This is a genomic window from Intestinimonas sp. HCP28S3_D6, assembly GCF_052065695.1.
Taxonomy (GTDB): Bacteria; Bacillota; Clostridia; order Oscillospirales; family Oscillospiraceae; genus Intestinimonas.
In genome coordinates, this window is sequence record NZ_JBQHTM010000016.1 from 1 (window position 1) to 55,291 (window position 55,291).

The 55,291-nt window shown below is 64.3% G+C and carries 55 protein-coding genes (1 of these 55 cut by a window edge); 28 read left to right on the plus strand and 27 right to left on the minus strand.

The genetic code is table 11. The annotated features are described in order from the left end of the window. Positions 1 to 218: 218 nt before the first annotated feature. From ACTNBK_RS07050 to ACTNBK_RS07060, 3 genes are all read right to left on the minus strand, one after another. Complete coding sequence (locus ACTNBK_RS07050) at positions 219 to 2,006, minus strand: sigma 54-interacting transcriptional regulator (RefSeq protein WP_441144836.1); 1,788 nt, start codon at positions 2,004 to 2,006, stop codon at positions 219 to 221. Beyond that, complete coding sequence (locus tag ACTNBK_RS07055; RefSeq protein WP_441144837.1) at positions 1,991 to 2,137, minus strand: hypothetical protein; 147 nt, start codon at positions 2,135 to 2,137, stop codon at positions 1,991 to 1,993. Before ACTNBK_RS07055 ends, ACTNBK_RS07050 begins: the two co-directional genes overlap by 16 nt. Before the next feature lie 146 nt (positions 2,138 to 2,283). Further along, complete coding sequence (locus ACTNBK_RS07060; protein WP_441144839.1) at positions 2,284 to 2,520, minus strand: hypothetical protein; 237 nt, start codon at positions 2,518 to 2,520, stop codon at positions 2,284 to 2,286. Positions 2,521 to 2,629: 109 nt separating this feature from the next. Between ACTNBK_RS07060 and ACTNBK_RS07065 the strand changes: the two genes are divergently transcribed. The 15 genes from ACTNBK_RS07065 to ACTNBK_RS07135 all read left to right on the plus strand — a co-directional run bounded on the left by ACTNBK_RS07065 (position 2,630) and on the right by ACTNBK_RS07135 (position 15,857). Further along, on the plus strand, positions 2,630 to 3,295 hold the full coding sequence (locus ACTNBK_RS07065; protein ID WP_441144841.1) for a Crp/Fnr family transcriptional regulator: 666 nt from the start codon (positions 2,630 to 2,632) through the stop codon (positions 3,293 to 3,295). A gap of 1 nt (position 3,296) precedes the next feature. Next, on the plus strand, positions 3,297 to 4,370 hold the full coding sequence (locus ACTNBK_RS07070) for an ABC transporter substrate-binding protein (RefSeq protein ID WP_441144843.1): 1,074 nt from the start codon (positions 3,297 to 3,299) through the stop codon (positions 4,368 to 4,370). A 47-nt stretch (positions 4,371 to 4,417) separates the two neighbouring features. Next, the gene (locus ACTNBK_RS07075; protein ID WP_441144845.1) at positions 4,418 to 5,239 is read left to right on the plus strand and encodes an ABC transporter permease; all 822 of its coding nucleotides are present in this window, start codon (positions 4,418 to 4,420) and stop codon (positions 5,237 to 5,239) included. Continuing rightward, entirely contained in the window at positions 5,223 to 5,828 is a 606-nt protein-coding gene (locus ACTNBK_RS07080) for an ATP-binding cassette domain-containing protein (protein ID WP_441144847.1), read from the plus strand. Before ACTNBK_RS07075 ends, ACTNBK_RS07080 begins: the two co-directional genes overlap by 17 nt. A gap of 205 nt (positions 5,829 to 6,033) precedes the next feature. Then, complete coding sequence (gene rimP / locus ACTNBK_RS07085; RefSeq protein ID WP_441144849.1) at positions 6,034 to 6,489, plus strand: ribosome maturation factor RimP; 456 nt, start codon at positions 6,034 to 6,036, stop codon at positions 6,487 to 6,489. 14 nt (positions 6,490 to 6,503) lie between these two features. Then, complete coding sequence (gene nusA, locus ACTNBK_RS07090; RefSeq protein ID WP_441144851.1) at positions 6,504 to 7,673, plus strand: transcription termination factor NusA; 1,170 nt, start codon at positions 6,504 to 6,506, stop codon at positions 7,671 to 7,673. Between the two features lie 33 nt (positions 7,674 to 7,706). Then, positions 7,707 to 7,889 (plus strand): hypothetical protein, encoded by a 183-nt coding sequence (locus tag ACTNBK_RS07095; protein WP_441144852.1) that lies wholly within the window; start codon positions 7,707 to 7,709, stop codon positions 7,887 to 7,889. A gap of 15 nt (positions 7,890 to 7,904) precedes the next feature. Continuing rightward, a complete protein-coding gene (gene rnpM / locus ACTNBK_RS07100) occupies positions 7,905 to 8,183 on the plus strand; it encodes an RNase P modulator RnpM (RefSeq protein WP_294513520.1) in 279 nt (92 codons plus the stop codon). Next, positions 8,176 to 8,712, plus strand: a complete 537-nt coding sequence (locus ACTNBK_RS07105) for a L7Ae/L30e/S12e/Gadd45 family ribosomal protein (protein WP_441144854.1) — start codon at positions 8,176 to 8,178, stop codon at positions 8,710 to 8,712. Before rnpM ends, ACTNBK_RS07105 begins: the two co-directional genes overlap by 8 nt. A gap of 133 nt (positions 8,713 to 8,845) precedes the next feature. Then, entirely contained in the window at positions 8,846 to 11,239 is a 2,394-nt protein-coding gene (infB, locus tag ACTNBK_RS07110) for a translation initiation factor IF-2 (protein WP_441144856.1), read from the plus strand. Between the two features lie 93 nt (positions 11,240 to 11,332). Next, positions 11,333 to 11,671 carry a 30S ribosome-binding factor RbfA gene (rbfA, locus tag ACTNBK_RS07115; protein WP_130850379.1) on the plus strand — a complete coding sequence of 113 codons (339 nt, stop codon included), beginning with the start codon at positions 11,333 to 11,335 and terminating at the stop codon, positions 11,669 to 11,671. 12 nt (positions 11,672 to 11,683) lie between these two features. Next, positions 11,684 to 12,634, plus strand: coding sequence for a DHH family phosphoesterase (locus ACTNBK_RS07120; RefSeq protein WP_441144858.1), 951 nt, complete (start codon positions 11,684 to 11,686; stop codon positions 12,632 to 12,634). Further along, positions 12,627 to 13,505: a tRNA pseudouridine(55) synthase TruB gene (gene truB / locus ACTNBK_RS07125; protein ID WP_441144860.1), complete on the plus strand. Its 879-nt coding sequence runs from the start codon at positions 12,627 to 12,629 to the stop codon at positions 13,503 to 13,505. Before ACTNBK_RS07120 ends, truB begins: the two co-directional genes overlap by 8 nt. 28 nt (positions 13,506 to 13,533) lie before the next feature. Continuing rightward, positions 13,534 to 14,433, plus strand: coding sequence for a riboflavin biosynthesis protein RibF (ribF, locus tag ACTNBK_RS07130; protein WP_441144862.1), 900 nt, complete (start codon positions 13,534 to 13,536; stop codon positions 14,431 to 14,433). A 32-nt stretch (positions 14,434 to 14,465) separates the two neighbouring features. Further along, positions 14,466 to 15,857 (plus strand): DUF1576 domain-containing protein, encoded by a 1,392-nt coding sequence (locus ACTNBK_RS07135; protein ID WP_441144864.1) that lies wholly within the window; start codon positions 14,466 to 14,468, stop codon positions 15,855 to 15,857. Between the two features lie 51 nt (positions 15,858 to 15,908). On the opposite strand, the gene ACTNBK_RS07140 is transcribed toward ACTNBK_RS07135, so the two are convergent. Beyond that, positions 15,909 to 18,275 carry a SpoIIE family protein phosphatase gene (locus tag ACTNBK_RS07140; RefSeq protein ID WP_441144866.1) on the minus strand — a complete coding sequence of 789 codons (2,367 nt, stop codon included), beginning with the start codon at positions 18,273 to 18,275 and terminating at the stop codon, positions 15,909 to 15,911. A 227-nt stretch (positions 18,276 to 18,502) separates the two neighbouring features. Between ACTNBK_RS07140 and dusB the strand changes: the two genes are divergently transcribed. The 3 genes from dusB to ACTNBK_RS07155 are packed head-to-tail and all read left to right on the plus strand — an operon-like array spanning position 18,503 to position 21,129. Beyond that, positions 18,503 to 19,474, plus strand: coding sequence for a tRNA dihydrouridine synthase DusB (gene dusB / locus ACTNBK_RS07145; RefSeq protein ID WP_441144868.1), 972 nt, complete (start codon positions 18,503 to 18,505; stop codon positions 19,472 to 19,474). A 35-nt stretch (positions 19,475 to 19,509) separates the two neighbouring features. Beyond that, on the plus strand, positions 19,510 to 20,103 hold the full coding sequence (locus ACTNBK_RS07150) for an RNA polymerase sigma factor (RefSeq protein WP_441144870.1): 594 nt from the start codon (positions 19,510 to 19,512) through the stop codon (positions 20,101 to 20,103). Positions 20,104 to 20,133: 30 nt separating this feature from the next. Then, positions 20,134 to 21,129 (plus strand): zf-HC2 domain-containing protein, encoded by a 996-nt coding sequence (locus ACTNBK_RS07155; protein ID WP_441144872.1) that lies wholly within the window; start codon positions 20,134 to 20,136, stop codon positions 21,127 to 21,129. A 55-nt stretch (positions 21,130 to 21,184) separates the two neighbouring features. Here ACTNBK_RS07155 and ACTNBK_RS07160 read toward each other — a convergent pair whose 3' ends face one another. After that, positions 21,185 to 21,943: an HAD family hydrolase gene (locus ACTNBK_RS07160; protein ID WP_441144874.1), complete on the minus strand. Its 759-nt coding sequence runs from the start codon at positions 21,941 to 21,943 to the stop codon at positions 21,185 to 21,187. Between the two features lie 237 nt (positions 21,944 to 22,180). Here ACTNBK_RS07160 and fusA point away from each other — a divergent pair, with 237 nt between their 5' ends. Further along, positions 22,181 to 24,253 carry an elongation factor G gene (fusA, locus tag ACTNBK_RS07165; protein WP_441144876.1) on the plus strand — a complete coding sequence of 691 codons (2,073 nt, stop codon included), beginning with the start codon at positions 22,181 to 22,183 and terminating at the stop codon, positions 24,251 to 24,253. A 323-nt stretch (positions 24,254 to 24,576) separates the two neighbouring features. Here fusA and ACTNBK_RS07170 read toward each other — a convergent pair whose 3' ends face one another. Beyond that, entirely contained in the window at positions 24,577 to 25,008 is a 432-nt protein-coding gene (locus ACTNBK_RS07170) for a DUF3842 family protein (RefSeq protein WP_441144878.1), read from the minus strand. A gap of 278 nt (positions 25,009 to 25,286) precedes the next feature. Between ACTNBK_RS07170 and ACTNBK_RS07175 the strand changes: the two genes are divergently transcribed. After that, positions 25,287 to 25,811, plus strand: coding sequence for a QueT transporter family protein (locus ACTNBK_RS07175; RefSeq protein ID WP_441144880.1), 525 nt, complete (start codon positions 25,287 to 25,289; stop codon positions 25,809 to 25,811). A gap of 30 nt (positions 25,812 to 25,841) precedes the next feature. Continuing rightward, on the plus strand, positions 25,842 to 26,711 hold the full coding sequence (gene galU, locus ACTNBK_RS07180) for a UTP--glucose-1-phosphate uridylyltransferase GalU (RefSeq protein WP_441144882.1): 870 nt from the start codon (positions 25,842 to 25,844) through the stop codon (positions 26,709 to 26,711). A 72-nt stretch (positions 26,712 to 26,783) separates the two neighbouring features. Here the strand turns inward: galU and ACTNBK_RS07185 are convergent, their stop codons facing one another. Together ACTNBK_RS07185 and ACTNBK_RS07190 are read right to left on the minus strand one after the other, a co-directional pair. Continuing rightward, positions 26,784 to 27,557: an AIM24 family protein gene (locus ACTNBK_RS07185; protein WP_441144884.1), complete on the minus strand. Its 774-nt coding sequence runs from the start codon at positions 27,555 to 27,557 to the stop codon at positions 26,784 to 26,786. Positions 27,558 to 27,665: 108 nt separating this feature from the next. Further along, entirely contained in the window at positions 27,666 to 27,935 is a 270-nt protein-coding gene (locus tag ACTNBK_RS07190) for a translation initiation factor 2 (RefSeq protein WP_294515841.1), read from the minus strand. 134 nt (positions 27,936 to 28,069) lie between these two features. On the opposite strand from ACTNBK_RS07190, the gene sleB reads away from it, so the two are divergent. Beyond that, positions 28,070 to 28,741 (plus strand): spore cortex-lytic enzyme, encoded by a 672-nt coding sequence (gene sleB, locus ACTNBK_RS07195; RefSeq protein WP_441144886.1) that lies wholly within the window; start codon positions 28,070 to 28,072, stop codon positions 28,739 to 28,741. Between the two features lie 53 nt (positions 28,742 to 28,794). Here the strand turns inward: sleB and rpsR are convergent, their stop codons facing one another. The 5 genes from rpsR to ACTNBK_RS07220 form a co-directional block, all read right to left on the minus strand. Then, positions 28,795 to 29,034: a 30S ribosomal protein S18 gene (rpsR, locus tag ACTNBK_RS07200; RefSeq protein WP_130850362.1), complete on the minus strand. Its 240-nt coding sequence runs from the start codon at positions 29,032 to 29,034 to the stop codon at positions 28,795 to 28,797. A 49-nt stretch (positions 29,035 to 29,083) separates the two neighbouring features. Beyond that, complete coding sequence (locus tag ACTNBK_RS07205) at positions 29,084 to 29,566, minus strand: single-stranded DNA-binding protein (RefSeq protein ID WP_441144888.1); 483 nt, start codon at positions 29,564 to 29,566, stop codon at positions 29,084 to 29,086. A 12-nt stretch (positions 29,567 to 29,578) separates the two neighbouring features. Beyond that, positions 29,579 to 29,878: a 30S ribosomal protein S6 gene (gene rpsF, locus ACTNBK_RS07210; protein WP_294511525.1), complete on the minus strand. Its 300-nt coding sequence runs from the start codon at positions 29,876 to 29,878 to the stop codon at positions 29,579 to 29,581. Between the two features lie 181 nt (positions 29,879 to 30,059). Then, positions 30,060 to 31,448, minus strand: coding sequence for a DUF4179 domain-containing protein (locus ACTNBK_RS07215; protein ID WP_441144890.1), 1,389 nt, complete (start codon positions 31,446 to 31,448; stop codon positions 30,060 to 30,062). Further along, a complete protein-coding gene (locus ACTNBK_RS07220; protein ID WP_441144892.1) occupies positions 31,445 to 31,924 on the minus strand; it encodes a sigma-70 family RNA polymerase sigma factor in 480 nt (159 codons plus the stop codon). Before ACTNBK_RS07220 ends, ACTNBK_RS07215 begins: the two co-directional genes overlap by 4 nt. 130 nt (positions 31,925 to 32,054) lie before the next feature. Between ACTNBK_RS07220 and mutY the strand changes: the two genes are divergently transcribed. Continuing rightward, complete coding sequence (mutY, locus tag ACTNBK_RS07225; protein WP_441144894.1) at positions 32,055 to 33,095, plus strand: A/G-specific adenine glycosylase; 1,041 nt, start codon at positions 32,055 to 32,057, stop codon at positions 33,093 to 33,095. A 23-nt stretch (positions 33,096 to 33,118) separates the two neighbouring features. Continuing rightward, a complete protein-coding gene (locus tag ACTNBK_RS07230) occupies positions 33,119 to 33,697 on the plus strand; it encodes a thymidine kinase (RefSeq protein WP_441144896.1) in 579 nt (192 codons plus the stop codon). Between the two features lie 92 nt (positions 33,698 to 33,789). Here ACTNBK_RS07230 and ACTNBK_RS07235 read toward each other — a convergent pair whose 3' ends face one another. Next, complete coding sequence (locus ACTNBK_RS07235) at positions 33,790 to 33,969, minus strand: hypothetical protein (protein WP_441144898.1); 180 nt, start codon at positions 33,967 to 33,969, stop codon at positions 33,790 to 33,792. A gap of 76 nt (positions 33,970 to 34,045) precedes the next feature. On the opposite strand from ACTNBK_RS07235, the gene ACTNBK_RS07240 reads away from it, so the two are divergent. Further along, entirely contained in the window at positions 34,046 to 34,261 is a 216-nt protein-coding gene (locus ACTNBK_RS07240; protein WP_441144900.1) for a helix-turn-helix domain-containing protein, read from the plus strand. Next, positions 34,258 to 35,130 (plus strand): radical SAM protein, encoded by an 873-nt coding sequence (locus tag ACTNBK_RS07245; RefSeq protein WP_441144902.1) that lies wholly within the window; start codon positions 34,258 to 34,260, stop codon positions 35,128 to 35,130. The genes ACTNBK_RS07240 and ACTNBK_RS07245 overlap by 4 nt, the downstream gene beginning before the upstream one ends. 39 nt (positions 35,131 to 35,169) lie before the next feature. Here the strand turns inward: ACTNBK_RS07245 and ACTNBK_RS07250 are convergent, their stop codons facing one another. From ACTNBK_RS07250 to ACTNBK_RS07270, 5 genes are read right to left on the minus strand one after another with little or no spacing between them, the layout of a single operon-like run. Further along, on the minus strand, positions 35,170 to 37,023 hold the full coding sequence (locus ACTNBK_RS07250) for an S-layer homology domain-containing protein (protein WP_441144904.1): 1,854 nt from the start codon (positions 37,021 to 37,023) through the stop codon (positions 35,170 to 35,172). Positions 37,024 to 37,051: 28 nt separating this feature from the next. Further along, entirely contained in the window at positions 37,052 to 38,281 is a 1,230-nt protein-coding gene (locus tag ACTNBK_RS07255) for an ABC transporter permease (protein ID WP_441144906.1), read from the minus strand. Further along, positions 38,278 to 39,054, minus strand: a complete 777-nt coding sequence (locus ACTNBK_RS07260; RefSeq protein WP_441144908.1) for an ABC transporter ATP-binding protein — start codon at positions 39,052 to 39,054, stop codon at positions 38,278 to 38,280. Before ACTNBK_RS07260 ends, ACTNBK_RS07255 begins: the two co-directional genes overlap by 4 nt. 4 nt (positions 39,055 to 39,058) lie before the next feature. After that, the gene (locus ACTNBK_RS07265) at positions 39,059 to 40,738 is read right to left on the minus strand and encodes an efflux RND transporter periplasmic adaptor subunit (protein WP_441144910.1); all 1,680 of its coding nucleotides are present in this window, start codon (positions 40,736 to 40,738) and stop codon (positions 39,059 to 39,061) included. Positions 40,739 to 40,777: 39 nt separating this feature from the next. Further along, positions 40,778 to 41,386, minus strand: a complete 609-nt coding sequence (locus tag ACTNBK_RS07270; RefSeq protein ID WP_441144912.1) for a TetR/AcrR family transcriptional regulator — start codon at positions 41,384 to 41,386, stop codon at positions 40,778 to 40,780. A gap of 444 nt (positions 41,387 to 41,830) precedes the next feature. On the opposite strand from ACTNBK_RS07270, the gene ACTNBK_RS07275 reads away from it, so the two are divergent. Then, positions 41,831 to 42,586 carry a peptidoglycan DD-metalloendopeptidase family protein gene (locus tag ACTNBK_RS07275; protein WP_441144914.1) on the plus strand — a complete coding sequence of 252 codons (756 nt, stop codon included), beginning with the start codon at positions 41,831 to 41,833 and terminating at the stop codon, positions 42,584 to 42,586. Between the two features lie 151 nt (positions 42,587 to 42,737). Continuing rightward, positions 42,738 to 43,976, plus strand: coding sequence for an MFS transporter (locus tag ACTNBK_RS07280; protein ID WP_441144916.1), 1,239 nt, complete (start codon positions 42,738 to 42,740; stop codon positions 43,974 to 43,976). Between the two features lie 1,552 nt (positions 43,977 to 45,528). Here ACTNBK_RS07280 and ACTNBK_RS07285 read toward each other — a convergent pair. From ACTNBK_RS07285 to ACTNBK_RS07320, 8 genes are all read right to left on the minus strand, one after another. Next, the gene (locus ACTNBK_RS07285; RefSeq protein WP_441144920.1) at positions 45,529 to 47,064 is read right to left on the minus strand and encodes a hypothetical protein; all 1,536 of its coding nucleotides are present in this window, start codon (positions 47,062 to 47,064) and stop codon (positions 45,529 to 45,531) included. 18 nt (positions 47,065 to 47,082) lie between these two features. Continuing rightward, the gene (locus ACTNBK_RS07290; protein WP_441144922.1) at positions 47,083 to 48,771 is read right to left on the minus strand and encodes a hypothetical protein; all 1,689 of its coding nucleotides are present in this window, start codon (positions 48,769 to 48,771) and stop codon (positions 47,083 to 47,085) included. 29 nt (positions 48,772 to 48,800) lie between these two features. Beyond that, positions 48,801 to 49,670 carry a M56 family metallopeptidase gene (locus ACTNBK_RS07295; RefSeq protein WP_441144924.1) on the minus strand — a complete coding sequence of 290 codons (870 nt, stop codon included), beginning with the start codon at positions 49,668 to 49,670 and terminating at the stop codon, positions 48,801 to 48,803. 18 nt (positions 49,671 to 49,688) lie between these two features. Continuing rightward, complete coding sequence (locus ACTNBK_RS07300) at positions 49,689 to 51,137, minus strand: hypothetical protein (protein ID WP_441144926.1); 1,449 nt, start codon at positions 51,135 to 51,137, stop codon at positions 49,689 to 49,691. 93 nt (positions 51,138 to 51,230) lie between these two features. Further along, complete coding sequence (locus ACTNBK_RS07305) at positions 51,231 to 52,118, minus strand: hypothetical protein (protein ID WP_441144928.1); 888 nt, start codon at positions 52,116 to 52,118, stop codon at positions 51,231 to 51,233. A gap of 74 nt (positions 52,119 to 52,192) precedes the next feature. Continuing rightward, a complete protein-coding gene (locus tag ACTNBK_RS07310) occupies positions 52,193 to 53,596 on the minus strand; it encodes a hypothetical protein (RefSeq protein ID WP_441144930.1) in 1,404 nt (467 codons plus the stop codon). Continuing rightward, the gene (locus tag ACTNBK_RS07315; protein ID WP_441144932.1) at positions 53,593 to 53,967 is read right to left on the minus strand and encodes a BlaI/MecI/CopY family transcriptional regulator; all 375 of its coding nucleotides are present in this window, start codon (positions 53,965 to 53,967) and stop codon (positions 53,593 to 53,595) included. Before ACTNBK_RS07315 ends, ACTNBK_RS07310 begins: the two co-directional genes overlap by 4 nt. Positions 53,968 to 54,113: 146 nt before the next feature. After that, on the minus strand, positions 54,114 to 55,291 hold the 3' portion of the coding sequence (locus ACTNBK_RS07320; protein ID WP_441144934.1) for an MATE family efflux transporter. It continues 205 nt past the right edge of the window; the window shows 1,178 of its 1,383 coding nt (coding positions 206-1,383); the start codon falls outside the window, past its right edge; it ends in the stop codon at positions 54,114 to 54,116.

Consider the following 55,291-nt stretch of genomic DNA (forward strand, 5'->3'; position numbering starts at 1 on the left):
ATAGTGATTGCCCTCCCTTGGAAGAAGTTGTGTGCAAACTTCATTCTACCATGTGGGGAAAATCACTATGGATTTTTTCTTAGGTGTCCAACTTCATTTTACAATCGACCGTATTTTTCGTTACCAGTAACACAGAGAAGATAAAGAAAAAACAGTGCATCGCACCGAATGTATCATTACGATGCGATACACTGTTTTATTTTGATACAATAGCTGGGTTAACCTTTTTTCAATTTACGGTAGAGGGTTGCCCGGCTGATATGGAGCTCCTGGGCGGTGCGGGAGATGTTTCCTCCGTTGCGGGCCAGTGCGCTCTGGATGTAGGCGCGCTCCACATCGGCCAGCTCCTCACCGCTGGCGGGGGACTCACCGGGCGTGACCGGATGCTGGTCCCGGGGCGTCATCCGAGAAAGCAGGTCCAGAATCTTATCCTGGGGAAGGGACTGCTTTTGCAGAAGGTAGATCCGCTCCACCAGGTTGGTGAGCTCCCGCACATTGCCGGGCCAGGCGTAGCCGCGGTAGTGCTCCAAAATGCGGCGGAAGACCAGGCGTTCCTCCTGCGTCCGGTCGGGGACGATACGGTCGTAGATGGAGTCGGCGATCTGGAGAAAGTCGTCCTCCCGGTCCCGCAGGGGCGGGATGTTCACTGTCAGTACGTTGAGACGGTAATAGAGGTCCCGGCGGAAGGAGCCCTCCTCCACCCCACGCATGAGGTCCCGGTTGGTGGCGCCGATGACCCGGATGTCCACCGGGATCACCGTGTCACCGCCCACCCGGCGCACCTCCTTCTCCTGAAGGACCCGGAGAAACTGGGCCTGGAATTCCAGGGGGAGCTCGCCGATCTCATCCAGGAAGATGGTGCCGCCGTGGGCCATTTCGAAGAGTCCGGGCTTGCCGCCCCGCTTGGCGCCGGTGAAGGAGCTGTCTGCATAGCCGAAGAGCTCGGACTCCAGCAGACTTTTGGAGAGGGCGGTACAGTTGACGGCCACGAAGGGCCCGTCCCGCCGGGGACTGGCGTTGTGGATGCCCTGGGCGAACATCTCCTTGCCGGTGCCCGTCTCTCCGTAGAGCATGATGGTGAAGGGGGCGTCGGCAAAGCGCTGGGCCATCTCCTTGGCGGCCAGCAGGGCGGGGGAGGTGCCCACGATGTCGGAGAGCCGGTACTTGGCCAGCAGTCCCTTTTCATGGAGCTTGATGCGCACGTTGCGCTCGGTGCTCTGGATGGATTTGATGTCCTGGAAGGTGGCCACCACCCCCTGGATCTTGTCGTTGACAATGATGGGGACCCGGTTGGTGGAGACCAGGGTGCCGCCGATGGTCATGAGCTGGTCGGTCTCCATGGTGCCGCTGCGGAGGACCGCCGTCATGTGGGTGTTGGGGAGCACCTGCCCGATGGGCTTGCCGATATAAGGGGCCTGAGACGGGCCGAGCAGCCGCTCGGCCACCTGGTTGGTGACCTCCACCCGGCCCTGGGCGTCCACAGCGATGATGGCGTCATGGGTATAGTTGAGGATGTTCTGATAGCGCTCCAGCTGGATCTGGAGGGCCTCCTGCTTCCGGGCGTTCTCCCGCTGGAGCTCGCAGAGCTGACAGGCGTTCTCGATGGCTTGGGAGACGGCGATGTCCGAGCTCTCCATGAGGACATAGGGGAGACCGGCCTCTTTGGCGTAGCCGGCGGAGACGATGCCGCCAATGCCCCACACCGCGCCGTCGGCTGCGGCCTGCTGGACACAGGCCCGGCAGGAGGCGGTGTCGGAGAATTGGTAGTGGCGCATTTGGATATTCATCAGGTAGCAGATGGTTTTCAGCTCGTCACTGGGGGGCTCGTAGGCGAAAAAGGCGATGGGGCCGCGGACGTTCTGCACCTGTTGGATGGCCGGAATGTAGTCGGAGGCCACCACGGGGATGTTGACCACCGGGGTGTGCAGGGTACGCTGAATGAGCTTTCGGGTGACGCCCCGACTGATGAAGATCCAGGTGCCTTGCTCCATCATTTTTTTGCCCATTCCGCGGCATCCTCCAGCACCGCCGTGTGGACGGGAATGGACAGGTCGCGCTTCTGGATGATAGCGGCGGCACGTCGGGCCAGCATGTCCGTGGGGGCGATAAAGCAGATCTCACTGCGCGCTTGTGTCATGGCAGTCTCCTTTTGTGGACGTCTGAGTGCGGCCGGCGGATGCCGGTCCTGGTATGAGTAGACCATATTGTAGCGGAACCGGCGGGAAAAAGCAATTAAAAAAAATTGGGGGGGCCGCCCCGGTGGGGGCCCCCCCCACAGAATGGTCAGGGGCGAACGCCCATGGCCTCCAGCAGCTCTTCCAGCAGCCGGTTCTGGCGCCGGAGGAGGGAAACCACCTCCTGACAGGTGGGGCAGGTCCCGACGCACTGGCCGGGGGTGCAGACCCGGGTAGGGGTGTCAGCCAGAGCTGCCTGACGGGCTGCGGCGGCCTGGACACAGGCCAACTCCGCCGCCTGCCGCTGCCGCGCCTGACAGTGGGGACAGTGGTTGCGGTATCCCATCCTGGAGATCCCTCCTTTCCTCCTCATCTTATGTTCGGGATTGACTTTGGTCCATCCAGGGGGTAAAATCTAAAAGTGTCTGAAATGAGACAGAAAGTGGGGCGAGGGAATGGCGGAGGACTGGAGCGGAGAGCAACTGGCCGCCCTGGCCCGGACAGAGCTCTTTCGGGAGGTGCCGGAGGAGCGGCTCCGCCGGGCGGCGGAGGACCCGGACTGCCTGCGGGAGCAATTTCCAAAAGGGACGGTCATTTACAGCCCCAGCCGGTTCCGCCGGTGCCTGGGGGTATTCCTCTCCGGCCGGGCCAGGGTTACCAAAGGGGCTCTGGTCATGAGCACCCTGGAGCGGGGGGCCTTTTTCGGCGCGGCGGCCCTCTTCCACCGTCGGGACCGCTATGAGACCACCATCACCGCCCTCACCCCCTGCACTGTGGCCTTCTTCCCGGAGGAGCTGGTGGCCGAACTGCTGGACGACTGCCCGGCTTTCCGCTGGAGCTACATCGCCTACCTTTCCGAGCGCATCCATTTCCTGAGCCGGAAGGTGGAGGGCCTCACCGCCCCCAAGGTCACGGGAAAACTCGCCCGCTGGCTGCTGGAGTCGGGGCGGGAGGAGGTCTCCTGCCCTGCCACCGAGCTCTCCCGCCGTCTGGACGTGAGCCGCGCCTCACTCTACCGCGCCTTTGAGGAGCTGGAGGGGGCGGGGGCCATCCGCCGGGCGGGAAAGACCATCGTCATCCTGGACCGTAGGGTCCTGGAGATACAGAATGGAGGAACTTAGCATGAAAAGAAAACTGCTCGCCCTCACCATGGCCCTGCTGATGCTGGGCGGCGCCCTGGCCGGCTGTGGTCAGAAGAGCGCCGAGACCAGCCCCGTGCCGGAGACCGCCGCCCCCGAGACCAGCGCCCCGGTGGAGACCACCGCCCAGCCCACCCAGGAGGCGGGCGATACCGTCCGCTTCGCCGTCCTCAATGGCCCCACCGGCGTGGGCGCCGCCAAGCTCATGGCGGACAGCGACGCCGGCACCACCGCCAACAGCTATAATGTTGAGGTATTTACCGCCAACGACCAGGTGGCCGCCGGTCTCACCAACGGTGAGATCGACATCGCCGCCGTGGCCTCCAACGTGGCCGCCAGTCTCTACAACAAGACCGACGGCGGCATTCAGATGCTGGCCGTCAGCGGCCTGGGCGTCCTCTATATCCTGGAGAACGGCGACACTGTCCACTCCATGGCCGATCTGGCCGGCCGTACCCTCTACGCTACCGGCCAGGGCGCCAACCCGGAGTACGTCCTCAACTACCTCCTCACCGAGAACGGGGTGGACCCCGCCGATGTGGACATCCAGTGGAAGACCGGCGACGAGATCACCACCCTGATGGTCAGCGGCGAGGCCGACCTGTGCATGCTGCCCGTCCCCGCCGCCACCGCCGTGCAGCTCAAGAACGCCGACGTCCGGGAGGCCCTGGACCTGTCCGCCCAGTGGGACAACCTCCAGAACGGCAGCCATCTCACCATGACCACCATCGTGGCCCGGACCGACTTCATTCAGGAGAATCCCCAGGCTGTGGAGAACTTCCTGAGCGATTATGCCGCCTCGGTGGAGTTCATGAACGACCCGGACAATCTGATCCTCTCCAGCGACGAGAACCCGTCCCAGTTGGTGGCCAGCTATGGTATCACCGCCAACGCCCAGATTGCCGAGGCCGCCATCCCTAAGTGCGCCCTGGTGTGTATCACCGGCGCCTCCAACATGCGCAGCGCCATCCAGGGCTACTATGAGGTCCTCTATCAGGCCAATCCCGACTCCATCGGCGGGGGCATCCCCGACGACGCCTTCTACTACGAGGGGTGAACAAGAGGCTGACTGTCGCTCCCGCCAAAGGCTGGCGGGAGCGGCTTTTGCCCATCCTATTCTGGCTGCTGGTGTGGGAGTGCGCCGCCCTGTGCGCTGGGCACCGGAGCCTGAGTACAGCATGGACGGCCTGGCAGCAGACCGGAGACCCTTCGGGCCTCCTCACCTGCCTGTGGGAGGGCCAGGCCTTCATCCTACCCGCGCCCCCCAGGGTGGCTCAGGAGCTGCTGGAGCTGGTGGGGACGGTGGACTTCTGGCGGACGGCGGCGGCCTCCCTGTGCCGGGTCTTCGCCGGCGCCGCCGTGGGGGTGGGGCTAGGCACCGCCCTGGCCGCCATCACCTCCATTTCCCGGTGGGCCCGTCTCCTCTTCGCCCCGGCGGTGAAGGTGGTCCGGGCCGCCCCGGTGGCTTCCTTTATTATATTGGTGCTGCTGTGGGCCGACCGGAACTGGGTGCCCGCCATCATCGCCGCCCTCATGGTTCTCCCCGTGGTGTGGGGCAACGTGGTCCAGGGGGTGGACAGCACCGACGCCCAGCTGCTGGAGCTCTCCCGGGCCTACGGCTTTTCCCGCCGGCGCACCCTGACCCTGGTGTACGTGCCCTCAGTGCTGCCCTACTTCGCCGCCGCCTGCCGCACCAGCCTGGGTCTGGCCTGGAAGGCGGGGGTGGCCGCCGAGGTACTGTGCCTGCCCAAACTGGCCATCGGCACCCAGGTGAGCAACGCCAAGACCTATTTGGAGACCCCGGCCCTCTTCGCCTGGACCCTGACCGTGCTCTTCCTCAGCTTCGTGGTGGAGGGGGTCCTGGGGCGGCTGCTGGGCCGGCTGGAGCGGGGGAAGGGAGGGAACGACCGTGCTGGAGATCTGTGAACTGACGGTGTCCTACGGAGAAAAGCTGGTCTTGGACCGGTTTTCCCTGACCGTGCCGGGGGAGAGGGTCACCGCCCTGGCCGGACCCTCCGGCTGTGGTAAGACCACCCTGCTGCGGACCCTGATGGGGCTGGAGAAACCATCCTCCGGGGCCTTCACCGGCCTGGACCCGTCCAAGGCAGTCCTCCTCTTCCAGGAAAACCGCCTCTTCCCATGGCGGACGGCGGAGCAGCACATCACCGACGTGCTGCCCCGGCCCGACCGGGAGACCGCCCGGCGGTGGCTGGCGGCGGCGGGGCTGGAGGGAGAGGAGGGGACTTATCCCGCCGCCCTCTCCGGCGGCATGGCCCGGCGGCTGGCCCTGGTCCGGGCCCTGGCCCTGGCGGAGGTCCGCCGGGGGTGGGTGCTGCTGGACGAGCCCTTTGCCGGGGTGGACCCGGCCCGGACGGAGTCCCTCATGGAGGCGGTGTACGGCCTGGGGCTCCCCGTGCTGCTGTGCGCCCACGAAGCCCACACCGTGGCCCTGGCCACCCGGCGGGTGGACCTGGACGGTCCCCCATTGCATGTCATAGCGGAGCCCCGGACCTGACCGCCCGGGTCTCTCCTTTTCAGGGGGAAAAGCCCCTGCATTTTCGAGATTTCCCGGTAAAAATCTTGCAATCAGGCTATCCATATGGTATACTGCCTATACTAGCAGTGTACGTATCCGTCAAGAGTGGGGTCCGCCCCGCTCTTTCTTATTGAAAAAAACGGATCTGCAAGTATCTGGAAAAGCGCGTCAGGGGGGACGAAACATGGCGAAAGTGACCGAACTCACAGCGGGGCTGGCGGCGCCCATCGTGGAGGCTGCCGGATGCTCGCTCTGGGATGTGGAGTACGTAAAGGAAGCGGGGGAGTGGTTCCTCCGGGTCTACATCGACAAGGAGGGCGGGGTGTCCATCAACGACTGTGAGGCGGTGAGCCGTCCCCTCAGCGACGCCCTGGACGAGGCCGATCCCATCGAGGGGAGCTATACCCTGGAGGTATCCTCCGCCGGCGCCGACCGGGTGCTCAAGAAGCCGGAGCACTTCGCGGCCTTCCTGGGCAGCGAGGTGGACGTGAAGCTCTACCGGGCCCGGGAGGGGCGCAAGGAGCTCACCGGTGTGCTCAAGGGCTATGACAACGGGGATGTGACCGTGGAGCTCCCCGGCGGAGACGCCACTTTGGAGAAGAAAGACGTTGCTCAGGTGCGGCTGCACGTGAGCTTTTAAGGGAGAGTAACGAAATGCCGAGAAAGAACGCGAAAAAGACCAACAGCAGCGAGAACGACGGCCAGGAGTTTTTCGCCGCCATTGCCCAGATCGAGAAGGAGAAGGGCATTCCCGCCGGCTATATGATGGAGAAGATTACCCAGGCCCTGGCCTCCGCCTACAAGCGGGACCATGAGGGCGCCGGGGACAACATTGAGGTCAAGGCCAACCCGGCCACCGGCGAGGTGCGCATGTTCATCCTCAAGGACATCGTGGAGACCGTGGACAACCCGGCCACCGAGATGTCCCTGGAGGAGGCCCGACGGGCCATCCCCCACGCCGAGCTGGGGGACGTGGTCCGCATCGAGGTCAAGCCCAAGAACTTTGGACGCATCGCCGCCCAGACCGCCCGTCAGGTCATCATCCAGGGCATCCGGGAGGCCGAGCGGGGCATGATCTATGACGAGTTCAGCTCCAAGGAGCACGAGATCCTCACCGGCATCGTCACCCGCATCGATCCCCGCAGCGGCGCCGCCAACCTGCGCATCAGCTCCAGCAGCGAGTACACCGAGGCCTTCCTGGCCCCCGGCGAGCAGGTCCGCGGGGAGGAGATCCACGAGGGCGACCGGCTGAAGGTCTACGTGGTGGAGGTCCGCCGCTCCACCAGAGGGCCCCAGGTCCTCATTTCCCGCACCCACCCCGGCCTGGTCAAGCGCCTCTTCGAGCTGGAGATCCCTGAGATCTACGACGGCACCGTGGAGGTCAAGTCCATCGCCCGCGAGGCGGGCAGCCGCACCAAGATCGCCGTCTGGTCCGCCGACGAGAACGTGGACCCCATCGGCGCCTGCGTGGGCCCCGGCGGCCAGCGGGTCAACAACATCGTGGAAGAGCTCCACGGCGAAAAGGTGGATATCATCAAGTACAGCGAGGACCCCACCGCCTATGTGGCGGCGGCCCTCTCTCCCGCCGACGTGGTCAGCGTGGACCTGTTGCCCGACGGCAAGAGCTGCCGGGTGCTGGTGCCCGACGACCAGCTCTCCCTGGCCATTGGTAAGGAGGGCCAGAATGCGCGACTGGCGGCCAAGCTGACGGGCTATAAGATCGACATCAAGCCGGAGTCTGACCCGGGAGAGCTGCCCACGGCGGAGGACACCGAGGTGGAGATCGAAGAGGAGCCCGAGGAGAGCGTGGACATCGAGGAGTAAAGCTCTGGCACAGATCCGCTGGAGGCGATGGGCGTGGACTGGAAGAAATGGGACTGGTTTTTCGTCCCAGACGGTGACCGCCGGCCCGCTGCGGAGGAGACCGGCCTGCCGGAGGAGGCTCCGGCGGAGGACGGTACGCAAGAGACAGAACCCTTTGCCGTCTGGGAGGAGGACCCCTTGGATTTGGATGGCGGCGGGGGAGACGATATTTGGTAAAGGGGGGCGTGTGACATGCCGAAGAAGATCCCCATGCGGCAGTGCGTGGGCTGCCGGGAGATGAAGGAAAAGCGTCAGCTCATCCGGGTGGTGCGTTCCCCCGAGGGAGAGGTCTCCCTGGATTTCAAGGGCAAGAAGCCGGGGCGGGGGGCCTACGTGTGTCCTGATCCGGAGTGCCTGAAAAAGGCCCGGAAGTCCAAGGCCCTGGAGCGGGCCTTTTCGGCGGCCCTGCCGCCGGAGGTCTATGAGGCCCTGGAGGGCCAGATGAAGACGGGGGAGGAGCAGAATGGATAACGCGCTGCGGCTCATCGGCCTGGCCCGGAAGGGCGGCCGCGTGGAGGTCGGCGAGGAGCCTGTGGCAGCCGCCACCCGGGCACACAAGGCCCGGCTGGTGGTGCTGGCTTCCGACGCCGCCGACAACACCCTGCGCCGGGCGTCCCACTTCGCCCTGTCCGCCGGGGTACCCGTTCTCCAGAGCCCCTATACCAAGGGGGAGTTGGGACTCGCTGTGGGCCGCTCCTCCTGCGCCATGCTGGCCCTCACCGACTATGGCCTGGCGGCCGCCTTCGCTCGTAAGCTGGCGGAGGCGGACGGGGCGCAGTACGGCGAGACGGCCGCCGACCTGGAGGAAAAGGCCCAGCGGGCCCTCCAGCGGCAGAAGGAACAGCGGCGGCATGAGAAGAAGCTGGAGCGGGCGGCGGCCAAGCCCTGGGCCGCCCCCGCCAGACCGGCGGCGCCCGGCAAGGCGTCCGGCCGGAAGAAGAAGGAGCGGAAAGGTCCCGGAAAGGGTACAAAGCGCGGAGGAGGGCGTCACGTGACGTGAAGGGGTACAGATGAGGCCGCGGATGCGGCAGGAAGGAAGTAACGGCCTGCGGATCGCTTCAATACGCAAGCCCGGATCTCCGCTCCGGGTTTTCGTATTGGAGTGATCCCAACGATCAACGGAGGGAATTTATTTGAGTAGTCTGATCAAGTACAGAGTTCGGGATGTGGCCAAGGACTTTGACCGCACGCCCAAGGAGATCATCAACATTCTGGGCAAGTACGGGGAGGCCCCCAAGAACAACATGCAGGTGCTGGAGGACGGCGAGCTGTCCATCCTCTTCGACTACCTGACCCAGAACAACCAGGTGGCCAGCATCGAGAGCATCTTTGCCGACACCTATCACGAGCCCAAGCCCGCCGCTGAGCCCAAGGCGGCACCCGCGCCCCAGAAGGGGGCGGAGAAGCCCGCCACCGCCACCCAGAGCGGGAGCAAGCCCGCCGCAGGGCAGAACAATGGCGGCAAGGGCCAGCAGCCCCAGCAGCAGCCGGCTCAGAAGCCCGCCCAGAGCGCACCCCAGCAAAACACCGTCAGCCGGAAGGTCCCCGAGAAGAAGATCGTGGACACCCGGAAGAGCGGCAATGTGAACCTGGAGAAGTACGACCAGCGGCTGGAGGACCTGGCCGCCGGCAAGACCAAGCAGATGCAGGCCGGCAAGCAGAAGTTCCAGGGCCGGAACCAGCAGCGCCGGGGCGGCGGCTTCCAGGGCAGCAAGCGCCGGGCGGAGGAGCAGGAGAAGATGCGCCGCCTCCAGGCCGAGATCGCCAAAAAGCATCCTCTGGTGGTCAAGATCCCCGACGAGATCGCCGTGGGCGAGCTGGCCTCCCGCATGAAGAAGACCGGCGCCGAGGTGGTCAAGTGCCTCATCAAGAACGGCGTCATGGCCTCTCTCTCCGACGTCATCGACTACGAGACCGCGGCCATTATTGCCGAGGAAATGGGCTGCAAGGTGGAGCACGAGGTCATCGTCACCATCGAGGAGAAGCTCATCGACGTCAGCGAGGATAAAGAGGAGGATCTGGAGCCCCGCGCTCCCGTGGTGGTGGTCATGGGCCACGTCGACCACGGCAAGACCTCCCTGCTGGACTATATCCGTTCCGCCCACGTGGCCTCCGGCGAGGCCGGCGGCATCACCCAGCACATCGGCGCCTACCAGGTGGACGTGGGCGGTAAGCCCGTCACCTTCCTGGACACCCCTGGCCACGAGGCCTTCACCGCCATGCGTGCCCGCGGCGCCATGATCACCGATATCGCCATTCTGGTGGTTGCCGCCGACGACGGCATCATGCCCCAGACCGTGGAGTCCATCAACCACGCCAAGGCCGCCAACATCCCCATCATCGTGGCCATCAACAAGATGGATAAGCCTGAGGCCAATCCTGACCGCATCAAGCAGCAGCTCACCGAGTATGAGCTGGTGCCTGAGGAGTGGGGCGGCGAGACCATCATCTGCCCCATCTCCGCCAAGACCGGCGAGGGCATCGACAACCTGCTGGACATGGTGGTCCTCACCGCCGAGATGCAGGAGCTCAAGGCCAACCCCAACCGCTCCGCCCACGGCGCCGTCATCGAGGCCCGGCTGGACAAGGGCCGCGGTCCCGTGGCCACCCTGCTGGTCCAGAACGGCACCCTGCACCAGGGCGACATCATCATTGCCGGCACCGCCGTGGGCCGTGTCCGCGCCATGACCAACGCCCGGGGCGAGAAGGTCACCGAGGCCGGTCCTTCCGTGCCTGTGGAGATCATTGGTATGGGCGAGGTGCCCGGCGCCGGTGACGACTTCCACGCTGTGGACGACGAGCGCATGGCCCGCGAGCTGGTGGAGCAGCGCAAGCAGGAGCAGAAGGATCGGATGAACGGCCCAGTGGGTCAGAAGGTGTCTCTGGAGGACCTGTTCAGCCAGATCCAGGCCGGCGAGATGAAGAACCTGAACATCATCGTCAAGGCCGACGTCCAGGGCTCCGCCGAGGCCGTGAAGTCCAGCTTGGAGAAGCTCACCAACGAAGAGGTCCGGGTCCGGGTCATCCACTGCGCCGTGGGTGCCATCAGCGAGAGCGACGTCATGCTGGCCGCCACCTCCGGCGCCATCATCGTGGGCTTCAACGTCCGGCCCGACAACAACGCCCGGGATTCGGCCGCCCGCATGAACGTGGATATGCGGATGTACCGGGTCATCTATGACGCCATCAACGAGATCGAGGCCGCTATGAAGGGCATGCTGGCCCCCAAGTTCAAGGAAGTGGACCTGGGCCGGGCCGAGGTCCGCAACGTCTTCCGCATCACCGGTGTGGGTATGGTGGCCGGCTGCTACGTCACCGAGGGCAAGATGCAGCGCGGCGCTCAGATGCGGCTGCTGCGGGACAACATCGTCATCTACGATGGAGCCATCGCCTCCCTCCAGCGCTTTAAGGACAGCGTGAAGGAGGTCGCCCAGGGCTACGAGTGCGGTATCACCTTCGAGAAGTTCCAGGACATCAAGGAGGGCGACATCATCGAAGCCTACCTGATGGAACAGATCGAGGTCTGATCTCGCCGGAAAAGAAACACAACCAAACAGACCCGTTCCATCCCCAAGTCATTTGAGGAGGGGACGGGTCTGTACGCTTGATAGGAGAAAAATATGGCAAGCAATCGTATTGGACGCATCAACGAGGAGATCCAGCGGGAGCTCTCGGCCCTGATCCGGACCGTCAAGGACCCCCGTGTCCACGGGCTGGTCTCCATTACAGCGGTGGACACCGCCCCCGACCTGCGGTATGCCAAGGTCTATGTGAGCATGCTGGACAAGAGCGACGTCAAAGAGGTGGTCAAGGGCCTTAAGTCGGCCAGCGGCTATCTGCGCCGGGAGCTGGGCCAGGCCCTCCAGCTCCGGTATACCCCCGAGCTCACCTTTGTGGCCGATGACTCCATCGCCGAGGGCGCCCACATCCTGGAGCTCATTGAAAAGCTGGACAAGTGAGGTGCCGGAAGCATGGAGTATAGAGAAGCGGCAGCGCTGCTGCTGCGGCAAAATGACATTCTCATCCTGACCCATAAGCGGCCCGATGGGGATACCATCGGCTGTGCCGTGGGTCTGTGCCAGGCCCTGCGGGAGCAGGGTAAGACGGCATGGGTCCTCCCCAACGAGGACGCCACCACCCTCTTCACCCCCTATCTGGAGGGCTATCTGGCTCCGGAGGAGTTCCAGCCCGCCTATGTGGTGTCGGTGGACATCGCCGGCAAGGGGCTCTTCACCCCCGCCGGTGAGGTATGGCTCCAAAAGGGCATCGACTTGGCTTTCGACCACCACCCCTCCCAGGAGTACTTCGCCAAGGAGACCTGTCTGGATGCCGGACGGGCGGCCTGCGGTGAGCTCATCTACGACCTCATCCGCCAGTGGGGGCCGGTGTCTCCGGCGGCCGCCCTGCCCCTCTATGTGGCGGTGGCCACCGACACCGGCTGTTTCCAGTACAGCAACACCACGCCTGCCACCCACCGGGTGGCTGCCGACCTGATGGCCACCGGCATTGACGCTCAGAAGGCCAACAAGCGCCACTTCCGCACCAAGAGCCTGAAACGGCTGAAGCTGGAGTCCCTCATCGTGGACACCATGGACCTCCACGACGACGGCGCCATCGCCATTGCGGCCGTCAGTCTGGCCGATATGGCCCGGCTGGAGGCTACCGAGCGGGACGCCGAGGACATCGCTGCCTTTGTGGGGCAGCTGGAGGGGGTCCACACCTCGGTGACCATCCGGGAGCTGAAGGGTGGGTCCTGCAAGCTGTCCGTCCGCACCGATGAGACCCTCAACGCCACCAAGGTATGCGCCTTGCTGGGGGGCGGCGGCCCCCCCCCCGCTGCCGGCTGCACGGTGCCGGGTACGGTGGAAGAGGCCAAGACGGCCATTATGGACGCCATCCGGAAGGTGCAGGCCGATGGCTAACGGTATTCTGGTCATTGACAAGCCCGCGGACTGGACCAGTATGGACGTGTGCGCCAAGGTGCGTGGCATTTTCCACGAGAAGAGGGTGGGCCACGCCGGTACCCTGGACCCCATGGCCACCGGGGTGCTGCCCGTGTTCATAGGCCGGGCTACCCGGGCGGTGGAGTTCGCTTCTGAATCCGAAAAGGAATATATTGCAGAGCTTAAACTGGGCGTTATTACAAATACCCAGGATACCACCGGTGAGGTGGTGGAGGAGCGACCGGTGACGGTGGGCCGGGACGAGGTGCTGGCGGTGCTGGACCAGTTCCGCGGGGATATTACTCAGATCCCGCCCATGTACTCCGCCATCAAGATCGGTGGTAAGAAGCTCTACGAGTTGGCCCGGAAGGGCAAGGAGGTGGAGCGGGCGCCCCGGCCGGTCTCCATCCATGAGCTGGAGCTGCTGGAGTCCACCGGACCGGCGGACTACCGCCTGCGGGTCCGCTGCTCCAAGGGGACCTATATCCGCACCCTGTGCCACGACATCGGCCAGGCCCTGGGCTGCGGCGGCTGCATGGGCGCTCTGCGCCGGACCATGGCCGCCGGCTTCACCCTGGCTGACGCGGTGACGTTGGAGGCCGTCCAGGCCGCCGCCGACCGGGGGGAGGCGGAAAGTCTGCTGCTGCCGGTGGACGCCTACTTTGCCGGACGCCCCATTCTGATCCTGAAGCCGGAGGAGGAGAAAAAGCTCCGCAACGGTATGACCTTGGTGATGCCCTCTATACCGGAGGGGGAGTACCGGGTCTACGGCGGCGATCAGACCTTCCTGGCCCTGTGCCGGGCGGAGCGGGGCAAGCTCATTACAGTCAAAAGCTTTTTCCCGGTGTGAGCCGGGAGAGGAAAGAGAGACGATTCCATTGAACGAGACAAAACGAGCCATCGCACTGGGCTTTTTTGACGGGGTACATGTGGGTCACGGCGCACTGCTGAGCCGTGTGGGAGAGGTGTCGGCCCAGCAGGGGCTGATCCCCACCGCCTTTACCTTTGATGCCCACCCCGGCAGCCGGATCACCGGAGCGGTGACTCCCCTGATCAACTCTCCCGCCGACCGTGCCGACCTGATGCGGCGGTGCTACGGTATCCAGGAGGTTATCGTGGCCCACTTTGACAGCATGATGCGCATGGACTGGCGGGATTTCGTCACCGAATATCTGGTGAAGGAGCACGGCGCCGCCCATGTGGTGTCCGGTCACGACTTCCACTTCGGCTATAAGGGAGAGGGCAACCCCCAGCGACTCCAGGAGCTGTGCGCCCAGCTGGGCGTGGGTTGTAATATCATCCCCAAGATCGAGCTGGAGGGGATCACCGTTTCCTCTACGTATATCCGTACCCTCATCGCCCAGGGGGAGATGGAGCGGGCCATGGAGTTTCTGGGTCATCCGCACGTGCTCACCGACCGGGTGGGCCACGGGAAGAAGCTGGGCTCCACCCTTGGCTTCCCCACGGTGAACCTCCACTTCCCGGAGGGCGTGCTGGTGCCCGCCCACGGGGTGTATGCCACCCGGGTGTGGTTCGAAAACGGCGATAGCCGTCCCGCTGTCACCAACATCGGCGTCCGCCCCACGGTGGATGACGGGGACAAGGTCAGCGTGGAGGGCTATATCCTGGATTTCTCCGGGGACCTCTACGGCCAGACCATCCGCATGGAATTCTACAAGAAGCTGCGGGGAGAGCGGAAGTTCCCCTCGCTGGAAGCCCTGCGGGAGGAAGTCATGCGCAACGCCCAGGAGACAAGAGACTTTTTCCGCACCGTCTGAACCCAGACCATAGCCAAGAGGGGGGAGCTCCGATGCGATATAAGAACATGTACTTTGCGATCCTGGGGTACGCACTGGCCCTGATCCTGGCGGGACTGATTTTTGATGACCCGGCCAACATCATCCCTGGGCTTTGGAAGATTATCAACATCCAAGATGTGCTTATCACCGACTATGTAGCCATTGCGGGGCCGGGGGCGGCCTTCGTAAACTCTGCTCTGGTGACCCTGATCAGCGCCGCCATTCTGTTCCTCTCCCGGTGCCCCCTCAATGGCTTCACGATCACGGAGATGGGCCTGATGTCAGGCTTTGCCCTCTTCGGGAAGAATATCACCAACATCTGGCCCATCTTCCTGGGTACCTGGATCTATGCCCGTATCCAGAAGGAGCCCTTCTCCAAGTATACCTCGGTGGCACTGCTGGCCACCGCGCTCTCACCGCTGGTGAGCTATATGGCCTATGGAAGTCTTTATTCCCACCCTTTGGGCGGACTTCTCACCGGTGTTCTGATCGGCATGGTGCTTCCCCCTCTGTCGGCCTATACCTACAAGGTGCAAAACGGCATGAACCTCTACAACATGGGCTTTGCCTGCGGCCTGCTGGCCATGATGCTGGTGCCCATCCTCACCGCAGTGGGGGACGCCCCCAGCAGCGTTCTCTATTGGGCGGAGGGGTATAATCTGCGCTTTGGCGCGGCTATGGCGCTGATGTGTCTGGCGTTCATCGTGTGCGGCCTCTTCTTTTCCGACCGTCCGGTCTGGGCCTCCTGGGCGGGTTACCGGCGTATCCTCACCAGTACGGGACGGGCCCCCAGCGACTTCCTGCGTATGGTAGGTACAGGACCGGTGCTCGTCAACATGGGTGTGAACGGGCTTCTGGCCACCGGGTATATCCTCCTGGTGGGAGGAGATCTGAACGGGCCCACCTTGGGAGGCATCCTCACCATCATCGGCTTCTCCGCCTACGGAAAGCATGCAAAAAATATCCTGCCCATCATGTGCGGCGTGCTCCTGGGCGGTATCTTCATGCACTATACCGTGGAAGCACCGGCGCTCCAGCTGGCCGCCCTCTTCGGTACTACCCTGGCCCCCTTCGCCGGTGTCTTTGGGTGGCCTGCAGGCATTCTGGCGGGCTTCCTCCACTCAGCGGTGGTCCTCCAGGCCGGGTATGTGCTGGCCGGTGTCAACCTCTATAACAACGGTTTTTCCGGCGGACTGATCGCCATCGTGCTCTTCCCCCTCATCACGGCCATCTTCCGCCACCGGAAGCCGGAACTGACGCCCAGAAGTCTCTTTGATGTTTTCGAGGAAGACAAGCCAGCGCCTATGGAGCGCGATCTTCCGCCGGAAGAGCGGACCCCGGAGGGAAAGCCGTTCCCCGTCATTCAGGAAAAGCGGGAAGAGCATAAATCGGATCAAGAATAAGAAAATGTGCCGTTTCCCACTGCTGTTAAGGGAAACGGCACATTTTTCCTTTCAGCTTCGGGCGGAGAGCCGGACCACCAGGGCGGTGCGGTCGTCCTGGGGGCCGTGCTCGTCCACATTGGTCGAGACCAGATCCCGAGCCAGGTCCTTGGGGCTCTCCCTGTCAAAAGCGGCCAGGGCATCCCGAAGCCATTGGTCCTCGCGCTGATCTACCACGCCATCGCTGACCATCACTACCACATCTCCGCTCTCCAGCTGGAGTCGAGTGATGTCGGGGGCGATTCGTTCCCCGTCGGTGAGCCCGGCGGGGAGGGAAACGCCGGTGATGCGGCTTACTGAGGGGCCCCGGCGCAGATAGGTAGGGGCGGCGCCGAATTTATAGAGGGCGGCGGCGCCGGTGAAGAGGTCCAGCTCCAGCAGGTCCACAGTGGTGAAGCCACCCTCCTCTTCGCTGCGGAGGGCCAGAGCGGCGTTGAGGGTTTTCAGGGCGGTCTCAGCCTGAACTCCCGCCCGTAAAAACTGCTCCAGCAGGCGGACGGCCAGCTTGCTCTCCCGGCTGGCGGCGGGGCCGCTGCCCATGCCGTCGCACAGCATGACGTAGAGAAGCCCCTCCGGGGTGCGGAGGAGACCGCCGGCGTCTCCGCTCACCGTCTCTCCCCCCTTCTGCCGGGCGGCAGCCCCCATGACGGCCTGGAGGGGTTCGGCCTGGGTGAAGACCAGGTGCTCTCCCGTGCCGATGGGAGACTCCTCCTCCGCCGCATGGAGAGAGACCTTCAGCAGGGAGGAGAGGGTGGCGCGCTCTTCCTCCTTCCGGAGGGGTGCCAGGTCGGGTCCGGTCACCTCACAGCGCAGGTGGCCGGCCTGGTCGTAGTAGACCCAGGCGTCTCCCTCCAGCCCCAGGGCGGTGAGATGACGGCGCAGCCGCTTTTCCCGCACCGGGTCTGGGGTCAGTTCCCCGGAGAGCTCGGCGGCCGCCTGGCCCAGCAGGGTGGAGAGGGTGCCATACTGCCGAAAGACGGCGGCCCGGTTCTCCTGGAGCCGGTTCTGGTACTGCCGGCGGCAGAGGGCAGCGGTGAGGGCCTCATTGGCGGCGGCCAAGAACTGAGGAAAGTGGAGACAGCGGGTGGTGAAGTGCTGGGGGAAGTCCCCGGCCTCGCCCCGGCCCCGCTCCGCCATGGCGGGCAGGGCGTCGTTGAGGGCGTTGAAGGTGGTGTTGTAGTTCCGCTGCCAGCAGGCGTCCCGGAGGGCGCACCGGCGGCACACCTTGTCCGCCGCCCGGTCAAAGACGGTGGAGAGATCTCCGTCGTTGGGGGCACTCCCATGAAAGCTCCCACGCATGGACTCGTAGAGGGTGCGAAAGGCCTCGGCGGTTTGGGTTAGCCGCTCCCGGACGTAGGCGGCGGCCCGGTCGGCGGTGCCGGGGGAGCGCTCCCGGCTCAGCCGGGCGTGGACTTTGCGGAGCAGCTGCTCCGGCAGCAGGAGGAAGAGGACGGAGGCGGCAAAGACCTCATAGAGGAGGGGAAGCTCGGAGCCCCCCTCCCAGGCCCACAGCACCACCACCGCGTTGGTGAGGACGTAGGCCACGGCGCACCCCGTCCGGGACCGACCCTGAAAGACGCCGGTGACCAGGCCGGCGCAGCCGTAGCACACGGTGCAGGACCAGTCCCCGCCGCCCCGGGCCAGGTCCATGCTCAGCCCGGCGGCTACGCCGGCGGCAGCGCCGACACCCAGGCCCCCCTGGGAGGCAAAGACCATGACCGCCAGGGCGGCCAGGACACGGCCGGCGGAGATGATGTCCCCCACCAGGGTGAGCTGCGCCAGGGAGATGAGGACGGTGCTTCCAAGGATGAAGAGGCTGGCCAGCTGCCGGGTGGAGAGCTCACCCTCCTCCCTCCGGTCCAGCCAGGGGGAGAAGGCGGTGCGGTAGAAGTAGACGCAGGCGCCGGAGAGCAGCAGTTCAGTGAGGAAAAAGATCACGGTGGAGATCTCCCAGCCCCCCTCTCCCAGATAGACGAAGCCGGTGGCGCCGGAAAGCGCCGCCGTCACCACCGGCATGAACCAGCTGCGCTGGTACAGCTTGATATCGAAAAAGGCGAAGGCCACCGAGAAGATGAGAATGGCCGCCGCTACGTACCGCAGGCCCTCGGCCAGTCCCCGGAAGGCGAGATAGCCGAAGCAGGCCCCCAGAAGGGCGGCGAAGCCGCCCAGCCCCGAGCCTGAGCAGCCCACCATGGACAGCCCAAAGGGGGCACAGCCGTTCAGGATCTCCGCCCCCGCCAGTACCGCCGAGAGGACGAAACGGATGACATACTCCGCCCCCCGCACCAAGGCCGGCGCCTGGAGCACCAGCCTGCCCGTCCGGGCCATCTCCTCCCGGGCCCGGGCTGCCTTTGACTTCCATCCAACCTTCGCCGCCATGGACGATCTCCTCCTGTGTATCGGGTAGTAGAGACAGTATAATCCATGATTTGGAAATATCGCGTCGGAAGTGGGAACACCCTTTCTGCGATTTTCTGCGGCATTCTGGCGCCTTGAGCGGATTTTCCGGGAATTCATGGGCAAAACGGTATAAAAGACGGCGCCACTTGCCCAAAATGGCGGTTTATGGTATGATAAAAAGAACCAAATTGAACCGGAGGAAGACCGTGAAGATAGGAAACGTGGAGATTGACTCCCAGCTGGTGCTGGCCCCCATGGCAGGGGTTACCGACCTGGGATTCCGTACCATTTGCCGGGAGCTGGGGGCGGGCTACACCGTCACCGAGATGGTGAGCGCCAAAGCCCTGTGCTACCAGGATAAAAAATCCGTCCCGCTGCTGAAGCTGGGGGAGGGGGAACACCCCGCCGCCGCCCAGATCTTCGGCTCCGACCCTGTGTGCATGGAGGAGGCCGCCGCCATTGCCGGGGAGGTGTCCGGGGCGGACATCATCGACATCAACATGGGCTGCCCCGTACCCAAGGTGGCCAACTCCGGGGATGGCTCTGGGCTCATGCGCACCCCGGACCTGGCCGTCCGGGTGGCCGAGGCGGTGGTGAAGGGGGCGGGGAGCCGCCCTGTCACCGTGAAGATGCGCCTGGGCTGGGACAAGGGCTCCATCAACTGCGTGGAGCTGGCCAAGGCCATGGAGGAGGCGGGGGTGTCCGCCGTGGCCGTCCATGGCCGCACCCGGAGCCAGCAGTACGCCGGTACCGCCAACTGGGACTATATCCGGGAGGTGAAGGAGGCCCTGCACATCCCGGTCATGGCCAACGGCGACGTCTTTGAGGGGAAGGATGCCGTGCGCATTCTCCGCTGGACCGGCGCCGACGCCGTGATGATCGGCCGGGGCTGCTTTGGAAATCCCTGGCTCTTCCAGCAGGCCCAGGCCGCCCTGGAGGGTCGGGAGGTCCCGCCCCTGCCCCCTCTGGCGGAGCGGTGTGCCACCGCCATGTGTCAGTTTGAGATCAACGCCGCCCATAAGGGGGAGAAGATCGCCTGCCTGGAGGCCCGGAAGCAGTATTGCTGGTATCTGAAGGGGGTACCCCATGCGGGCTACTGGAAGGAGCAGATCTGCCACGTGGAAACGATGGAGGACCTGCGCCGGATTACGGCGGGCATCCAGCGGGACCTGAAATGATTTGATGAGGAAGGAAAGGCGGGTGAAGGGTCGCCTTGACGGAACAGGAGCTGGTGGAACGGGCCAAAAAGGGGGACGAGTCCGCCTTTGAGGTTCTGGTCACCGACAATGAAAAGCGCATCTATAATCTCTGCCGGCGGCTCACCGGTAACCCGGAGGACGCCGCTGAGCTGACCCAGGAGGCATTTCTCAACGCCTGGCGGGGGCTGGGCCGCTTCCAGGGGGAGAGCAGCTTCTCCACCTGGCTCTACCGGCTGGCCTCCAACGCCTGCATCGACTTCCTGCGGAAGGAAAAGCGGCGGCAGAACCTCTCTATGACGGTCTCCTTAGACGACGAGGAGGAGGCGCGGCAGGTGGAGCTCCCCGACGAGCGCTACACCCCCGAGCGGGAGCTGGAGCGCACGGAGGTCCGGCAGGCGGTAGCAGCGGGGCTGGAGAGGCTTACCCCGGAGCACCGTCAGGTGCTGGTCATGCGGGAGATCAACGGTTTGAGCTATGCCGAGATCGGCGGGGTCCTGGGCCTGGAGGAGGGGACGGTGAAGTCCCGCATCGCCCGGGCCAGAAATGCCCTGCGAAAAGTTTTGACGGAGCGGGGGAACTTTTTTGGCGAGCTTTCGTCTAGAAAGTGATGAAACAAAGGAGAGGAGGTGACCTGTGCCATGTGCGACTGCGACCGCGCCCTGGAGCTTTTGAGCCTGGAGCTGGACGGTGAACTGACCCCGGAGGAGAAAAGAGAGCTGGAGGCCCATCTGGCCGCCTGCGGGGAGTGCCGCGGGGCGGCGGAGGAGCTGCGGCAGCTCCATACCCTCCTGCCCGAGCTGGAGGAGGAGGTGCCCGACGGGCTCCACCAGGCCATCATGGACAGGATCGGGACGGAAAAGGTGGTCCCCCTCTCCAGGGTGAGCAAAAAGTCCCACATCCAACGTTGGGCCTCCCTGGCGGCGGTCTTTGCGGTGATCCTGCTGGGGGCCGGTACCCTGAAGACCCTCCAGAGCGGCGGCTCCACCGGCGCCGCTCCGGCGGCGGCCAGCGTAACCACGGCAGAGGCCGCCCAGGATACGTCATCGGATGCCGCCGTGGGCAAAGGCGCCAGCGGTGGCGCCGAACAGCCCGAGACGGAGGGCAAGGACAAAGAGACCACCGTCTCCAACGGTGATGCTCTGCCGGCGGAGAGTGCGCCTGCGGTGGTCCGGGAGGATGCGGAGGCGGGCGGCAGCGGAGCCGTCCTGCGGATGAGCCCACCTGCGTCGGCCCAGCCCACACCGGTGCCCACCCAGACGGTGAAAGACGGCGGGAACAGCCAGGAGAGCGACAACCAGGCCGTCACCTTCAGTGTGCTGCCGGCGGAGGCAGCCACCATCGACGGGGTCGTCCAACCTGATGCGGATACCACCGAGACCCTGCGGGCCAACTGTGCTGCCTGGCTGGCGGTTTCCGCCTTTGAGCAGAAGGACCGGGTGGACACCGCCCTGGTATCCATTGCCCAGGTGACCGAAGGGGAGCTGGCGGCGGCGGTCAGTGACGAGGAAAGCGCCGCGCTGCTGGATGGCACCGACTGGGCCGTGACCCTGGGGGACACCTCCGGTCACGACTACGCGGTTCTCCTGTGCGACAGCGAGACCCTGTCCGTGCTGGGCTATGTGCCCATCGAGTGATGAAAAAAGAGCGCGTGCTCACGGTAAAACGTGAGCACGCGCTCTTTTCTTGCCTTTAAACTGAGCACGGAGCCGGGGCACTGTCCAGAAGGGTGGGGAAGTCAGCCCAGCGCTCCAGAGTAAGGTGGTCGGCGGCGGGGGTGTTCTGGGAGGACCAGAGGGGGGAGAGGGCGCCGGTGTACCATACCGGCTGGATGCCGCAGGCGGCAGCGCCGGCGATGTCACAGTCCGGATTGTCGCCGCAGTACCAAACCTCATGGGGTTCCAGGCCCGCCATGGTGAGGGCCAGCCGGAAGATCCGGGGGCTGGGCTTGCGAAAGACGTACTCGCTGGTAGCCAGGATGAATTCGAAGTGGTGGTTGGGCAGCAGCCGGTCCAGCCGTGCCCGGAGAGCGGCGCCGGAGAACGAGAGGTTGGAGATGACGCCGGTGCGTATGCCTCGCTCCGCCAGAAGATCCAGCAGAGAGAGGATGCCCTCGGTGGGGCGGCCCGGGGCGGCGGCGTCCCAGTAGAGGGTCTCCAGTTCCTCCTCAGGAAGGGAGAAGGAGAGTCGCTGGGAGGCAAAGACGTACCGCTGGAAGGGAAGGTTGTGGGTCTCATAGAGGGGGATGTGGCCGTCGGCGGTGCGGAAACGCTCCATCTCGGCCTCCAGGGCGTCGATGTAGTCGGCCAGCTCTTGGGCGGTGCGGCCCAGCGGGTTGGCGTCGGCGTGGGCCAGCACCGCCTCCATCCCCAGCTCCTTGTTGAAATAAGGCTCGTCGATGAGGGTCTGGCCGTAGTCAAAGAGCACCATTTTCGGGTCATTCAGGCGCATGGAAAAATCTCCTTTCGCGGCGGACAAATCGTATTTTCTTCCGCAATCATACCGTTTCCGGTCCCTGTTGTCAAAGAAAAGCGGGGATGGCTTGGAAGGAATTTGTATGGAGACTACATTTTTTATAAAAAATGAGTTGTCAATCGCCTGGTATTGAGATATAATGACTAAGACAGTGACGCAGACAAACGGGCGGCGCTTTCGTGAGATCCCAAATGTAAGGAGAGGAAACAAGATATGAGCTATTCCGTACAAAATATTCGCAACGTATGCCTGCTGGGCCACGGTGGAAACGGAAAGACTTCCCTGGCCGAGAGCATGCTGTTTCAGACCGGCGCCATTGACCGTCTCGGCAAGGTGACCGACGGAAATACCACCTGCGACTACGACGCAGAAGAGGTCCGCCGTCAGTTTTCCATCTCCACCGCCGTGGCGCCCGTAGAATATAAGGGATGCAAGATCAACATTCTGGACACCCCCGGCTACTTCGACTTCTCCGGCGAGGTCATGGAGGCCCTCCGTGTGGCCGACGCCGCCGTCATCGTCTGCTCCGCCAAGAGCGGCATGAGCGTAGGCGCCGAGAAGGCCTGGAAGTACTGCGAGGAGCGGAAAATGCCCCGTATCCTCTACATCTCCAAGACTGACGAGGACAACTCCGACTACAACGCCGCCTTCGACACCCTCCGGGAGCGCTTCGGCAAGAACGTAGCCCCTGTGGTGGCCCCCATCTGGGACGAGAGCAAGAAGGTCATCGGCATCATTGATGTGCTCAACAAGCGCGCCTACGACATTGAAAACGGCAAGCGCCACGAGATCCCCGTGCCCGAGAACAAGCAGGAGGTCCTGGACGAGCTCTATAACGCCCTGGTGGAGTCCGTGGCCGAGACCAGCGAGGAGTTCATGGACCGCTATTTCAACGGCGAGGAATTCACCTATGCCGAGATGATCCAGGGCCTCCACGCCGGCGTGAAGGATCTGTCCATCTTCCCGGTGGTGTGCGGCTCCGCCCTCACCGGTCTGGGCACCCAGATGCTGCTGGACAATATTGTAAATCTGTTGCCCTCTCCCCTGGAGGGCAAGTCCGAGACCGGCGAGGACGATCACGGCGACGTGGTGGAGTTTGCCGTCTCCCCCGGCGCCGTGCCCGTGGCCTTCGTGTGGAAGACCGTCTCCGACCAGTACGGCAAGTACTCCTATGTGAAGGTGCTCTCCGGCACCATCGAGTCGGATATGCCCATGGTCAACGCCCGCACCGGTCTGACCGAGAAGCTGGGCCGCCTGTATCAGGTGAAGGGCAAGAAGACCGAGGAGGTCAAGAAGCTCTCCTGCGGCGACATTGGCGCCATCGGCAAGATGGATAAGCTGAAGACCGGCGACACCCTGTGTGACCCCCGGAACGTCATCAAGCTGGAGCCCATCAGCTTCCCCGAGCCGGTGTACTCCATGGCCATCTCCCCCAAGACCAAGGGCCAGGACGACAAGATCGCCGCCGGCCTCGCCCGTCTGGGTGAGGAGGATCAGACCTTCACCGTGGTCAACAATTCCGAGACCCGCCAGGTGGTGGTCTCCGGCACCGGCGACATCCAGCTGGATGTGCTGGTGTCCCGTCTGAAGAGCCGCTTCGGTGTGGACGCCGAGCTCTCTACCCCCCGTGTGCCCTACCGGGAGAAGATCCGCAAGAAGGTGGAGGTCCAGGGCCGCCACAAGAAGCAGACCGGCGGCCACGGCCAGTTTGGCGACGTGTGGATCCGTTTCGAGCCCGGCGAGCAGGAGGAGATGGAGTTCTGCGAGGAGGTCGTGGGCGGCGCCGTGCCCAAGAACTACTTCCCCGCCGTAGAGAAGGGCCTCCGGGAGGCTGTACAGCACGGCGTGCTGGCCGGTTACCCCGTGGTGTATCTGAAGGCCACCCTGTATGATGGCTCCTATCACCCCGTGGACTCCTCCGAAATGGCCTTCAAGACGGCAGCCCAGCTGGCCTACAAGGCCGCCCTGGCCCAGGCCAACCCCGTGCTGCTGGAGCCCATCGGCGAGCTGAAGGTCACCATCCCCGACAGCTACATGGGCGACGTCATCGGTGACCTCAACAAGCGCCGCGGTCGTATCATGGGCATGAACCCCGACCATGACGGCAACCAGATCGTGGAGGCTGAGGTGCCCATGGGCGAGATGACCTCCTACGCCATCGACCTGCGGTCCATCACCCAGTCCAGAGGCTCCTTCACCTACCACTTCGTCCGCTACGAGGAAGCTCCCCCTGCCGCCCAGGAGAAGGCGATTGAAGCCGCTAAGGCTATGCAGGACGCCGAATAAGCTCCCTTCGCTTCCCGAAGGGGCTTCCTCGGGCCCCATCGGAGATGGGGCGGCGTGTCCGCGCCGCACAAGCGTCTTGGACCGAAGGGCCAAGACCTTGGCGCAGGCGGAATTCACTTCCGCCGAGCACGTGAAGTTCTGAAAGGGTCCCCATTTGAGCCGTGGCTCAAATGGGAAATGCTCCGCCTGCCGCCCAAGAGAAGGCCATCGAGGCGGCCAAGGCCATGCGGGACGCCGAGTAAGCGTCAGAGTATCCATCTAAGATAGGAAAAGTTCCCCCTTCCGGTTTGGAAGGGGGAACTTTTTTGCAAAGTGGGATAAGGTTATACCGGGGCAAAGCCGTGCTTGGAGAGCTCGTGGAGGGCCAGCTCCACCGCCCTACGGAGGTACTCCTCCAGCCGGCAGTCCTCGGTGCCGGCGATGAGGGTGCCGCAGGTGGGAGAGGGGATGAGGATTTTGACGCACTCGGCGCCGGAGACGGCGGCGGCCACCGCCGGGGGGACCTCCCCCATGATACCGTTGGCCAGAATGACGCCGATGGGCCCCAGAATGAGGTCGGCCCGCTGGGCGTTGTAGCACAGGGCGTTCTCGCCGGTGGCGCCCCGGGCGGCACCCGCCTTGAGCATGGCGCTGGTGGCCAGGGAATTGGTTCCGGCGCACAGGAGCTCACAGCCCTCCGGCAGATGGGGCCGGATGAGGCTCACCAGCCGGGCGCCGATGCCGCCGCCCTGGCCGTCAATGATGAGGATGCGCATAGGGATCAGATCCTTCCTTGGTAGTGTGATCCGGTCCGTCAAAAGACCGGTAAGACTTCTCTTTGACATTATACGGGGGAAAACCTTCGCTGTAAAGGTGATAAAATGACTGTACAGAGAGAAAAAAGCATGATATAATGACCACGACTGGTTCCCCACCCAGTCCAACCGGCGCGGAGAAAGCCGTCCGGACGCTATGTGCCCTGCGTCCGGGGAAAGGGACCCGCGCCGCTGTGCGTGGCACACGTACTCTAAACAAAAAATGGAGGTTCTTTTTCATGCGCAAAAGTCCTGTCCGCGATCTTACCCTGGCGGCCATGGTGGCCGCCCTGTACGCCGTGCTGAGCTACTTCAGCAACATCTTCGGCCTGGCCTACGGACCCATCCAGTTCCGGTTCTCCGAGGCCCTGTGCGTGCTGCCCTTCCTGTTCCCGGCCACCGCGCCGGGGCTCTTTGTGGGCTGCCTGATCGCCAACCTGCTCTCGCCCTACGGCGCCATGGACATCGTGGTGGGCTCCCTGGCCACCCTCATCGCCGCTCTGTGGACCAGCAAGGTCCGCCACTGGTGGATGGCCTGGCTGCCGCCGGTGCTGTGCAACATGGTGCTGGTGGGCTTCACCATCGGCTTTGCCGAGGTGGGCATCACCGCCGCCCTGCCCGCCGCCTGGCTCTACAACGGCGTCACCGTGGGCATCGGTGAGCTGGGTGTCTGCCTGGTGCTGGGCACCATCCTGCTGCGGGCCATGCCCCAGATCAAGTTTTTCCACGACCTTATCCCGGAGGGACGCCTCACCCACGCGTGAGGCCTTCCCTCCGCCAATGGAGGAGATCAGATGAAAGTACGGAAAGCCGTCATTCCGGCAGCCGGGCTGGGGACCCGGATGCTGCCCGCCACCAAAACGGTGCCCAAGGAAATGCTCCCCCTGGTGGACAAGCCGGTGATCCAGTATATCATCGAGGAGGCGGTGGCCGCCGGGATCGAGGATATCCTGGTGGTGACCAACCGGGCCAAATCCGCCATGGACGACTATTTTGACTACTATCCCGAGCTGGAGGAGCGTCTGGCCCGGGCGGGCAAGGAGCGGGAGCTGGAGGAGGTCCGCCGAGCCGCGGATCTGGCCAACATCTTCTATGTCCGACAGAAGGAGACCAAGGGCCTGGGCCACGCCATTTGGCGGGCCAAGCGCTTCGTTGGGAACGAGCCCTTTGCCGTCCTCCTGGGCGACGACATCATGCGCTCCCAGACCCCGGTCATCGGCCAGCTCATCGCCGGTGCGGAGAAGTACGGCGCCTCCTGTGTGGGGGTTCAGCAGGTGAGCACCGAGGCCATCTCCAAGTACTCCTCTGTAAAAGTGGAGCCTCTAGAAGAGCGGATCTTCCGGGTCAGCGACATGGTGGAAAAGCCCCGTCCCGAGGAGATCTTCTCCAATTACGCCATCCTGGGCCGGTATGTGCTCCAGCCCAGCATCTTCGACACGCTGGAGAACCTGAAGCCGGGTTACGGCGGAGAGATCCAGCTCACCGACGGCCTGAAGGAGCTGTGCAAGCGGGACAAGATGGTGGCGGTGGACTTCGAGGGCAAGCGGTATGACACCGGCAACCTGAAGGGCTTCCTAGAGGCCACCATCGACTTCTCCCTGGCCCATCCGGAGACGGGGGAGTGGCTCAAGAGCTTTTTGAAGCAAAAGGCCGGGCAGCTCTGAACACATTCCATAGAAATGACAAAACGTCCCCCGGAGGGTTTGCCTCCGGGGGACGTTTTCTGTATGGACGACTTACAGGTTGGGCATTTTGGCGGTGGGCATCATGAGCACCTTGCCGGTGCCACGGTAGACGTTGACCAGACCCTCGCCGGAGGCGGCGGAGCCGATGAGGCTCTTGCCGGAACGCTCCACGGTGAACTCCAGACTGGTGCTCCAGGCGATGGCGTAGTTGCCGTCAATCTTCAGCACGTCGTTCTGGAGGGTGATCTCCACCAGCTCCTCCCGGGGGCACTCGGACTCGATACAGAAAGTGCCGCTGCCGTTGAGGCTCAGATTAAAGAGACCCTCGCCGCCGGCCACGGCGGAGGAGAGGTTGGAGCGCATGACGGCCTTGTGCTGGAGGCGGGAGTCGCAGGCCAGGAACAGGCCGTCGTCCAGCACCACGGAGCCGCCCCAGTCGGCAGCGTCCATAAGGATGAGGTGGCGGTAGGTGGGCTCCAGAACCAGCAGACCATCGCCGGTGTATTCCGGCTTGATGGCCGACTCGCCGGAGACCTTGCCCCGGACGGCCTTGGTGAAGAGGTCGCCCACACCCTTGATGCCGGTGGTGGCGTTCACATTGCCCAGCATCCACTGCATGGCGCCGGCCTGGATGGTGACCTGGGCCTTGCTCAGGTCACACACCAGCTGGCGCTTTCTGACGTTCATCTGGGCACAATAGTAGGCGGTAATGGCGGAAGAAGGGGTAACGCTCAGGTCGCGCTGGTACTCGATGACGGAGAAGGGACCCAACTGGGAGAGGGTCTTGACGTCGTCGTTGTCCATAAAGTTGGAAACCTGATACATGAAAAACGCTCCTTCGTACAAAGGCTCTCGGGGCATCCGACCTGGAGATGATCGGTCCTCCGATGCAGGGCCATTGTATCATAAGGAAGGGATGGGCACAATGGCTCATCAAAAGAAAAGGGCCAGGCTCCAGGCGGCGGTGGCGGCCAGAGCGCCGGCGGCGGCGTAGGCCGGGGCGGGGATGGCCTGGAACCATTTCCCGGGAACAGTACTCCGGGAGACGTAGTTTTTAGCCGCCTGCCTGGCCTCCCGCAGAACCTGTTCCGGGCTGGCGCCTTCGGAGAGCGCGCCCTCCTTCAGGATGAAGATGGCCTCCTCAAAGAGGCGGGGATCGGGTGTTTTGACCACGATGACCTGCTTGTTGATACCTTTGACCATGATGATGCCGCTCCTTTTTAGAAAAGAAAAGTTTCCCTAACAGTATGACCCAATTTTTCTTCCATGATTCACCGCTCATAAGAAAGGCGACGGGGTCGTACACTAAAGGCGAGACTTTTGTGGGAGGCGGGAATGTGCGGGAACAGAGAAAACGACTCATTTTATCCCTTGCCCTGATCTTTCTGTTGAATATACTCATCATTACCATGGTCCAGACGGCCCAGGCGGCAACCTACCATCGGGGCTCCTCGGGGCAGACGGTACGCACCATCCAGGAGAAGCTGATCCGCTGGGGTTACCTGGATGGGACTGCGGACGGCATTTATGGCAGCAAGACGGAGGCGGCCGTGAAGCTCTTTCAGAAAAAGAACGGTCTCACCGCCGACGGCATCGTGGGTCCCGCCACCCTGAAGGCCCTGGGGATGTCTGAGGGGAGCACCTCCTCCTCGGCCGTGGACAGCGAGGTGGCCCTTCTGGCAAAGGTTATCTCGGCAGAGGCCAGGGGGGAGCCGTACAGCGGCCAGGTGGCGGTGGGGGCGGTCATCCTTAACCGGGTGAGCCACCCCTCCTTCCCCAACACCATCGCCGGGGTAGTGTACCAGCCTGGGGCCTTCACCTGCATGGTGGACGGCCAGATCGACCAGCCGGTGGCCGATTCCGCCGTCAGGGCCGCCCGGGACGCCATCAACGGAGCCGATCCCAGCGGAGGCGCCATCTACTATTTCAACCCCAGCACGGCCACCAGCGGCTGGATCTGGTCGCGGCCCCTCATCAAGGTCATCGGCAGCCATCGGTTCTGCGCCTGATGGGAAATAAAAAAGCCGGACATGCGTTTGCATGTCCGGCTTTGTGTTGCCAATTAGTCGGTGACGAAAGGCAGCAGAGCGATCTGACGAGCCTGCTTAATGGCCTGGGTCAGCTGACGCTGATGCATGGCGCAGGTGCCGGTGGTCCGGCGGGGCAGGATCTTGGAACGCTCGGAGAGGAACCGACGCAGCTTGGCGGCGTCCTTGTAGTCGATGTGCTCGACCTTGTCCACGCAGAAGCTGCAAACCTTGCGGCGCTTGCGGCCGCGGGGACGCTCTCTATCCATAGGCATGGTATATACCCTCCTTATTCAGAAATGATATTAATGGGGCGCCGTTCTTTCAGAACGGCAGTTCTCCGTCGTCGTCGTCCAGCTCGGCAAACTGGTTGCCGCCGCCCATGGGGGCGGTGTAAGCCGGGGGAGGCACGGGGGCGCTGGGGGCCGGGGCGGAATAACCGCCGCCATAAGAGCCGCCGTAGCTGCCGCCGCCCTCGCCGTCCCGCTTGGAATCGCCGAAGTAGACGTTGTCGGCCACCACCTCGGCAGTGGTGCGCTTGTTGCCGTCCTTATCGGTCCAATCCCGCATCTGGAGACGGCCCTCCACAATGGCCATGCGGCCCTTGTTGAAGTACCGGGAGACAAACTCAGCGGTGGCACGCCAGGCGACCACATTGATGAAGTCGGCCTTCTTCTCACCGGTCTCTCTGTCCTTGAAATCCCGGTCCACCGCCAGACGGAGGGTGGCTACGGCCACCCCGGAGGGGGTGTGCCGCATCTCAGGGTCCGCCACCAGGCGGCCCTGAAGGAAGATCTTGTTGAGCATTTCTGCCGCTCCTTACTTCTCGTCCTTGCAGACGATCATGGAACGCATCACGCCGTCGGTGATCCGCAGCACGCGGTCCAGCTCGGCGGGGAAGGCGGCGTCAGCCGTAAAGGTCATGAGAACGTAGTAGCCCTCGTTCAGGTCGTTGATGGGATAGGCCAGACGGCGCTTGCCCCACTCGTCAACCTCGGCCACGGTGCCCCGGGCCTCAGCCATGGTCTTGAACTTGGCGACCATAGCGGCGATGGCCTCCTCACCCATAGCGGGGTCGAGGATGTAGACCACCTCGTAGTTGCCATTGACTTTTGCCATGTTTCTTGCACCTCCTTATGGACATATGGCCCCTGCTCGTGCAGGAGCAAGGATGTTGCCTGCCTGATTCCAGACAAGCTACATTATTATATATGAAATCTGACATTTGTCAAGGGCTTTTTGGAGAAAAAGAAGCAAAAAATGGGGGCTGTTCCGAGAGACAGCCCCCATTTCGTGTCGGTCACTGGAGCTCCACGGCGATGGGCGGGGAGAACTCCGTCTCCCGGGTGAAATTCAGCTTCAGCTCCACCGTGTCCCAGGAGTAGTCCCGCAGGGTGAAGGAGAGCCGGTGGAGTTCCTCCTCCAGGTTTTCCTGCTCGGGCTCGGAGGCGTGTACGGCAGTGCTCATGGAGTCGAAGGAGTGTTCGCCACCCTCCGGGTCCCGGTAGGTCCAGGAGATGAACTGCTGGATGCCGGGGGCGAGCATCGTGCACCAGACATCCTCCCCCTGTCGGTCGGCGGAGAGGAACTCCAGGCCATCCGGGAGCCAGCTGGCCTCGCCGGTGTTCAGGTCTACCGTGACCCATTCCTTGTCCTTGTCCAGCCACCGGGCTCCAGTGAGGTAGAGGGTGAGGTGCTTGGGCGCGCGGAAAAAGCTGCTCTCCAGGTAGTAGTAAATAACGTCGTTGGTGCCGTCCTCGCCGCTGGCCATCAGGCGGCCACCGCTGCCGGCCCGGGCACCGGCCTCGTAGCGGGTGCCCTTCTCGTCCTCCAGGTAGAAGTCCAGACCGTCCAGCCAGGCGGTGTTATCGGGGTCGGAGGACACCGCCAGTCGGGCGTGGGTGGGGTTCACCACCAGCTCCCGGAGGAGGAGCCGCTGGCCGTCCACCTCCACCCATTTGTTCAGGGAGATGGTCTCTCCCGGAACGGTGAAGCGGTCGTCCAGTTCCAGGTCGAAGGTGAAGGTGGCCACCACCTCCGGCTCCCGGTCGGGTTCCGGCTCGTCCCAGATGCTGGCGTCGGGGGCAACGGCAGATCCGTCCTTGTCCTCCCGCTGGGCGGTCACCGCGCAGGTGAGGCGCAGGGCCTCCGGCACCTGGAGGTCGTCGGCGTAGTTGACGTTGAAGTCGCCCAGATCGCCGGGAGTGGTCTCGCTGCTGACGATGGAGTAGCCCTCCAGTTTTTCTCCGTCGGGGCCGGTGATGCTGGGGTAGACGTGGTAGCGGTCATAGTCCCCGCCGGAGACGGAGTAGAAGAAGTTGATCTGCATGGTGTCCAGAATGAGGTATTCCAGCCGGAAGGTGATGTCATTTTCCGTCTGCTCCTGGTCCACCACCTGGACGAAGTCGTTCTCCACCGCCGCCTTCAGGCTGGGGGAGAGGGCCACTGCCGCCGCCAGGTCCCGGAGGCCGGGGATGCGCCCGCAGGCCTGGGCAAAGGGGACGCAGCAGTTCACCAGCAGCACGAAGGCCGCCGCCACGCCCCCCAGGGAGGCCACAGGGATGCCCAGCCACCGCTTGAGGGTTCGTTTCCGAGCCCGGGCCTTGGCCCGCTCTACCGTGCCCTCCAGCTCCGGCGGCGTATCGCTCAGCTGGGCCACCAGGGCCCAATATTCCTCGTTTCGGTTCATGAATTGGCCGCCTCCTCTCCATCGGTGAGCTCCAGCCGCAGCAGCCGGAGGGCCTTCCGCTGCCGGGTGACCACGGTGCCCTGAGGGATGTCCAGGGTCCGGGCGGTCTCCGCCAGGGTGAGGCCGGTAAAATAGCGCAGGATGATGACCTCTTTCAGCTCACGGGGGAGCCGCCCCACCGCGTCCCGAAGGGGGAGGGCGTCGAAGGACTCCTGGGCGGTCTCGGGCAGCTCCGCCATGGCCACCTCACGCTTGTGCCGCCGCAGCTCGGCGTTGCAGGCGTTGATAAGGATGCGGGTGAGCCAGGTGTTGAAAAAGGCATCCTCCCGCAGCTTGTGGCAGGAGCGCAGACCCAGGTACACCGCCTCGTCCACGGCGTCCACGGCCAGGGACTGGCTCCCCAGGTACAGGAAGGCCATGCCGTAGAGCCTGCCCTTCAGGGCGTCGGCCCGGACGGCGTATTCCTGCTGTGTCATGGGCGTCCCTCCTTTCTGACCATTAGATGAACGGGGCGGCGCTTTTGATTGCGGAGAGAAAAATTTTATTGTATAATGGCTCCTGAATACGGGGCCGCCCCGGCGCGGCCCATTTTGGAGGACAAGACCCTTGGATGAACTGACCCGGCTCCCCATTCCACTCTTGCAGTGGTACCACGAAAACGCCCGCACCCTCCCCTGGCGGAGCGACCCAACCCCTTACCATGTGTGGGTGTCGGAGATCATGCTCCAGCAGACCCGGGTGGCGGCGGTGCTGGAGTATTACCGCCGCTTCATGGAGGCCCTGCCCACCGTGGCTGACCTGGCGGCGGTGGGGGAGGACAAGCTCCTGAAGCTGTGGCAGGGCCTGGGCTACTACAACCGGGCCCGGAACCTGCAAAAGGCCGCCCGGCAGGTGGTGGAGGAGTTCGGCGGGACCTTCCCCGGCGACTACGAGACCCTGCTGAGCCTTTCCGGCGTGGGGGAGTACACCGCCGGAGCCATCGCCTCCATCGCCTTCGGTCAGCCAGTACCCGCCGTGGACGGCAACGTGCTGCGGGTGGTCTCCCGGCTCACCGGAGACGGCAGCGACATCACCAGGCCGGACACCAAGAAGCGGATGTGGGCCGATCTGAAGGCGGTCATCCCGGTCCGGGCCCCGGGGGACTTCAACCAGGCCATGATGGACCTGGGGGCCACGGTGTGCCTTCCCAACGGGGCGCCTCTGTGTGAGAAGTGCCCGGCGGCGGCGTTCTGTCGGGCCCGGCTGGAGGGCCGCACCGGAGAGCTCCCCTACAAGCCGCCGAAAAAGGCCCGGCGGGTGGAGGACCGGGTGGTCTTTCTCCTCTTCCACGAGGGTAAGGTGGCCCTGCGGCAGCGGCCCAAGAAGGGGCTGCTGGGGGGGCTGTGGGAATACCCCAACGAGCCCGCCCCGGCCTGGGACTGCCTGGAGGGTTGGGGGATCCAGCCTTTGGACTTCACCGACGGCGGCACGGGCAAGCACATTTTCACCCACATCGAGTGGCGCATGACCTGCCGGGTCGTGGAGACCGCCGATATAACTCTGCCGGAAGGCTGGGTGTGGGCAGGGCGGGAGGAGCTGCGGCAGGACTACGCCGTGCCCAACGCCTTTCAGAGTTTTCAACACCTTGTGGAAGAACGAGTGCGCTAATATAGACAAAGAGGGAGAACGAGATGGCAAAGCTGTATTTTCGATATGGAGTGATGGGCTCCAGCAAGACGGCCAACGCCCTGATGGTGCGGTACAACTACGAGGAGCGGGGCCAGGAGGCCCTGCTGGTGAAGCCGGAGATCGACCAGCGGGACGGGGCCAAGTTCGTGGCCTCCCGGATGGGCCTGAGCCACCCCTGCATCTACTTTTCCGAGATGCGCACCATGGCGGAGGCGGAGCTCAAAAAGTACGCCTGCGTCATCGTGGACGAGGCCCAGTTCCTCAGCCGGGAGGAGGTCCAGTTCCTGGTCCACATCGTGGACGACTGGAATATCCCGGTGATCTGCTACGGTCTCCGGGCCGATTTCTCCGGGCAGCTCTTCTCGGGCTCTCAGGAGTTGCTGGCCACCGCCGACATCATCGAGGAGGTCAAGACCATCTGCTGGTGCGGCAAGAAGGCCACCTGCAACGCCCGCTTCGACAAGGACGGCAACGTCCTCCGGGAGGGGGAGCAGGTGGTGCTGGGGGCCAACGACCAGTATATCGGCCTGTGCCGCAAGCACTGGCGGGAGGGCAACCTGGGGCCGGATTTCCACCCGTAAGGCAGAGAGGCGACATGGCTGCGCGGGGCGCGGCTTCCCAGACGCGCCCATAGCCCCGCGCTGTTTGTGGGGCGCGCCAAACCACGGTCCGCTTACTCCCCCACCTCGGGAGAGAAAGCCTCCACGGCCAGGAGCAGCCCCAGCCGGACGCCCTCCCGGAAGCAGTACATCCCGTGGGCCTGGACCGGGTTATCTTCCAGGTACTCCGGCCACCGGTCCGGGTGGGGACCGCCGATGAGGGCAAAATAGAGCTCGTCCATCAGAAGTGACATGAGAATCCACCTCACACACAGTTCTCTGTGTATTTCTTTATATCACACAGAAGTCTGTGTGTCAAGGAGTGATACGATGTTTTCAGACAAACTCCGCCTGCTCCGGCAGGAGACAGGACTGACCCAGACCCAGACGGCAGAGCGGGTTGGTATCTCCTGGCGGACCTATCAGGACCTGGAGGCGGGAAAATATCCCAGCTATGTGACGCTACTGAAGATCGCCGACACATTTCAAGTCTCCGTAGACTGGCTCATGGGCCGGACGGAGGACCGGGAGGTCCATCAGCTATGATCTGCAATCTGTGTCCCCGGCTGTGCGGGGCGGAGCGCACCGAGACGGTGGGGAAGGGCCACTGCCGGATGCCTATGGCGCCGGTGCTGGCCCGGGCCGCCCTCCACATGTGGGAGGAGCCGCCCATCTCCGGCCAAAATGGCTCCGGCACCGTCTTTTTCTCCGGGTGCAGCCTGGACTGTGTCTTTTGCCAGAACGACCGCATCAGCCATCAGGATTTCGGAAAGACGGTGACGGTGGAGCGGCTGCGGGAGATCTGTATGGAGCTCATCGAACAGGGCGCTCACAACATCAACTTTGTCAGCCCCACCCACTACGCCCATGTGATCTACCAGCTGTTGGAGAAGCCCCTCCCCGTGCCGGTGGTGTGGAACTCAGGGGGCTATGACCGGGTGGAGACCCTGCGGACGATGGAGGGCAAGGTGGACGTCTATCTCCCCGACCTCAAGTACCTGACGCCGGCGCTCTCGGAGCGGTACTCCGGGGCGGCGGACTACCCGGAGGTGGCGGTGGCCGCCATCCGGGAGATGGTGCGGCAGACGGGGCCATGCGTGGTGGAGGACGGCCTTCTGAAGCGGGGCACCGTCATCCGGCACCTGGTCCTCCCCGGCCGCCTGGCCGAGGCCAAGCGGGTGATGGATTTTATTTCAGAGGAATTTCCGGCGGGGACGGTCCTCTTCTCCCTCATGAGCCAGTATGTGCCTCAGGGCCGGGCGGCGGAGTTCCCGGAGATCCACCGGCGGCTGCGGGGCTCGGAGGCCCGGAACGCCCAGGCCTACATGGAGGCCCTGGGGCTGGAGGGTTTCACCCAGGAGGGGAGCGCCGCCGACACCGAGTACATCCCCCCCTTTGATCTCACAGGCATATAAAAAAGCGGACGGAACTTTAAGTTCCGTCCGCTTTTTCTCTTAGGACGCCTTGGCCAGGATGACCCGGATGCGTCCACCTTCGCTCTGGTCCTTGTCGTAGTAGCCGGTGAGGGAGTAGTCCCCGCCGGTGACCAGGGCCAGGGAGGTGAGGTAGTAGTTGTCCCCCTGGACCTCGTAGACCAGCACGTCGTCCCAGATGGTGTACTGGCGGTTGTCGGCGTAGGCGGTGGTGCCGTCCACCGTGTCGATGCGTACGCTAGGGAGGTTGACAAAGCCGTCCACCTGATCCCCGTCGGTCTTCATCTGGAAGGGGCCCTTCACCAGGTGGTAGACCCGGGCGCCGGTGAGGGTGCCGGAGGTGCCGCCCGCGTCATAGACGTAGGTGCCGGAAGTGGCCATATCGCTGTCCACTTCACTCACAGAGGTGATGACACCGTAGGTGTGCATGTCGCCGGTGGCGTCCTTGAGAATGAGACGGCTGATGTCGCCGTTGCCGTCCAGCAGGTAGTAGCGGACCATACTGCTGGTGATCTCCATGCCGGCCAGGCGGGAGGGGTAGATGCGTACGCCGCGCTCTCCGTAGGTGTCCAGGATCTCCGCGTCGGCGGCAAAGTCCAGGTTCCCCATACGCTTACCGTCGCTGCTTACCTTGCCGGAGATGGAGGCGGAGGAGAGGGCCTTTACCTCCACGCCGTCGCTGGAGGAGGTCACCCGGACCAATGCGCCGGCGCGGATGTTGGAGCGGTCCACGCTGTAGGTGTAGGAGTTGCCGTCGGTGGCCAGAACGGTGACGGAGGCACTGGTGTACTCATTGCCGTTCTTGTCGGTGAAGGTCTGGGGCACGCTGGAGATCACCAGGCCGCACACGGAATCGCTGGCGGCCTCACCGGGAGCCATGGCGGAGACTACCTTGCCGTCCCGGCCCAGAAGGAGGGTCACCGAGTCGCCCACCTCAAAGGTGCCCAGGTCGCTGAGGGCGTAGGCGGCGGTGGGGGTCTCGATGGTGTAGGCCTTGCCGGAGACCGTCACCGAGGTGGGGGCGGAGGTGGGGCTGATGGCCTGGATGGGGCCGGTGATCTTGTTGGTGTAGACCCACAGGGCGTTGAGGTTCTTGGACCAGTAGACCACGTCGTTGTCCACCAGGGCGGCGGAGGTGGTGACCACGCCGTTCCGGGTCACCCGGGCCTTGGAGAGGTCAAAGGGGATCTTGTCCCGCCAGCCGGCCTCCCCCACCACCACGGGGCCGTCCATGGTGCCGTTGAGGAGGGCCAGAGTGTCCACCTTGCCGTCGGCGGTGAGGCCGTAGCCCAGCACCGAGGAGAGGTAGGGCTGGCCGGTGGTCTTGGTGGGGGCGGTGAGCAGGTTGTAGAAGAGGTACATGGCGTCCTGCCGGGTCATGGTGTCGTTCTGGCCGATGGTAATGCCCTCGTCCAGGTCCAGGGTCTTATACATGGACATCTGGCCAGCGGGGAAGGAGCCGGAGAAATCCGCGTTGGTGTAGCCCAGTAGGCGCAGGGCCATGACCACGCCCTCAGCCAGGGTGATGGTGTTGGAGGGGCGGAAGGTGCCGTCTAGATAGCCAGTGACATAGCCGGCGGTGACGGCGGCCTCCACATAGGGGGCGGCCCAGTGGGAGGCGGGCACGTCGGGATAGGGGGAGACGTAGGTCATATCCCCTACGCTGATGGGAGAGGCGGCCATGAGCATTTTGACAAATTCCGCCCGGGTCACCGGGGCGGAGAGGTTCAGGTTTCCACTTCCGTCGCCGGTCATAATGTCCAGGGCGGCCAGGACCTGGGCGGCATCGTCCCGGCTGGTGACGGCCAGGGCGGGGGTGACCAGGGACAGGGTGAGGGCCGCCGCCAGAAGGGCGGAGAGGACTCGTTTCTTCATCTTTGTTCGCTCCTTTATCACGGATGGATCAATCGTAGCGCAGGGCGTCGATGGGGTTGAGCCGGGCGGCCTTGTTGGCGGGCAGGTAGCCGAAGAGAATGCCCACGCCCACCGACACGCCGAAGGACACGGCGATGCCCCCCAGGGTGGGGACGGCCACGAAGCCGTCGTTGCCGGTGCCCAGTACCACGGCGATGACAGCGGTGAGCACATTGGCCATGATGACGCCCACCACAATGCCGATGATGCCGCCGATGGCGGAGGTGGTGCCCGCCTCGATGATGAACTGGCTGCGGATGTCCTTGCCCTTGGCGCCCAGGGACTTACGGATGCCGATCTCCCGGGTGCGCTCGGTGACGGAGACCAGCATGATGTTCATGATGCCGATGCCGCCCACCAGCAGGGAGATGGCGGCGATGAGGATGAGGATCATCATAAGGGTGTTGAGCATGGAGTCCATGGCGTCCATCATCTCGGCGCTGGACATGATGTAGTAGGCGTCGTCGGTCTGGAAGGTCTTGTAGAGACGGGTCTCGATGATGCCCTTGGCCAGGTTGGAGGTGTCCTTGTCGGCGCTGTTGAAGAGGTAGAGGTTGACCCAGCCGGTGCCGTTGATGCGCATGGCGTTGCCGTAGGGGATGTAGATCACATCGTCGCCGCTGCCCTGGGTGCTGTCGGCGTATTCGGACATGACGCCAATGATGGTGAAGGGGGTACCGGTGATGGTGATGGTCTTGCCCAGGGCGTCACCGCCAAAGGCGTCCTTGGCCAGGTAGGAGCCGATGACACACACGTTTTGGTACCGCTCCACGTCCACATAGCTCAAAAACCGGCCCTCCCCCAGCTTGGAGCCGCTGAGGACCTGGTTGCGCTGGGCATCGTAGAAGAACTCGCTGACGCCGTAGATGCTGGTGCGCTTGTACTCGTCGGAACCGTGGCGGACCAGGCCCTGGACAGAGACATAGGGACTCACTCCCGCCAGGTACTGGGGGTATTTGTCCACCAGGGCATACATGTCGTCGGGGTCCACCGAGCGGGAGCTCATGCCTCCGCCCAGGCCCCAGATCTGGACCTGGATCAGGTTGGCGCCCAGCTGGTCGAACTGGGCATTCATGTAGTTCTGCATGCCGTTGCCCAGACTGGTGATGATGATGACGGCGGCCACACCGATGATGATACCCAGCATGGTGAGGAGGGCACGCATCTTACTGGTGAGAAGGGACTTGATGGCCAGGCGGAAGGATTGGGTGAAATTCATGACCTGGCCTCCTCTCCTGCGGGGACAGGATCGTCAAAGCCGTCGATGCCCTCGGTGTCCTCCTCGGGCTGGACCACGGCCCGGGGGTCGTGGGCGTCGCCGTCGTAGATGATCTTGCCGTCCTGGAGGCGGATGATGCGCTTGGCCTTGACGGCGATGGAATTGTCGTGGGTGATGAGGACCACGGTGTCCCCCTCGGCGTTGAGCTTTTGCAGGAAGGCCAGCACCTCACGGCCGGTGCGGGAGTCCAGAGCGCCGGTGGGCTCGTCGGCCAGAATCACGGAGGGGTCGCCGGCCAGGGCCCGGGCGATGGACACACGCTGCTGCTGGCCGCCGGAGAGCTGGCTGGGCAGGTTCTTGCGCTTGTCGGCCAGTCCCACCCGCTCCAGGGAGCGGATGGCCCGCTGGTGCCGTTCCTCGGCGCCCACGCCGGCGTAGAGTAGGGGCAGCTCCACGTTCTCCTGGACATTGAGCTTGGGGATCAGGTTGTACTGCTGGAAGATAAAGCCCAGCATCTTGTTGCGGATTTCGGCCTGCTGATCGTCATCCATGGTGGATACGTCCACGCCCCCCAGGTGGTAGGTGCCGGAGGTGGGCACGTCCAGACAGCCGATGATGTTCATGGCGGTGGATTTGCCGGAGCCGGAGGAGCCAACGATGGCCACAAACTCTCCCGGGTCCACCGTCAGGCTGACGCCGTCCAGGGCGTGGACGCTCTCATCGCCCATCTGATAGATCTTGTAGACGTCCTTGAATTCAATGAGGTGTTCCATCTGATCACCCCATCATCGTGGCCATAAAGTTGGTACCGGCGGCCTGGTAGACGTAGACCGACTCACCCTCCTCCAGGCCGGAGAGGATCTCGATGTAGGTGTCGTCGCTGCGGCCCAGGGTGACCTCACGGTCCTCCAGCTTGGAGGGGTCCACCAGGTTGCCGCTGTCGTCCAGGGCGCCCTCGCCGGCCACTTTGACCAGGCTGGTGCCGTCGGCGCCGCGGCTCACGGCCTCCACGGGTACGCAGAGCACACTGCCCGCGTCCTCTACAACGATCTTGGCGGAGACGTTCATGCCGGGCTTGAGCTCCTCAGGGGTGCCGTCCACCAGGACGGTGACGGGGTAGTTGGTGGAGCCGTTGGTGGTGATGCCGTTGATGTTCACCTTATCCACCACGCCGGTGAAGGTCTTGCCCTCCACGGCGTCGGCGGTGATCTCCACCTTCTGGCCCACCTCGATCTTGTTGATGTCCAGCTCATTGACGCTGATGTCAAAGGTGAGGGCGGACATGTCGTAGATGACGGCGGGGTAGGCGATGCCGGTGGTGCTGGCGGTGGAGGTGTCCAGCGTGTCGCCCACGTCGTAGTTCTTCTCAATGACGGTGCCGTCGATGGTGGAGGTGATGGAGTAGTCCTCCAGCCGGTCCTGGGCGTTTTTCAGGGTGAGTTCGGCGTTCTGGACCTGGATGGCGGCGTTTTCGATCTGGGTCTCCATGTCGGTCTCGTCAAAGCCGCCGATGACCTGGTCCTCCATGACCCGGTCGCCCTCCTTTACGGTAAGGCTGGTGAGTTCACCGGAGGTCTTGGCCACCACCTGCTTGCTTTCGCCGTAGGCAAAGGTGCCGCTGGAGGCGCTGGAGGCGGTATCCACGGAGGCGGTGCCGCTGGAGGTATCGCTGAGGGCACCGGGGTTGCGGACCACAATGGTGATCTCACGGACCAGGGTTCCGCCGGGGCCCACGGAGTCGGTGGCAGCAATGGTGTCGATGGTGCCGGGGAGGGTCTCCATGGTGCCGTCCACGGTGACGGTGGCGCTCTGGCCCACGTAGAAGCCGGCGGCATCGGCGGAGTGGAAGGGGACTTTCAGCTTCATGTTGTCCCGGTCCAGAATGTCGGCGATGGGGGCGCCGGCGGAGACCATGTCGCCCTCGTCCACATAGAGCTTGGTGATGACGCCGGTGGCGTTGGCCTCCACGGTGGCGTTCTTATGGCTGTCCTCCTGGTTCTTGAGGAGCTGCTGGTAGTTGAGCTGGGCGCTCTCCAGAGAGAGCTGGGCCTGCTCGATGGAGGTCTCCACGTCGGTGGAGTCGATGCGGAAGAGCAGGTCGCCCTTATGTACCGTCTGTCCCTCCTCGAAGGGGGCCTCCAGCACCTCACCCTTCACCAGGGTGGTGACCTTGTAGGAGTGAATGGGCTCGATGGCGCCGGTGCCGGATACTGACACCACCAGATCCTGGGTGGAAGCAATGTCGGGCAGGTAGGTGCCAGAGGTCAAGGCCGTGCTGCCGCCGGAGCAGCTGCGCAGGAGAAAGACCACCACGGCGATGAGGACCACCAGGACGATGACCCGCTTGATCCACTTTTTCTTCTTCTTGGGTATGCGTACCTTGACGGGCTTCGGGGGCGCCTGGGTCTCCGGTGCGGTGGCGTCGGGGGAGGACTGCTTGAGATCGGTGCTTTCCATATGATTGACTCCTTTTCCATGGTCTGTCGGCGGCCTCCGTCACCGGAGCATACCGCGCTTTAGGATGGTCAGATAGCTGAGATAACGGGCCCGTATAGGGCCGGAGTCCTCTGCCAGCACGCCCTCGCACAGCAGCGGGAGGGTGACGGAGAGGAGGATGCGCAGACCGTTTTCCAACTCCTTCTCTCCCTCCAGTGTCAGAATGGAGCGGTCTAGACGGGGCAGGATCTGGGAGAGAAAGCGCCGGCCATAGCTCTGGCCCATGGCCATGGTGTGGGGCATGCCGGCATTTTTGCGCAGGATGGTGATGATCTCCGACGCGTGCCCCTCCCGGCAGCTGCCGCTGCACCGGACCTGGAGACGGTCGAAGAGCCCCTGAAACGCCAGGAACAGATCTCCGTTCTCCTCCTCCAGCAGCTGGCACACGGTCTCAATGAAGGCATCCACAAATTGGTCCATCAAATAGAAGAAGAGATCAGATTTGTCCTCAAAATACATGTAGAAGCTGCCTCGCGGGATGCCGGCGGAGTGGATGATGCGATTGATGGAGGCGTCGGGGTAAGGAACTCTGGCAAATTCCTGTCTGGCACAGCGCAGAAGGGTCTCCCGTTTGGACTCCGGCAGACGAAAAAAGGTATCGGTGGGCACTACTAGCCCTCCTTTCAGTGTCCTGCCCGGGTACCGGGAGTTCCCGCACATGACAGGCTGTCATATATCATATATGACAGCCTGTCATGTGTCAATCGTTTTGACGGGGAGTTTCAAATTCGTTCACAATTTCAGCGGCCTGTGGCGGTGGCTGCCCGCGTATTCTGAGCATAGCACCAAAAGATATATGGAACAGGAAAGAAAAGATTAAAGTTTTCTTAAAGTCTTTTTCCCTCCGTCCCACGTCTTATTTTTTATTATCATTTATACTGTATATATTAAACATATACAGTATAAACAGATGAAGGGTGGCTGTCAAGGGAAGATTGGAAAAAGAAACTGGAAGAACAGGTATAAGAAGGGAAAAGATGGGCCACAATAGGCTCTGAGAGCTCCCCCGGGGCCCCGGGATGCGCTCTGACGCTGAATTGTTGGAGGCTTATGATGAAACGGAAACCGATCTTAGAGCGGGTCGGCGACTTCATGGAGGGTAGGGGATTCTACATAGTCCTCACCCTGTGCGTCGCCGCCATAGGGATTTCGGGCTATTATCTTTTTTCCTCTTTGCAGACGGGGGGTGAGGAGGCCGCCGTATCCGCCCCCACACAGGTGGTGGTGGCGGTTTCCCCCACGGTGGAGGCCGTCAAGCCTACGGTGACGGCGGCACCCACTCCCTCCGCCACCCCCACACCGACGCCCTCGGAGGCGCCCTCCGCCTCGCCCTCTGCAACGCCTGCGCCTGCGCAGACACCGTCGGAGGAGACCACTGTCACCACCCAGGCGGCGGATTTCTTCATCTGGCCCCTGCGGGGTCAGGTGGTGGCCGACTGGTCTCTGGAGGTGCTGGCCTATGACGAGACCATGGGGGACTGGCGGACCCACTCCGGCATCGACATCTCCGCCCCCGTGGGGACGGAGGTGATGGCGGTGGCCAATGGCACGGTGGCCAGTGTGGAGCAGGATGATCTCATGGGCACCACCGTGACCATTGCCCACGCCGACGGCGTAGAGAGCGTCTACTCTAACCTGGCAGCTGTCCCCACCGTGGAGGCGGGGGACCAGGTCCAGGTGGGCGACATCATCGGCGCCACCGGCACCACCGCCGCCGCCGAGAGCGCCCGCGCCCCGCACCTCCACCTGGAGATGCGAAAGGACGGAGAGAGCGTGGACCCCCTCAGTTACCTGCCGGAACAGTCCTGAACCGAACAGAAGTGCAAAACCCCTCCCGGCCTCTGGCCGGGAGGGGTTTTGCGTGTCTAGGGACCGCCTCCGGGCCCCGAGCATAGGATAGAGCGGTAATACGCCGTTCCGCCCGTCTCGACGGGTCTGGACCATAGGAGGAATACATACCATGACCGTCACATGGAAACGGCAGTTCGCCGTGCTCTGGCTGGGGCAGGCCGTATCGATCCTGACCAGTTCCATCTCTCAATATGCCCTCATCTGGGATCTGACCGCCCGCACCGGCTCCGCCGCGGTGCTCTCTCTGGCCTCCATGGCGGCCCTGTTGCCCCAGGGGGTATTCTCCCTCTTCACCGGGGCGGTGGCCGACCGCTTTGACCGCCGGAAAATCATGGCCCTGGCCGATGGCGCCATCGGACTGGTGTCCCTGGCCCTGGTGGCTGGCTGGTTCCTGCTGGGAGAGCTGCCCATCCCCGTCATTATGGCCACCCTGGCCCTGCGGAGCGTGGGCTCCGCCTTCCACTCCCCCTGCCTCCAGGCGGTGACCCCCCTCATCGTCCCCCGGGAGAGGCTCTCCCAATGTGCCGGCTGGTCCCAGGGGGTGCAGACCCTCTCCTTACTCCTGAGCCCGGCTCTGGCCGCCGTCCTCTTTGCCGCCGTGCCCCTCTCCCTCATCATCACCCTGGACGCCCTTGGGGCCGCCTTCGCCATCGGCTTTCTCTTCCTGGCCCGGCTGCCTGAGCTGCGGACGGCGGGAGAGGAGACCCCCTTCCGCCTCCTGGACGACTGCCGGGCGGGCTGCGCCCTGCTGCGCAGCCAGGGCTGGCTGTGGCAGCTGTGCCTCATATGCGGCATCTTCTCGGTGGCGGTGGTACCCGTGTCCTCCCTCTTCCCCCTCATGTGCATGAGCTACTTCGGCGGCACGGCGGTGTCGGCCTCGGTGGTGGAGACGGCCTACTCCCTGGGGATGCTGGCGGGGTCCCTGCTGCTGGGGCTGTGGGGGGGCACCCGGAACAAGATGACCGCCATGACCGCCGCCCTCTTCTGTACCGGCGGCTGCCTGCTGGCAGTGGGGGGACTGAGCCCGGCGGCCTTCGTGGCCTTTACCGGCCTGGCCCTGGGCATGGGTCTCTCCTCCCCCTTCTTCAACAGCATGTTTACCGCCCTCATCCAGGAGAAGGTGGAGGGGGGCTACCTGGGCCGGGTGCTGGGCCTCACCTCCGCCGTCATGACCCTCGCCGGGCCCATCGGCCTGGCCGCCACCGCCCTCTTCGCCGAGCGGGTGGGCCTGGCCCGGTGGTTTGCCCTCTCGGGGTGCCTCACCGCCCTGTGCGGCGTCCTCTGCCTGGCCCTGCCGGCGGTCCGCCGCTGCGACGAAGCCCGAAAAAAAGTCTGCCCTGAGGGATGACCCTCAGGGCAGATACTGATATTGGTAGGGGTAAAATTCCAAGCCCTCCAGCGCCAGCGGCACAATCCAGGACTGCTGCTTCTTCTCGCTCTGGAACCGGAGGGAGGAGGTAACGGTGTTGGTCTCCGGGTCGTAGCGGGACCGGGCCGGACCGACCGTGGGCGGACCGCTCTGGTACACCTCCTCCGGCACGGCGCTGGCTTCGGCCTGCCGGATCTCCCCCTCAGACAGGCGGTAGACCAGCACGGCGGGCACCCCGTCGGCCATGTAGGTGACGCTGCACACCAGCTCCCGGACCCCGTCCCCGTCCAGGTCCACGGCGGTGTCCCCCGGTCCCAGCCGAAGCTCAGGACCAGGGGGGTGCCGTCAGCGCCATAGTAGCTGCGGTAGTCCCCGGCGGGACCCTGGACATAGTCCAGGGTGTAGCCGTTGGTACCCAGGATGCCGATGAAAGGCTGGAGCACGGCCTCACTCAGGCCATACAGGACTTCGGCCAGGTGGGGGCCATCCTGGTCCTCCATAATGACCCAGGTCTGCTCCCCCGCGGTGAGAAGTCCGGCCCGCCCCTGCTCGGTCTCCACCTGCCAGTCAGGCTGGGTCTCGGCCGGGAGGGCGGTCACCTCCACTCTGCCGGGGTAAAACCGGAGATACCCGAAGCGGGTGACGCCCTCCGTCTCTCCCAGGAAGGCGAGACCGGTCCCCTGCACATCATAGAAAAGTCCCTGGGTGGAAAAGGTGGGGGACTCCCAGTCATTGGGCCCACGCCAGTCCGGCAGGGCCTTTTGGACACAATCCAGCAGGTCCACCTGGTAGACGGCGTTCTCCCACACCAGGTAGCAGTAGGCCTCACGGCCGCCATGGTAGAGCCACAGCGGGTCGGGGAAGCCGTCCCCGTCCAGGTCGGGGGCGTAGGTGGGCTGGGCGCAGTCGGCCAACAGCCGGGGAACGCCCTCCTCATCGAACACGTAGTAGTCCCGGGCGGTGTAGGCGGCGCCCCGGGGGGCCTCAATGACAAAGCCGCTCTGGCCCAACAGGGAGGAGAAGTCCTCCACACCGTAGCCATCGGCGTAGGTGCTGTCTTCCTCGGCGAAGCGGAGCAGCTCGTCTCCCTGCCGGACGGCCCAGTACTTGACGGTGCCGCTGCCCGGCTCCCGATAGCACAGGACCTGCTGGCCGTCCATGAGCTCTGTCTCCTCCAGCACCTCCCCCAGGGTGTCGGCGGGGACGGTGTCCGGGGTCCAGGTGGAGGCGGGAACGTAGGGCTCCAGGTCGGAGAGAGAGTAGGAGGCCACCAGAAGGGCGCCAATCTCTTCCGCTGTTTCGGTTTGGACAGGCTCCGGCGTGGTCTCACCGGGAAGCGGCTCCTGGGTGCAGGCGGCCAGGCTGCCGGCGGTGAGGGTGAGGACCAGGGACAGGATCAGGGGAGTGGTCCCCCCATGCCTGGGCGCGGCCAGCAGATCCCGGAGCCGGGCCCTGAGCAGTCCCTTCCCAGTGTGAAACTCGGTGGAAAACCAGGTGTGGGGGGCGCACATAAAGAGCCCTCCTTTCGGAGTCAGTACAGGGTGAACACGGCCCTGGAGGTGAGCCATGCGAGGGTGTCGCTGTAATCGTCCCAGAACTCGGAGCTGGGGTGCCAGGTGAAGTCGGTGACGGGGAGGTAGTACCAGCCGTTGCCGCCGGGGACGCCGGGGACGGCGGACCGGCCCAGCAGGTTGACCTCCCGGCCCTCGGGTAGAGTGGGCAGGGGGTCCTCCGGCCCGGCCAGGATCTGGAGGAGGCAGCCGGAGCCGGGTTCGATGCCGTCTGGCTCCACACCGCCGTGCTGGGAGACGTACCGTTCATAGGCGTACCGGTGGTAGACGGCCAGGCCGCCCTCCACGGGGCGGAAGATGAGACGGTTGGCGTAATAGCCGTCGGTGCTGGGCAGCTGCCAGGAGAAGTGGAGGGCGTCGCTGGTAAAGACGCCCGCTTCCGGGTCGAAGTAGTTTCCGTCGGTGAGGGTGGGGAGATAGCGGTCCCAGGTGGGCGCGTCCATGAGCTGGAAGTAGTCCTCCGCCAGGGCGGCCAGGGCCTCCTCGCTCCCCGCCTCGTCCACGTTGTAACGGCCCAGATACACATAGCGGTCCGTGGTATGGAGGTAGACTGAGTAGGGAGTGGGGTCTGTCCAACCGGGCTGGCCGGAGAGGGTGATAGGGCAGTGATAGGCGGCGATGCCGTCGAAGCCGTGGCTGGCCGGGTCCTCCGGGTCGTAGTAGTGGGCGGCGGCCAAGGTCATATCGCCGTAGGTGTAGTCCCACCCTCCTGCCAGGGACAGGGCATACTGGTCCAGTTCGGGATAGAAAGTGCTGGCGGGATCGGAGACGGTCTCCGGGAAACGGAAGGTGCCTGGGACGATGGAAAGAAGATCGTCCAGGGAGAAGCTCACGCTGTAGACCTGATGGCTCTCCTGTTCCTGATACCAGTTGTCCAGCACTGTCCAGCTGTTGCCGGTCCGCTGGGCAGCCCGGAAGCCCCACACAGGGGGGAAAGCCTCGGTGAGATAGTCCCCCAGGTAGAAGAGGGTAATGTCGCCCGTCGGGTCCAGGTCTCCATACTGCTCCACCAGGGCGGGGAGGGCATCCCGAAAGGCCAGAGCCCCCTGGGGCAGGTGGGGCTCCACCAGGGAGATGGTGAGGTCGGAGGCGGTGGGGCGGAGCTGTACCGTACCGGTGGACAGGTCCGCGCTGACCGCCCCTACCGTCTCCTCCCCCTGGAGAAGGTCATAGTACCAGTACTCCGTGCCGTTGAGTTCCACGGAGAAGGGCGCGGAGAGGGTGAGGCTTCCCTCCTCCATCCCCAGGGCGGCGGGGGCCAGGCGGAGGACGGTATCGGCGATCTCGTCCTCCACCAGCACCGGGGCGGTGGACTCCTCCGCCGGAGCGGTGCGACAGGCCACCAGGGCCCCGGCGCAGAGGGCCAGGGCCGCCGCCACCACCGCCAGGGTCCGGCCCCGCTTTGGGGCGGGGTGGAGCAGGTCATGGAGCCGGGTGCGCAGCAGGCGCTTGCCGCCCCGGAGCTCGGTGGAGAACCAGGTGTGGGGACAGTTCATGGAAGGGAGCCTCCTTGCTCAGATGTCCAGCACCAGTCCACGGGACAGGGTCCAGGGACCGGTGGTGTTGGTGACGGAGAAATGACCGGCGGGGGTGCCGTCCACGGTGAGGTCCACCCGCCACTCATCCCCGTCGGTGACGCAGATGGGGGTGCCGTCGGGGACCTCCTCTCCGGTGTCCGGGTCCAGGTTGGCGGTGCGGAGGGAGGCGGTCCGGGTCTGGGTAAAGGAGAGGGTCAGCCTCTCCCATACGTCCGCCCCAAAGGCCGCCGACAGGGCTTCACCCGACCCAGTCCCGGGGAGGCTGTCCACGTAGGTCTGGGCGGTGGCCTCCATGTTCTGATTTTCCGCCGTCACCGGGGTGAAGAAGCAGCGGCTCAGGTAGGTCTGAAGCAGCTCATCGGCGGTGGGGGTGCGGAGCAGGACGGGCATACCCTCGGCCTCATAGGCGGCGTCCAGTTGGGCGCAGAGGTCCGCCGGGGCACCCTGGCTTTGGTAGAAGGTGCCGGGGCTCATGTCGTCGCCCCCGTCCACGCCGGTGGTGACGGTGTAGCCGTCCCCCACGGCCTCCACGGTAAAGACGGCGCAGTCGCTGCCGCCCCCCTGGTTGGCCCCACGCTGGAGGAGAAAGTCGTAGTAATAGGTTCTGTGGAGGGTGCAGAGGTAGTGGGTGGCAGTTCCCTCCTCATAACTGCCCACCACCGTGACCTGGGGGAGGCAGAGGTCGGCGCTGCCGGGCTCCGATGTCCGCAGGTTCAGGGCGGCGTCGTAGAGAGCTCCCTCCAGGGAGGCGGGGTCCAGACCCAGATAGGCGGTGGTGGGGCTCCACAGGGCCAGGGGACGGGTAACGACAAAGCCATCCGACGGCGCGCCCAGGGTCCGCCACTGGCACCACAGGAGCGGGTCCATGACGTCCACCAGACCGGCGGGGACGAAGGTATCCACGTCGGTGGAATAGGTTTCCTGGAAGCGGTTGAGGTTGCCCTGGTTCCAGGTGTAGAGCCCCAGCCAGGGGTCCATGCCCTCGGCCCCGTCCACATTGGCCCCCTGAAGGTAGAAGGTCACATCGTCCTCCTCCCCGATGCGGAAGCCCCGGATGGAGAAGCTGTCCTCGTCCAGGGGGAGGGGGAGTTCCCCGGATGCCAGGTTCTCCGCCACCGCGTCCCGGAGGGCGTCTTCGGTGGTGCCGGCCAGGTCCAGGGCCTCCTCCACGGTGACCGAGCGGCGCTCCTGCCGGTCGTAGACCCAGGCGTACAGGTCACCGTCGGTGCTGTAGTTGGGGTAGACGTTCTCCAGCAGAGCCAGGTTTAGATAGCGCTCCGTGGTAACGGGATAGGCGGTGACCTCGCACCAGGTGCCACTCTGGTAGGGGTCGTCCATGTAGACCTGGTACGCCGCTTTCCGCTCCAGAAGGGCGTCGTTGATGGCCTGGGCGTCGGGACAGTCGTCCCCGGCGATCTGGGGGATCTCCAGGATGCTGCCCCGGTCGTCGTAGTATTGGGTGTCCATGACGATATGGGCTGTGGCTGTGTCAGAGCCGGACCGGCAGGCCACCAGGGCCCCGGCGCAGAGGGCCAGAGCTGCCGCCATGGCGGCCAGAGCCCGGCCACGCTTGGGGGCAGGCCGCAGCAGGGCCTGGAGGCGGGTGCGCAGCAGGCGCTTGCCGCCTTTCAGTTCGGTGGAAAACCAGGTGTGAGGGCAGTGCATAGCAAACTCCTTACGCGGTGGAAATGCGGTCAGCGGCTGGAGCGGACGGCGTCCAGAATGACCTGGCCGTACCGGGCCCGGTCATCGGCGGGGAGCCCCTTCACCACGTCGTCGTCGCAGCACCGCTCCAGGTCGCCCTCGGCGGCCCGGAGCAGTACCCAAGTGAGGGGGTTGAACCAGTGAACTAGATTGGCGCACAGCAGCAGAGTCTTGTAGAGAATGTCCCGACGCTTGAAGTGGGTGAGCTCATGGCGGAGGATGAACCACAGGTCCTCCCGGGGCGGCAACTCCTCCGGCAGGATGACGGTGGGCCGGAAAAGGCCGGTCATCATGGGTCCTTTCACCCCGGGGCAGGTGAGGAGCCGCACCGGTTGGACAAGGCCCAGCTCACGGGTGAGGTCGGGGAGAAAGTGAGGGGGCTCCATTGGCTTTGCCCACCGCCGCAGGTAGCTTTGGAACCGCAGGAAGCCGATGAGGTGCCACAGCAGCAGGAGGACGGCCCCGGCCAGCCACACCCAGAAGAGGACCTGGGACAGGGTGAGGGAACGGACCACCGGCTGCACGGCGGGGACGGTGGCCTCCGGCTGGGTGACAGCTGGCTGGACGGGGGCGGCGGTGTTCACCACCGGCGTAAAGTCGGTGGAGACAGGGGCGGGGGTGCTGACGGTGGGGGGTGCGGTGTAGACCACCCGGTCAGGCGGCGTTTCCAGCTGCACCGGGGCCTCTGGTAGGGAAAGATTTATGGGAATGAGCAGGCGCACCGCCACCGCCAGCCAGGCCCAGTACCGCCAGCGGATGGCGTAGCGACGGGCGAGGATAGGCCCCAGCAGCAGGAGCAGCAGGATCACCGCCGACATGGTGAGGGTGATCTCGGCCAGAGTGATGAGAAAATCGGACATGGGCTGGGGCCCTCCCTTTTAGTCAAAGTAGTCGGTGAGCTGAACGCGGCGGACGGTGTCGCCGTCGTCGAAGTAGAAGATAAGGTAGTAGCCGAAGCCGCCGTCCCCGGGGCCGAACCAGAGGAAGTCGCCCTCCAGGTCCCAGTTGGGCTGGTCGCTGGCGGTGGGGTAGGCCCGGAGGACATCCTCCCGGGTGGAACTGCCGATGAGAATACCCCGGTTGGTGCGGAAGCCAGGGTTACTGGTCTCCATGGTCCAGATGGAGGTCGCCCCCTCCGGGGAGACATAGCACTCCAGGGTGAGGTCGGGCCAGGTCCACCGCTCCCAGCGGTCGCCGGGCTGGTAGCTCACCGCGCCGTCGGAGATGTCGGTGATCTCCGGCTCACCCAGGACTTCGACGAGGTATCCGGCGCTGCCTCCCAGGCCGTACCAGCCGCCGCCCTGCCGCAGCAGGGCGAAATCGGTGTCGGACAGGCCCCAGGACAGGGCTTCCGCCTCGCGGTAGTAGGTACCGGGCCGGGCGTTGAAGGCGCCCAGGATCTTACTGTCCTCGCCGGTGTAGGAGAGCACCAGATAGCAGCGCTCGCCGTCGGCCAGGTCCAGGGGCATGGACACCCATTTCCCGTCCACATCCAGCAGATACTCCGTCTCATAGACGCCGCAGGCTGTCCCGGCGGGTGCGGTGGCCTCCTGCTGGAAGGTAAGGGAGGTGAGCTGGACTTCCTGACCGGGATACTGCCCGCGCAGGTATTCCAGGGCGGTGGACTCGGCCTGGTCCTGGAGGAGGGCCCACTGGAGGGGACGGCGGATGGTCTCGGTGAAGAGCTCGCTGCCGGGCTCACAATCGTTGATCATGGTGTGGAAGAGGTAGGACGGCCCCACCGCGGTGCTCACGTCGAAAATCAGGTAGGTGGAGTTGGGGTAAGTGGCCAGCACCCAGCCCTCCTCGTCCATCTCCATGCCCCCGGCCAGGAGGACCCGGTCCGGGGTGGTGGTGTGGAGCCGCCAACCCAGGCGGTAGACGTCCAGGGCTACCCCCTCCAGGTCGTCGTAGTGGTAGGCAAGCTCCATGGACTCGATGCGCCAGTCGTCGTAGTCAGCGGGCTGGCCGATCATCTCCATCTTACCGTCCACCATGCCCACCGCCCCTGAGTTTTCCGACCAGTAGCGGTACTGGTCCCAGACGTAGGACTCCGCGGCGGCGAGGACGGCGTCGGGGACGTCCACGCCCTCCCAGACCTGGCCGGCGGGACCGGCCGACTCCGTGGGGGCGGGGACGGGGCTGGCGGACGTGGGAGCGGTGTCACAGGCCACCAGAGAGCCGAGCATGCTCACCAGCAGCAGGATGCATACCAGTGGGAGGACGCCCACACGCCGGGGGGCGGCGGAGAGATCGCTGAGCCGGCGGTGGAGGGCCGTCCGGCCCGTATGCAGCTCCGTGGAGAAATAGGTCCTGGGCGCTTTCATGTCTGCTCCTCCTTTCCAAAGGGCAAGAGAGGTCCTTCTATCCATATATCGCCGGAGCCGGGGCAAATGTGACAGCTCCGGCCCATTTTCCCGTCAGCCGGCGGCGGTGAGGGTCTGGATGTGCTCCGCCGTCAGGCTCTGCCAGGGCAGCTCCAGTTCCGCCGCGCCGGAGAGGTACTCCTCCCGCCACTGGAGGTATTGGCTCTCGTCCACCGGGGAGAGCAGCCCGTATTCTGTGCCCATGTCCCGGTAGACATAGTAGACGAAGCCGGAATTGCTGGTGTCGGTGTCCACCGGGTAGTTCTGCGGCTGGAAGTCTCGGCTCCAGGCGTCCACAGACCCTACATCTCTATACAGGTCGCTTTCCGGATCGTAGACATAGAGGGTATAGGGCCAGAAGTCCCCGGCCAGCCCTTGGTTGTGGGACCAGCCCGCCTGGATGGCGCCGTTGTCGTAGAAGGTCAGGTTGGGGAATTCAGAGAACTGGAGGCGCAGGTCGCCGTTTTCGTCGATGTCATAGATGAGCGCCTGCATCCCCGCCACGATGGCGGTGGTGTATTGGATGACCAGCTCCTCCCGGCCGTCGCCGTCCACGTCGCAGACGGCAAACTGATTCTCCGCCATGGCCTCCCGCTCCGCCACGGTGCCGATGTACCCTTCCGGGTCATTAATTTCCCCGGGCAGAAGGTTTTCGTCCAGCAGGGTGGTGAGCACCTGGGCGTAGAGGGTCCTGGTATCCCGATTCTCCTCCGTCACCGGGAGAGAGGGAAAGGACACGGTGGGCAGCGGAGCGGAGACGGTAGGGGCGGACGGGGCATTGCAGGCCACCAGAGAGCCGAGCATGCTCACCAGTAGCAGGGTGCATACCAGGGGAAGGCCGCCCCGCCGCCGGGGGGCGGCGAAGAGGTCGTCCAGCCGGTGGCGGAGGGCCCGACGGCCGGTGTGGAGCTCCGTGGAGAAAATGGTCTTGGGGGCGTTCATGTCAGCTCTCCTTTGCAAGATGGGAAGGAATTTTCAATCTGTCGCCGGGGTGAGGAGAAATGTGACGGCTTTCGTCAATATCCCTCATCATCCAACGCCCAGACGTCATTTCCGTCATTCTGGCGGAGCAGGATGAGGCTCCAGTCAAGGCGCTGTTCACCGGTATTCATCACCGCTGGTTCACCCGTCCAGGTCCAGTCGGCGAAGAGAACCATCACGTCCTCTGCCTCCGCGCCGTTGGTGCTGCCCCGGCCATAGGTGAGATATTGCGTCTGCATCAGACTGAAATCCACAGGGTCGAACCACAGGGCATTCAACTGTCGCTGAGAGTCGGACGAAACGAACACGGAGGCAGCGGCTTCCATGGCGGGGGAGAGATCGGCAAAATCGAAGCCCCAGGGGGTGTAGATCTCCGGGTCCGGAATGGAGTCGATGGGGAAATACCAGCGCTGATTCAAAAGGCGGGCCGCCCGCTCGGTGTCGGTGTCGGTGGAGCTCCCCAGCAGGAAGGTGAGGGTGGGGTCCGGATTGCCGGTGGGATAGCACAGGTAGATGTGGAGCCCCTCCGGGCTCTCCACCTGATTACTGGTGCCCGAGTCCTGATAGTGATAGGTCAGGGCCCAGGCCTCCACGGTGCGCCCCGTGTCGGCGTCGTCATAGGTGCCGGACAGGGTGAGGCCGGTGATCTGAAAGTCGGCGTTGCCGGCGACCTCTGTAGGGATCACCTGAGCCACGTAAGCACGGGCCATACCCGCAGCCGGATTTTCCTCCTGGAAGAGCTTGGTGTCCGCGTAGATCCACTGGGGCTCCGTCCCCAGGGCGGTGGCGGGGTCCCAGTCGCCCCGGATGTAGAGGTCCAGGTTCCCCAGGGTAATGACCCCCTTCCGGTCGGCCCAGTAGCTCTGGTAGTCCGGGCTCCCGGGGGCTGCCGGCCAGGTCCAGTTCCAGGTCCCGTCGGCGTACACCACCTCGCCGCCGCCGCAGGTGTCCACGCCCTGATAGGTGGTGACGGTGGTGCACAGCACGTGGAGGCCGTCGTCAGCGGACCAGGAGAGGGCGTCGCACTGGTCGCCGGAGAGAAAGACCGGCGTCCCGGTCAGCTCCCCGGTGGTCCCGTCGGCGGCCAGGAGCAGGAGATTCCCCAGACCGGCAGCGTGGGGGCCGCCGTCGTAGGAGAAGGCGCAGACCGTGTCCCCGTCCGATGTGGTCACCCACAGCAGCGTCCAGGACTCCCGCTCGTCCCGGTAGTCCAGGACCTGGGCCAGGGCGGCGTCGGCCAGGGCGTCCGTATTGGGGGGCGCGGGCTCCTGCCGGCAGGACACCAGGGCACCCAGGCAGACGGTGAGGCACAGGGCCAGAGCCAGCAGGCCGCCGCCCCGGCGCTTGTCGCCTGGGGTGAACAGGTTACCCAGCCGGGCCTTCAGCAGGCGCTTTTCCCCCCGCAGCTCGGTGGAAAAGATGGTGTGAGGGGCCTTCATTTGCGTCCCTCCTTCAGCTCGTCCAGGTAGCGCTGGAGCTCGTCCACCTCGGCGTCGTCCAGGTCGCCGCCCCGGGCTAGGGAGGCCACGAAGCGTTTTAAGGACTTGCCAAAAACCTTGTCCAGCACGGCGCTGCTCTCGAAGGAGAGATAGTCGGCCTGGGACACCAGAGGGGTGTACCAGTTGGCCTTTCCCCGCTTTTCGCAGGAGACAAAACCCTTTTCAGCCAGGCGGGAGAGGTAGGTGTTGATGGTGTTGGCGGCCCAGCCCCGGTCCCGCAGAGCCTCCTCCAGATCGGAGCGGGCGGCGCCCCCCTCCCGGTCCCACAGGGCCTTCATGACCTCCAGCTCGGTATCGGGCAGACGTTTCATAGGCTGCCTCCTTTCTACTTCGATTGTAGTGGTTCTGTCTATATACTACATTTGAAGTGGATGAGAGTCAAGTTACAGTGTGGTGACAAAATGAAAAACCGCCGACCTTCCGTGTTCGGAAGATCGGCGGTCGATTTCAGGTGACTTCAGGATTTGGCGGAGCGGGCGGCATCCTCGGGGGAGAGACCGGCCCGGGCAATGCCCCGGCGGAGCCAGTTGCCCCGGGCGTAGTAGATGATGTAGAGGATGGAGGTGACAATCCAGCTGATGGGGTAGCTCACCAGCACGGTCTCCAGCACGGGGAAGTGGGGGAGGACCAGCAGCACCCACAGCACCCGCAGCACGCACACACCACTGCAGGTGAGGAGCATGGGTTTGAGGGAGTCGCCAGTGCCTCGGACGGCGCCGGAGAAGATCTCGATGCACACGAAGGTGGCGTAGAAGGGGGCGGTGAACCACATGACATGGTGGCCCAGCTCGATGACGGCGGTATCGTTGGTAAAGAGCCGCAGCAGGGCAGGGGCGGCGCCGCAGAATAGGACGCTGACCACGGCAGTGACCGAGAAGGTTAGTGCCAAACAGACCAGCACGCCCTTCTTGACCCGGTCGTACTTCCGCGCGCCGAAGTTCTGGCTCACGAAGGTGGTGATAGACACGCCGAAGGCGCCGGAGATGAGCCAATAGAAGGAGTCCACCTTGCCGAATGCGGTCCAGGCGGCCACGGTGACGGTGCCGAAGGAGTTGATGCAGGACTGGAGGACCATGTTGGAGATGGTGTACATGTTGGACTGGACACCGGCGGGCAGACCGATGCGGACGATGGCGGCCAGCTTATCCTTGTGGAAGCGGATCTCTCTGGGGACCACGGAGTAGACGGTGCCGGGGCGCAGCAGGGAGACGGCCACCAGCACGGCGCTCACCACCTGGGACAGGACGGTGGCCAGACCCACGCCCAGCACGGCCAGGTCCAAAATCACCACGAAGAAGAGGTCTAGCACAATGTTGGTGAGGCAGGCGGCCATAAGGAAGTAGAGGGGGCGGCGGGTGTCGCCGATGGCCCGGAGGATGCTGGCGCCCATGTTGTAGATAAAGGAGGCGATGGAGCCGCAGAAGTAGACCCGCAGGTAGGTGATGGCGTATGCCATCACGTCCGCGGGAGTGCCCATCAGGCCCAGCACCGGGGCGGAGACCAGCAGGCCGACGGCGGTGACCACCACGCCGGCGGCTAGAGCCAGGGCAATGCCGGTATGGACGGCCTCCCGCAGCTGATCGCCCTGGCGGGCGCCGTAGTACTGGGCGATGACCACCGTGGCGCCGGAGGAGA

What these genes read in the sequence shown, in the direction of transcription:
- ACTNBK_RS07050 (WP_441144836.1), bottom strand. Translation starts at nt 2,006, where the DNA reads ATGGGCAAAAAAATGATGGAGCAAGGCACCTGGATCTTCATCAGTCGG.
- ACTNBK_RS07055 (WP_441144837.1), bottom strand. Translation starts at nt 2,137, where the DNA reads ATGACACAAGCGCGCAGTGAGATCTGCTTTATCGCCCCCACGGACATG.
- ACTNBK_RS07060 (WP_441144839.1), bottom strand. Translation starts at nt 2,520, where the DNA reads ATGGGATACCGCAACCACTGTCCCCACTGTCAGGCGCGGCAGCGGCAG.
- ACTNBK_RS07065 (WP_441144841.1), top strand. Translation starts at nt 2,630, where the DNA reads ATGGCGGAGGACTGGAGCGGAGAGCAACTGGCCGCCCTGGCCCGGACA.
- ACTNBK_RS07070 (WP_441144843.1), top strand. Translation starts at nt 3,297, where the DNA reads ATGAAAAGAAAACTGCTCGCCCTCACCATGGCCCTGCTGATGCTGGGC.
- rimP (WP_441144849.1), top strand. Translation starts at nt 6,034, where the DNA reads ATGGCGAAAGTGACCGAACTCACAGCGGGGCTGGCGGCGCCCATCGTG.
- nusA (WP_441144851.1), top strand. Translation starts at nt 6,504, where the DNA reads ATGCCGAGAAAGAACGCGAAAAAGACCAACAGCAGCGAGAACGACGGC.
- rnpM (WP_294513520.1), top strand. Translation starts at nt 7,905, where the DNA reads ATGCCGAAGAAGATCCCCATGCGGCAGTGCGTGGGCTGCCGGGAGATG.
- ACTNBK_RS07105 (WP_441144854.1), top strand. Translation starts at nt 8,176, where the DNA reads ATGGATAACGCGCTGCGGCTCATCGGCCTGGCCCGGAAGGGCGGCCGC.
- rbfA (WP_130850379.1), top strand. Translation starts at nt 11,333, where the DNA reads ATGGCAAGCAATCGTATTGGACGCATCAACGAGGAGATCCAGCGGGAG.
- ACTNBK_RS07120 (WP_441144858.1), top strand. Translation starts at nt 11,684, where the DNA reads ATGGAGTATAGAGAAGCGGCAGCGCTGCTGCTGCGGCAAAATGACATT.
- truB (WP_441144860.1), top strand. Translation starts at nt 12,627, where the DNA reads ATGGCTAACGGTATTCTGGTCATTGACAAGCCCGCGGACTGGACCAGT.
- ACTNBK_RS07135 (WP_441144864.1), top strand. Translation starts at nt 14,466, where the DNA reads ATGCGATATAAGAACATGTACTTTGCGATCCTGGGGTACGCACTGGCC.
- ACTNBK_RS07140 (WP_441144866.1), bottom strand. Translation starts at nt 18,275, where the DNA reads ATGGCGGCGAAGGTTGGATGGAAGTCAAAGGCAGCCCGGGCCCGGGAG.
- ACTNBK_RS07155 (WP_441144872.1), top strand. Translation starts at nt 20,134, where the DNA reads ATGTGCGACTGCGACCGCGCCCTGGAGCTTTTGAGCCTGGAGCTGGAC.
- ACTNBK_RS07160 (WP_441144874.1), bottom strand. Translation starts at nt 21,943, where the DNA reads ATGCGCCTGAATGACCCGAAAATGGTGCTCTTTGACTACGGCCAGACC.
- fusA (WP_441144876.1), top strand. Translation starts at nt 22,181, where the DNA reads ATGAGCTATTCCGTACAAAATATTCGCAACGTATGCCTGCTGGGCCAC.
- ACTNBK_RS07170 (WP_441144878.1), bottom strand. Translation starts at nt 25,008, where the DNA reads ATGCGCATCCTCATCATTGACGGCCAGGGCGGCGGCATCGGCGCCCGG.
- ACTNBK_RS07175 (WP_441144880.1), top strand. Translation starts at nt 25,287, where the DNA reads ATGCGCAAAAGTCCTGTCCGCGATCTTACCCTGGCGGCCATGGTGGCC.
- galU (WP_441144882.1), top strand. Translation starts at nt 25,842, where the DNA reads ATGAAAGTACGGAAAGCCGTCATTCCGGCAGCCGGGCTGGGGACCCGG.
- ACTNBK_RS07185 (WP_441144884.1), bottom strand. Translation starts at nt 27,557, where the DNA reads ATGTATCAGGTTTCCAACTTTATGGACAACGACGACGTCAAGACCCTC.
- ACTNBK_RS07190 (WP_294515841.1), bottom strand. Translation starts at nt 27,935, where the DNA reads ATGGTCAAAGGTATCAACAAGCAGGTCATCGTGGTCAAAACACCCGAT.
- rpsR (WP_130850362.1), bottom strand. Translation starts at nt 29,034, where the DNA reads ATGCCTATGGATAGAGAGCGTCCCCGCGGCCGCAAGCGCCGCAAGGTT.
- ACTNBK_RS07205 (WP_441144888.1), bottom strand. Translation starts at nt 29,566, where the DNA reads ATGCTCAACAAGATCTTCCTTCAGGGCCGCCTGGTGGCGGACCCTGAG.
- rpsF (WP_294511525.1), bottom strand. Translation starts at nt 29,878, where the DNA reads ATGGCAAAAGTCAATGGCAACTACGAGGTGGTCTACATCCTCGACCCC.
- ACTNBK_RS07215 (WP_441144890.1), bottom strand. Translation starts at nt 31,448, where the DNA reads ATGAACCGAAACGAGGAATATTGGGCCCTGGTGGCCCAGCTGAGCGAT.
- ACTNBK_RS07220 (WP_441144892.1), bottom strand. Translation starts at nt 31,924, where the DNA reads ATGACACAGCAGGAATACGCCGTCCGGGCCGACGCCCTGAAGGGCAGG.
- ACTNBK_RS07230 (WP_441144896.1), top strand. Translation starts at nt 33,119, where the DNA reads ATGGCAAAGCTGTATTTTCGATATGGAGTGATGGGCTCCAGCAAGACG.
- ACTNBK_RS07235 (WP_441144898.1), bottom strand. Translation starts at nt 33,969, where the DNA reads ATGTCACTTCTGATGGACGAGCTCTATTTTGCCCTCATCGGCGGTCCC.
- ACTNBK_RS07240 (WP_441144900.1), top strand. Translation starts at nt 34,046, where the DNA reads ATGTTTTCAGACAAACTCCGCCTGCTCCGGCAGGAGACAGGACTGACC.
- ACTNBK_RS07245 (WP_441144902.1), top strand. Translation starts at nt 34,258, where the DNA reads ATGATCTGCAATCTGTGTCCCCGGCTGTGCGGGGCGGAGCGCACCGAG.
- ACTNBK_RS07250 (WP_441144904.1), bottom strand. Translation starts at nt 37,023, where the DNA reads ATGAAGAAACGAGTCCTCTCCGCCCTTCTGGCGGCGGCCCTCACCCTG.
- ACTNBK_RS07255 (WP_441144906.1), bottom strand. Translation starts at nt 38,281, where the DNA reads ATGAATTTCACCCAATCCTTCCGCCTGGCCATCAAGTCCCTTCTCACC.
- ACTNBK_RS07260 (WP_441144908.1), bottom strand. Translation starts at nt 39,054, where the DNA reads ATGGAACACCTCATTGAATTCAAGGACGTCTACAAGATCTATCAGATG.
- ACTNBK_RS07265 (WP_441144910.1), bottom strand. Translation starts at nt 40,738, where the DNA reads ATGGAAAGCACCGATCTCAAGCAGTCCTCCCCCGACGCCACCGCACCG.
- ACTNBK_RS07275 (WP_441144914.1), top strand. Translation starts at nt 41,831, where the DNA reads ATGAAACGGAAACCGATCTTAGAGCGGGTCGGCGACTTCATGGAGGGT.
- ACTNBK_RS07280 (WP_441144916.1), top strand. Translation starts at nt 42,738, where the DNA reads ATGACCGTCACATGGAAACGGCAGTTCGCCGTGCTCTGGCTGGGGCAG.
- ACTNBK_RS07285 (WP_441144920.1), bottom strand. Translation starts at nt 47,064, where the DNA reads ATGAACTGTCCCCACACCTGGTTCTCCACCGAGCTCCGGGGCGGCAAG.
- ACTNBK_RS07290 (WP_441144922.1), bottom strand. Translation starts at nt 48,771, where the DNA reads ATGCACTGCCCTCACACCTGGTTTTCCACCGAACTGAAAGGCGGCAAG.
- ACTNBK_RS07295 (WP_441144924.1), bottom strand. Translation starts at nt 49,670, where the DNA reads ATGTCCGATTTTCTCATCACTCTGGCCGAGATCACCCTCACCATGTCG.
- ACTNBK_RS07300 (WP_441144926.1), bottom strand. Translation starts at nt 51,137, where the DNA reads ATGAAAGCGCCCAGGACCTATTTCTCCACGGAGCTGCATACGGGCCGG.
- ACTNBK_RS07305 (WP_441144928.1), bottom strand. Translation starts at nt 52,118, where the DNA reads ATGAACGCCCCCAAGACCATTTTCTCCACGGAGCTCCACACCGGCCGT.
- ACTNBK_RS07310 (WP_441144930.1), bottom strand. Translation starts at nt 53,596, where the DNA reads ATGAAGGCCCCTCACACCATCTTTTCCACCGAGCTGCGGGGGGAAAAG.
- ACTNBK_RS07315 (WP_441144932.1), bottom strand. Translation starts at nt 53,967, where the DNA reads ATGAAACGTCTGCCCGATACCGAGCTGGAGGTCATGAAGGCCCTGTGG.